Source organism: Cupriavidus cauae, assembly GCF_026210475.1.
GTDB lineage: Bacteria > Pseudomonadota > Gammaproteobacteria > Burkholderiales > Burkholderiaceae > Cupriavidus > Cupriavidus cauae.
This window is the reverse complement of record NZ_CP080293.1, coordinates 1,758,726-1,814,353: the sequence shown is the minus strand read 5'-3', so window position 1 is coordinate 1,814,353 and position 55,628 is coordinate 1,758,726. Positions and strand designations below refer to the sequence as shown.

55 protein-coding genes (2 of these 55 cut by a window edge) are annotated in these 55,628 nt (G+C 68.6%); 25 read left to right on the top strand and 30 right to left on the bottom strand.

Annotated elements, in window-relative coordinates; genetic code table 11:
* The 3 genes from KZ686_RS08110 to KZ686_RS08100 form a co-directional block, all read left to right on the top strand.
* A protein-coding gene (locus KZ686_RS08110) for an ABC transporter permease (protein ID WP_265632168.1) crosses the window boundary here: on the top strand, window positions 1-765 show its 3' portion. 156 nt of this gene lie to the left of the window's left edge; only the last 765 of its 921 coding nucleotides appear in the window; its start codon lies beyond the left edge, outside the window; its stop codon occupies window positions 763-765.
* Window positions 766-908: 143 nt separating this feature from the next.
* Window positions 909-2,060, top strand: a complete 1,152-nt coding sequence (locus KZ686_RS08105) for a BMP family ABC transporter substrate-binding protein (RefSeq protein WP_150084129.1) — start codon at window positions 909-911, stop codon at window positions 2,058-2,060.
* Between the two features lie 305 nt (window positions 2,061-2,365).
* On the top strand, window positions 2,366-2,659 hold the full coding sequence (locus KZ686_RS08100) for a YkvA family protein (RefSeq protein ID WP_149317935.1): 294 nt from the start codon (window positions 2,366-2,368) through the stop codon (window positions 2,657-2,659).
* Between the two features lie 156 nt (window positions 2,660-2,815).
* Here KZ686_RS08100 and KZ686_RS08095 read toward each other — a convergent pair whose 3' ends face one another.
* From KZ686_RS08095 to KZ686_RS08080, 4 genes are all read right to left on the bottom strand, one after another.
* Window positions 2,816-3,790 (bottom strand): quinone oxidoreductase family protein, encoded by a 975-nt coding sequence (locus KZ686_RS08095; protein WP_149317934.1) that lies wholly within the window; start codon window positions 3,788-3,790, stop codon window positions 2,816-2,818.
* A 66-nt stretch (window positions 3,791-3,856) separates the two neighbouring features.
* On the bottom strand, window positions 3,857-4,273 hold the full coding sequence (locus KZ686_RS08090) for a methylglyoxal synthase (protein WP_265632166.1): 417 nt from the start codon (window positions 4,271-4,273) through the stop codon (window positions 3,857-3,859).
* Between the two features lie 8 nt (window positions 4,274-4,281).
* Window positions 4,282-5,070 carry an SDR family oxidoreductase gene (locus tag KZ686_RS08085; protein ID WP_265632165.1) on the bottom strand — a complete coding sequence of 263 codons (789 nt, stop codon included), beginning with the start codon at window positions 5,068-5,070 and terminating at the stop codon, window positions 4,282-4,284.
* Between the two features lie 85 nt (window positions 5,071-5,155).
* A complete protein-coding gene (locus KZ686_RS08080) occupies window positions 5,156-6,085 on the bottom strand; it encodes a DMT family transporter (protein WP_265632164.1) in 930 nt (309 codons plus the stop codon).
* Between the two features lie 347 nt (window positions 6,086-6,432).
* Here KZ686_RS08080 and upp point away from each other — a divergent pair, with 347 nt between their 5' ends.
* The gene (upp, locus tag KZ686_RS08075) at window positions 6,433-7,083 is read left to right on the top strand and encodes a uracil phosphoribosyltransferase (RefSeq protein WP_006577223.1); all 651 of its coding nucleotides are present in this window, start codon (window positions 6,433-6,435) and stop codon (window positions 7,081-7,083) included.
* Window positions 7,084-7,129: 46 nt separating this feature from the next.
* On the opposite strand, the gene KZ686_RS08070 is transcribed toward upp, so the two are convergent.
* On the bottom strand, window positions 7,130-8,683 hold the full coding sequence (locus KZ686_RS08070) for a helicase HerA-like C-terminal domain-containing protein (RefSeq protein WP_265632161.1): 1,554 nt from the start codon (window positions 8,681-8,683) through the stop codon (window positions 7,130-7,132).
* A gap of 349 nt (window positions 8,684-9,032) precedes the next feature.
* Here KZ686_RS08070 and KZ686_RS08065 point away from each other — a divergent pair, with 349 nt between their 5' ends.
* The 9 genes from KZ686_RS08065 to KZ686_RS08025 all read left to right on the top strand — a co-directional run bounded on the left by KZ686_RS08065 (window position 9,033) and on the right by KZ686_RS08025 (window position 17,585).
* Window positions 9,033-9,758 (top strand): YebC/PmpR family DNA-binding transcriptional regulator, encoded by a 726-nt coding sequence (locus KZ686_RS08065; RefSeq protein ID WP_149317928.1) that lies wholly within the window; start codon window positions 9,033-9,035, stop codon window positions 9,756-9,758.
* A gap of 95 nt (window positions 9,759-9,853) precedes the next feature.
* A complete protein-coding gene (gene purD / locus KZ686_RS08060) occupies window positions 9,854-11,122 on the top strand; it encodes a phosphoribosylamine--glycine ligase (RefSeq protein WP_149317927.1) in 1,269 nt (422 codons plus the stop codon).
* A 238-nt stretch (window positions 11,123-11,360) separates the two neighbouring features.
* A complete protein-coding gene (gene hemF / locus KZ686_RS08055) occupies window positions 11,361-12,272 on the top strand; it encodes an oxygen-dependent coproporphyrinogen oxidase (protein WP_265632159.1) in 912 nt (303 codons plus the stop codon).
* 9 nt (window positions 12,273-12,281) lie between these two features.
* Window positions 12,282-13,016: a nicotinate-nucleotide adenylyltransferase gene (locus KZ686_RS08050; protein ID WP_150084134.1), complete on the top strand. Its 735-nt coding sequence runs from the start codon at window positions 12,282-12,284 to the stop codon at window positions 13,014-13,016.
* Between the two features lie 100 nt (window positions 13,017-13,116).
* Window positions 13,117-13,935, top strand: coding sequence for a ribosome silencing factor (rsfS, locus tag KZ686_RS08045; protein WP_265632157.1), 819 nt, complete (start codon window positions 13,117-13,119; stop codon window positions 13,933-13,935).
* A 31-nt stretch (window positions 13,936-13,966) separates the two neighbouring features.
* Window positions 13,967-14,437: a 23S rRNA (pseudouridine(1915)-N(3))-methyltransferase RlmH gene (gene rlmH, locus KZ686_RS08040; protein WP_265632156.1), complete on the top strand. Its 471-nt coding sequence runs from the start codon at window positions 13,967-13,969 to the stop codon at window positions 14,435-14,437.
* Between the two features lie 70 nt (window positions 14,438-14,507).
* On the top strand, window positions 14,508-15,113 hold the full coding sequence (locus tag KZ686_RS08035) for a Maf family protein (protein WP_265632155.1): 606 nt from the start codon (window positions 14,508-14,510) through the stop codon (window positions 15,111-15,113).
* Between the two features lie 161 nt (window positions 15,114-15,274).
* Window positions 15,275-16,738 carry a ribonuclease G gene (rng, locus tag KZ686_RS08030; RefSeq protein WP_149317922.1) on the top strand — a complete coding sequence of 488 codons (1,464 nt, stop codon included), beginning with the start codon at window positions 15,275-15,277 and terminating at the stop codon, window positions 16,736-16,738.
* A 373-nt stretch (window positions 16,739-17,111) separates the two neighbouring features.
* Window positions 17,112-17,585 carry a hypothetical protein gene (locus KZ686_RS08025; protein ID WP_407648540.1) on the top strand — a complete coding sequence of 158 codons (474 nt, stop codon included), beginning with the start codon at window positions 17,112-17,114 and terminating at the stop codon, window positions 17,583-17,585.
* 167 nt (window positions 17,586-17,752) lie between these two features.
* Here the strand turns inward: KZ686_RS08025 and KZ686_RS08020 are convergent, their stop codons facing one another.
* From KZ686_RS08020 to msbA, 3 genes are all read right to left on the bottom strand, one after another.
* Window positions 17,753-18,025: a hypothetical protein gene (locus tag KZ686_RS08020; protein WP_265633437.1), complete on the bottom strand. Its 273-nt coding sequence runs from the start codon at window positions 18,023-18,025 to the stop codon at window positions 17,753-17,755.
* Window positions 18,026-18,226: 201 nt separating this feature from the next.
* Window positions 18,227-18,877: a peroxidase-related enzyme gene (locus KZ686_RS08015; RefSeq protein WP_262484917.1), complete on the bottom strand. Its 651-nt coding sequence runs from the start codon at window positions 18,875-18,877 to the stop codon at window positions 18,227-18,229.
* 172 nt (window positions 18,878-19,049) lie between these two features.
* Entirely contained in the window at window positions 19,050-20,774 is a 1,725-nt protein-coding gene (gene msbA, locus KZ686_RS08010) for a lipid A export permease/ATP-binding protein MsbA (protein WP_226108249.1), read from the bottom strand.
* Between the two features lie 233 nt (window positions 20,775-21,007).
* Here msbA and KZ686_RS08005 point away from each other — a divergent pair, with 233 nt between their 5' ends.
* The gene (locus KZ686_RS08005; RefSeq protein WP_226108250.1) at window positions 21,008-21,766 is read left to right on the top strand and encodes a glycosyltransferase family 2 protein; all 759 of its coding nucleotides are present in this window, start codon (window positions 21,008-21,010) and stop codon (window positions 21,764-21,766) included.
* 55 nt (window positions 21,767-21,821) lie between these two features.
* Entirely contained in the window at window positions 21,822-22,865 is a 1,044-nt protein-coding gene (locus tag KZ686_RS08000) for a glycosyltransferase family 4 protein (RefSeq protein WP_265632153.1), read from the top strand.
* Window positions 22,866-22,952: 87 nt separating this feature from the next.
* On the opposite strand, the gene KZ686_RS07995 is transcribed toward KZ686_RS08000, so the two are convergent.
* The gene (locus KZ686_RS07995; RefSeq protein ID WP_265632152.1) at window positions 22,953-24,230 is read right to left on the bottom strand and encodes an O-antigen ligase family protein; all 1,278 of its coding nucleotides are present in this window, start codon (window positions 24,228-24,230) and stop codon (window positions 22,953-22,955) included.
* 333 nt (window positions 24,231-24,563) lie between these two features.
* Here KZ686_RS07995 and KZ686_RS07990 point away from each other — a divergent pair, with 333 nt between their 5' ends.
* Window positions 24,564-25,607: a glycosyltransferase gene (locus tag KZ686_RS07990; RefSeq protein WP_265632151.1), complete on the top strand. Its 1,044-nt coding sequence runs from the start codon at window positions 24,564-24,566 to the stop codon at window positions 25,605-25,607.
* A 165-nt stretch (window positions 25,608-25,772) separates the two neighbouring features.
* Here KZ686_RS07990 and dnaE read toward each other — a convergent pair whose 3' ends face one another.
* On the bottom strand, window positions 25,773-29,285 hold the full coding sequence (gene dnaE, locus KZ686_RS07985) for a DNA polymerase III subunit alpha (RefSeq protein WP_149317919.1): 3,513 nt from the start codon (window positions 29,283-29,285) through the stop codon (window positions 25,773-25,775).
* Window positions 29,286-29,725: 440 nt separating this feature from the next.
* Here dnaE and KZ686_RS07980 point away from each other — a divergent pair, with 440 nt between their 5' ends.
* Window positions 29,726-30,610, top strand: a complete 885-nt coding sequence (locus KZ686_RS07980) for a sulfurtransferase (RefSeq protein WP_265632150.1) — start codon at window positions 29,726-29,728, stop codon at window positions 30,608-30,610.
* A 36-nt stretch (window positions 30,611-30,646) separates the two neighbouring features.
* Here the strand turns inward: KZ686_RS07980 and KZ686_RS07975 are convergent, their stop codons facing one another.
* Window positions 30,647-31,327, bottom strand: coding sequence for a CoA pyrophosphatase (locus tag KZ686_RS07975; protein WP_265632149.1), 681 nt, complete (start codon window positions 31,325-31,327; stop codon window positions 30,647-30,649).
* A 71-nt stretch (window positions 31,328-31,398) separates the two neighbouring features.
* On the opposite strand from KZ686_RS07975, the gene KZ686_RS07970 reads away from it, so the two are divergent.
* Entirely contained in the window at window positions 31,399-31,575 is a 177-nt protein-coding gene (locus KZ686_RS07970) for a hypothetical protein (RefSeq protein WP_265632148.1), read from the top strand.
* Between the two features lie 145 nt (window positions 31,576-31,720).
* Here the strand turns inward: KZ686_RS07970 and rplS are convergent, their stop codons facing one another.
* The 4 genes from rplS to rpsP all read right to left on the bottom strand — a co-directional run bounded on the left by rplS (window position 31,721) and on the right by rpsP (window position 34,042).
* Window positions 31,721-32,110: a 50S ribosomal protein L19 gene (gene rplS / locus KZ686_RS07965; protein WP_053821338.1), complete on the bottom strand. Its 390-nt coding sequence runs from the start codon at window positions 32,108-32,110 to the stop codon at window positions 31,721-31,723.
* A gap of 75 nt (window positions 32,111-32,185) precedes the next feature.
* The gene (gene trmD, locus KZ686_RS07960; protein WP_265632146.1) at window positions 32,186-32,998 is read right to left on the bottom strand and encodes a tRNA (guanosine(37)-N1)-methyltransferase TrmD; all 813 of its coding nucleotides are present in this window, start codon (window positions 32,996-32,998) and stop codon (window positions 32,186-32,188) included.
* 69 nt (window positions 32,999-33,067) lie between these two features.
* Window positions 33,068-33,760, bottom strand: a complete 693-nt coding sequence (gene rimM, locus KZ686_RS07955) for a ribosome maturation factor RimM (RefSeq protein WP_265632145.1) — start codon at window positions 33,758-33,760, stop codon at window positions 33,068-33,070.
* A 27-nt stretch (window positions 33,761-33,787) separates the two neighbouring features.
* Window positions 33,788-34,042: a 30S ribosomal protein S16 gene (gene rpsP, locus KZ686_RS07950; RefSeq protein ID WP_149317913.1), complete on the bottom strand. Its 255-nt coding sequence runs from the start codon at window positions 34,040-34,042 to the stop codon at window positions 33,788-33,790.
* 164 nt (window positions 34,043-34,206) lie between these two features.
* On the opposite strand from rpsP, the gene KZ686_RS07945 reads away from it, so the two are divergent.
* Both KZ686_RS07945 and KZ686_RS07940 read left to right on the top strand, forming a co-directional pair.
* Window positions 34,207-35,322 (top strand): PQQ-dependent sugar dehydrogenase, encoded by a 1,116-nt coding sequence (locus KZ686_RS07945; protein ID WP_370639566.1) that lies wholly within the window; start codon window positions 34,207-34,209, stop codon window positions 35,320-35,322.
* Window positions 35,323-35,521: 199 nt separating this feature from the next.
* Complete coding sequence (locus KZ686_RS07940; protein ID WP_150084140.1) at window positions 35,522-35,926, top strand: hypothetical protein; 405 nt, start codon at window positions 35,522-35,524, stop codon at window positions 35,924-35,926.
* A gap of 18 nt (window positions 35,927-35,944) precedes the next feature.
* Here KZ686_RS07940 and KZ686_RS07935 read toward each other — a convergent pair whose 3' ends face one another.
* Window positions 35,945-36,334, bottom strand: a complete 390-nt coding sequence (locus KZ686_RS07935; RefSeq protein ID WP_265632144.1) for a hypothetical protein — start codon at window positions 36,332-36,334, stop codon at window positions 35,945-35,947.
* Between the two features lie 27 nt (window positions 36,335-36,361).
* On the opposite strand from KZ686_RS07935, the gene KZ686_RS07930 reads away from it, so the two are divergent.
* From KZ686_RS07930 to KZ686_RS07920, 3 genes are all read left to right on the top strand, one after another.
* Complete coding sequence (locus KZ686_RS07930; RefSeq protein WP_265633504.1) at window positions 36,362-36,496, top strand: hypothetical protein; 135 nt, start codon at window positions 36,362-36,364, stop codon at window positions 36,494-36,496.
* 436 nt (window positions 36,497-36,932) lie between these two features.
* Complete coding sequence (locus tag KZ686_RS07925; RefSeq protein ID WP_149317908.1) at window positions 36,933-37,370, top strand: TM2 domain-containing protein; 438 nt, start codon at window positions 36,933-36,935, stop codon at window positions 37,368-37,370.
* A gap of 272 nt (window positions 37,371-37,642) precedes the next feature.
* Window positions 37,643-37,861, top strand: coding sequence for a hypothetical protein (locus KZ686_RS07920; protein WP_265632143.1), 219 nt, complete (start codon window positions 37,643-37,645; stop codon window positions 37,859-37,861).
* 4 nt (window positions 37,862-37,865) lie between these two features.
* On the opposite strand, the gene phaZ is transcribed toward KZ686_RS07920, so the two are convergent.
* The 3 genes from phaZ to KZ686_RS07905 form a co-directional block, all read right to left on the bottom strand.
* Complete coding sequence (gene phaZ, locus KZ686_RS07915; RefSeq protein ID WP_265632142.1) at window positions 37,866-39,089, bottom strand: polyhydroxyalkanoate depolymerase; 1,224 nt, start codon at window positions 39,087-39,089, stop codon at window positions 37,866-37,868.
* A 119-nt stretch (window positions 39,090-39,208) separates the two neighbouring features.
* Complete coding sequence (locus tag KZ686_RS07910) at window positions 39,209-40,501, bottom strand: PA0069 family radical SAM protein (RefSeq protein WP_265632140.1); 1,293 nt, start codon at window positions 40,499-40,501, stop codon at window positions 39,209-39,211.
* A 1-nt stretch (window position 40,502) separates the two neighbouring features.
* On the bottom strand, window positions 40,503-41,006 hold the full coding sequence (locus tag KZ686_RS07905; RefSeq protein ID WP_149317904.1) for an Lrp/AsnC ligand binding domain-containing protein: 504 nt from the start codon (window positions 41,004-41,006) through the stop codon (window positions 40,503-40,505).
* A 109-nt stretch (window positions 41,007-41,115) separates the two neighbouring features.
* Here KZ686_RS07905 and KZ686_RS07900 point away from each other — a divergent pair, with 109 nt between their 5' ends.
* Window positions 41,116-42,408 carry a D-amino acid dehydrogenase gene (locus tag KZ686_RS07900; protein WP_265632139.1) on the top strand — a complete coding sequence of 431 codons (1,293 nt, stop codon included), beginning with the start codon at window positions 41,116-41,118 and terminating at the stop codon, window positions 42,406-42,408.
* A gap of 123 nt (window positions 42,409-42,531) precedes the next feature.
* Here KZ686_RS07900 and KZ686_RS07895 read toward each other — a convergent pair whose 3' ends face one another.
* From KZ686_RS07895 to KZ686_RS07860, 8 genes are all read right to left on the bottom strand, one after another.
* Window positions 42,532-44,316, bottom strand: coding sequence for an acyl-CoA dehydrogenase (locus KZ686_RS07895; protein WP_265632138.1), 1,785 nt, complete (start codon window positions 44,314-44,316; stop codon window positions 42,532-42,534).
* Window positions 44,317-44,494: 178 nt separating this feature from the next.
* On the bottom strand, window positions 44,495-45,430 hold the full coding sequence (locus KZ686_RS07890) for an electron transfer flavoprotein subunit alpha/FixB family protein (protein ID WP_006577021.1): 936 nt from the start codon (window positions 45,428-45,430) through the stop codon (window positions 44,495-44,497).
* A gap of 20 nt (window positions 45,431-45,450) precedes the next feature.
* Window positions 45,451-46,200 carry an electron transfer flavoprotein subunit beta/FixA family protein gene (locus KZ686_RS07885; RefSeq protein WP_053821326.1) on the bottom strand — a complete coding sequence of 250 codons (750 nt, stop codon included), beginning with the start codon at window positions 46,198-46,200 and terminating at the stop codon, window positions 45,451-45,453.
* A gap of 266 nt (window positions 46,201-46,466) precedes the next feature.
* Entirely contained in the window at window positions 46,467-47,264 is a 798-nt protein-coding gene (locus KZ686_RS07880; protein WP_149317901.1) for a MetQ/NlpA family ABC transporter substrate-binding protein, read from the bottom strand.
* Window positions 47,265-47,365: 101 nt separating this feature from the next.
* Window positions 47,366-48,019, bottom strand: a complete 654-nt coding sequence (locus KZ686_RS07875) for a methionine ABC transporter permease (RefSeq protein WP_053821324.1) — start codon at window positions 48,017-48,019, stop codon at window positions 47,366-47,368.
* Window positions 48,009-49,043: a methionine ABC transporter ATP-binding protein gene (locus KZ686_RS07870; RefSeq protein WP_149317900.1), complete on the bottom strand. Its 1,035-nt coding sequence runs from the start codon at window positions 49,041-49,043 to the stop codon at window positions 48,009-48,011. The genes KZ686_RS07875 and KZ686_RS07870 overlap by 11 nt, the downstream gene beginning before the upstream one ends.
* A 189-nt stretch (window positions 49,044-49,232) precedes the next feature.
* Complete coding sequence (locus KZ686_RS07865; protein ID WP_265632134.1) at window positions 49,233-50,039, bottom strand: enoyl-CoA hydratase; 807 nt, start codon at window positions 50,037-50,039, stop codon at window positions 49,233-49,235.
* A 133-nt stretch (window positions 50,040-50,172) separates the two neighbouring features.
* Window positions 50,173-51,096 (bottom strand): histone deacetylase family protein, encoded by a 924-nt coding sequence (locus tag KZ686_RS07860; protein WP_149317898.1) that lies wholly within the window; start codon window positions 51,094-51,096, stop codon window positions 50,173-50,175.
* A gap of 198 nt (window positions 51,097-51,294) precedes the next feature.
* Here KZ686_RS07860 and mltB point away from each other — a divergent pair, with 198 nt between their 5' ends.
* Complete coding sequence (mltB, locus tag KZ686_RS07855) at window positions 51,295-52,407, top strand: lytic murein transglycosylase B (protein WP_265633383.1); 1,113 nt, start codon at window positions 51,295-51,297, stop codon at window positions 52,405-52,407.
* A 161-nt stretch (window positions 52,408-52,568) separates the two neighbouring features.
* Here the strand turns inward: mltB and cysM are convergent, their stop codons facing one another.
* From cysM to KZ686_RS07840, 3 genes are all read right to left on the bottom strand, one after another.
* Window positions 52,569-53,471, bottom strand: coding sequence for a cysteine synthase CysM (cysM, locus tag KZ686_RS07850; RefSeq protein ID WP_149317896.1), 903 nt, complete (start codon window positions 53,469-53,471; stop codon window positions 52,569-52,571).
* A 220-nt stretch (window positions 53,472-53,691) separates the two neighbouring features.
* Window positions 53,692-54,990, bottom strand: a complete 1,299-nt coding sequence (locus KZ686_RS07845; protein WP_149317895.1) for a solute carrier family 23 protein — start codon at window positions 54,988-54,990, stop codon at window positions 53,692-53,694.
* Between the two features lie 355 nt (window positions 54,991-55,345).
* Window positions 55,346-55,628, bottom strand: the 3' portion of a protein-coding gene (locus tag KZ686_RS07840) for a ComEA family DNA-binding protein (protein WP_149317894.1). Its footprint extends 104 nt past the window's final position; only the last 283 of its 387 coding nucleotides appear in the window; its start codon lies beyond the right edge, outside the window; it ends in the stop codon at window positions 55,346-55,348.

Genomic DNA, 55,628 nt, shown 5'->3' with positions numbered 1-55,628 from the left:
GGCTACCAGACCCAATCGCCGCTGCTCGGCTTCGTCGCCGGCGCGCTGGCCGGCATGGCGATGGCCACGCTGTTCGCCTGGCTGGCGCTGGTGCTGGCCACCAATCAGGTCGCCACGGGCCTGGCGCTGTCGATCTTCGGCACCGGCCTGTCGGCCTTCATGGGCCAGCGCTTCGTCGGCCATGCGATGCCCGCGCAGGGCAGCAAGGTGCCGGGCCTGGCCGACCTGCCCTTCGTCGGCCCGACCTTCTTCCAGCATCACTGGATGGTCTATGTCAGCGTGCTGCTGTGCCTGGCGATCATGTGGTTCCTGTTCCGCACGCGCGCCGGGCTGACGCTGCGCGCGATCGGCGAATCGCCCGAGTCGGCGCACGCGCTCGGCTATCCGGTGCGCTGGATCCGTTTCGCCGCGCTGCTGTTCGGCGGCGGCTGCTGCGGCCTGGCGGGCGCCTACCTGTCGCTGGTCTATACGCCGATGTGGGTCGAGAACCTGGTCGCCGGACGCGGCTGGATCGCGCTGGCGCTGACCACCTTCGCCACCTGGCGGCCCGGCCGCGTGCTGGTCGGCGCCTGGCTGTTCGGCGGCGTGACGATCCTGCAGTTCTATCTGCAGGGCATCGGCGTCTCTGTGCCGTCGCAGATTCTGTCGATGCTGCCGTACGCGGCCACCATCGTCGTGCTGGCGCTGATCTCGCGCAATCCGGCGTGGATCCGCCTGAACATGCCGGCGTCGTTGGGACGGCCGTTCCGCCCCGGCAACGCCTGAACCGTTTCGATCGGCGGCGCGGCGAACAGGGGTCGCCGCGGGGCCGCGCCCGCCGTCTGCAAGCAGAGCCAACCCGCCTGGCATCCCGCATGCTTCCGCATATGTCCCGCATGCATTCGCACATTCAACACAAGGAGAAATCGATGAACGTCACGCGCAGGAAGTCCCTCGCGACGCTGGCCGCCACCACGCTGCTGGCGGTCGCCACGCTGGCCGGCTGCGGCAAGAAGGAGGCAGAGCAGCCCGCGCCGGGCGCCGCCTCGGCCCCGGCCGCCGCGGGCCAGGCGGGCGAGCCGCTGAAGGTCGCCTTCGTCTATATCGGACCGGTCGGCGACGCCGGCTGGACCTATGCGCACGACCGCGGCCGCAAGGCGGTCGAGGAGAAGTTCGGCGACAAGGTCAAGACCACCTACGTCGAGAACGTGCCCGAGTCGGCCGCCGACGCCGAGCGCGTGTTCCGCGACCTGGCCAGCCAGGGCAACAAGCTGATCTTCGGCACGACCTTCGGCTACATGGAGTCGATGCTGAAGGTCGCCCGCGAATTCCCGGACGTCCGCTTCGAGCACGCGACCGGCTTCAAGACCGCCGAGAATCTCGCCCAGTACGACGTGCGCACCTACGAGGGCGCGTACCTCGCCGGCGTGGTCGCGGGCAAGATGAGCAAGACCGGCAAGATGGGCGTGGTCGCCTCGGTGCCGATCCCCGAGGTGATCCGCAACATCGACTCGTTCGCGCTCGGCGCGCGCAGCGTCAATCCGAACGCAACCGTCAAGGTGGTCTGGGTCAACAAGTGGTTCGATCCGGGCAAGGAGCGCGAGGCCGCGACCACGCTGATCGGCCAGGGCGTCGACATGCTGATGCAAAACACCGACTCGGCCGCCGTGGTGCAGACCGCGCAGGAAAAGGGCGTGCACGCGTTCGGCTGGGACAGCGACATGAGCAAGTTCGGTCCCAAGGCCCATCTGGCGGCGTCGGTGATCTCGTGGGGCGTCTACTACAACAAGGTGGTCGGCGACGTGCTCGGCGGCCAGTGGACCAATGGCACCACCTGGTGGGGCCTGAAGGAAAACATGATCGACCTGACCGGCTTCAACGCCGACGTGCCCGAGGACGTCAAGGCGCTGGTCGCCGAGCGCCGCCGCGGCATCATCGAGGGCAGCTCGCCGATCTGGAAGGGCCCGATCAAGGACAACACCGGCAAGGAGCAGCTCGCCGAAGGCCAGGTCGCCGACGACAAGTTCCTGCACGGCATCAAGTTCTACGTCGAGGGTGTGGAGGGGCAGATTCCGGGTTGATGGCGATCGACAGCGCTGGCCGTCGTAGTTCTCCCTCGTAGTTCTCCCCTCTCCCGCCAGGCGGGAGAGGGGTCGGGGAGAGGGCGAACTGCGCTGGCACACGCTGGCGCGGCTCGCATGACGACCTGCCTTTCCCTCTCCCCCAAGCCCCTCTCCCGCGCGCGGGGGAAGGGGAAGCAAACCCTCCCCTGCTGCCTTCACCACATCGCCGCGGGGAACTTGAACCCCGCCCGATCGGCCCAAGCTATCCTGTTGTCGTGCCGCGCATTTCCAGCCGCGGGTGCACAGTGTGAAGGAGGCCTCTCATGTGGAAACGATTCTCGGCGCTTTGGACGCTCGCGCGGCGCGATGGGCGCCTGCTCTGGCATGCGCTGCGGCACCCCGACGCGCCAGGCTGGCTCAAGCCGGCGGTGATCGGCGTGGTGCTGTACGCGCTGTCGCCGATCGACCTGATCCCCGACGTGGTGGCGGGACTGGGCATCGTCGACGATCTGGTGCTGATCCCGCTGGCGGTACACCTGATCCTCAAGCGCCTGCCGCCGCATATCCTGCGGCAAGCGCAGATGCGGTCGGCAGCGACCACGGTCCGGCCGCGCTGAGCACGCGATAAGAGCAAAAGAAGCAGCAAGAGAAAAGGGCGCCACTGGCGCCCTTTCTCGTTGCGGCCCTACTGCGGCCTGACTGCAGCCCGACTGCGACCCCTACTGCGGCCTGATTGCCGCCTGATCGCCGCCTGATCGCCGCCTGCCGCGCGCTTACGGAATCAGCACGGTCGACCCGGTGGTCTTGCGCGCTTCCAGTTCGCGATGCGCCTGCGCGACCTCGGACAGCGGATAGCGCTGGCGCACCTCGATCTTGACCTTGCCGCTGCGCACGATGTCGAACAGCTCGGCCGCCATCGGCTCGAGCAGGTCGCGCTGCGTGACATAGGTCATGATGGTCGGCCGCGTCAGCTTCAGCGAGCCCTTGGCGCCCAGCACCGAGATATCGACCGGCGGCACCGGGCCCGAGGCATTGCCGAAGCTGACCATGGTGCCGCGCGGCGCCAGGCAGTCCAGCGAATCGTTGAAGGTGTCCTTGCCGATCGAGTCGTAGACCACCGCGACGCCCTTGCCGCCGGTGATCTCCTTGACGCGGTCGAGGAAGGACTCGCGCGTGTAGACGATGGTGTGGTCGCAGCCGTGCGCGCGCGCCAGCGCGGCCTTGTCGTCGTTGCCGACCGTGCCGATCACGGTGGCGCCCAGCGCCTTCAGCCATTGCGAGGCGATCAGGCCGATGCCGCCGGCGGCGGCGTGCAGCAGCACGGTGTCGCCCGGCTGCACGCGGTAGGTGTCGCGCACCAGGTATTGCACCGTCATGCCCTGCAGCATCATCGCCGCGGCCTGCTCGAACGAGATGTCGTCCGGCAGCCTGACGACGATGTCGGCCGGCATCACGCGCACCTGCGCATAGGCGCCGGTCGGACGGCCGGCATAGGCGACGCGATCGCCCACGCTCAAGTGCGTCACGCCCGGCCCGACCGCCTCGACCACGCCGGCGCCTTCCATGCCGATCCCGCCCGGCAGCGGCTGCTTGTACAGCCCGGTGCGGAAGTAGACGTCGATGTAGTTCAGGCCGACCGCCTCCTGCCGGATACGGATCTCGCCCGGGCCGGGCTCGCCGACCTCGACGTCGACCCACTGCATCACTTCAGGACCGCCGTTCTCGAAGATGCGGATGGCTTTGCTCATGGTTCGGTTCTCCTTGGGGATGATCGGATGGAAGCGCCGCGGGGTCCCGGCGACGCCGCGCCCGGCTCAGCCGGCCGGCGCCTCGGTGCGGCGCCGCATTTCGGCGATCAGCATGTCGGCGGTCGCCACATTGGTCGCGCACGGCACGTCGTGCACGTCGCAGGCACGCACCAGCGCGTTGATATCGGGTTCGTGCGGCTGCGGCGTCATCGGGTCGCGCAGGAAGATCACCGCGGCGACCCGGCCCTCGGCCAGCTGCGCGCCGATCTGCAGGTCGCCGCCCCACGGGCCGGACAGCATGCGCGTGACCTGCAGTCCCGCCTCGTCGATCAGCCGGCCGCCGGTAGTGCCGGTGGCCAGCAGCTCGCAGTGCACGAGGAAGTCGCGGTGGCGGCGGGCGAAGGCGACGATGTCGTCCTTCTTGCGGTCGTGCGCGATCAGCGCGATGCGCGGCGGTACCGCGGCGACAGGGGTGGTCGTCATGCGCGCGCTCAGAAGGTGCCGGGGTAGGCGCCGCCGTCCAGCAGGATGTTCTGCGCGGTGATGTACGCGGCCTGCTTGCTGCACAGGAAGGCGCAGGTGGCGCCGAACTCGGCCGGATCGCCGAAGCGGCGCGACGGATTCTGCGCGGCGCGGCGCTGGGCGACCTCGTCGACCGTCAGGTTGGCCTTCTTCGCCGCGCCTTCCATGGTCTTGTACAGGCGGTCGGTATTGAACGGCCCCGGCAGCAGGTTGTTGATGGTCACGCCATGCTGCGCGACCTCGCGCGCCACGCCGGCGACGAAGCCGGTCAGGCCCGAGCGCGCGCCGTTGGACAGGCCCAGCACGTCGATCGGCGCCTTGACCGCGCCGCTGGTGATATTGATGATGCGGCCCCACTTGCGCGCGATCATGCCGTCGACGGTGGCCTTGATCAGTTCGATCGGCGTCAGCATGTTGGCGTCCAGCGCGGCGATCCAGTCCTCGCGGTTCCAGTCGCGGAAGTTGCCCGGGGGCGGGCCGCCCGCGTTGTTGACCAGGATGTCGAGGTCGCCGAGCTTGGCCGCGGCGTCGAGCGCCTGCCGGCGGCCTTCCGGCGTGGTGATGTCGGTCGCCACCGCGACCACGCGGCGGCCATGGCGCGCGCGCAGGTCGGCGGCGGCCTTGTCCAGCGCCTCGGCGCCGCGCGCCACGATCACCACGTCGACGCCCTCGGCGGCCAGCGCATCGGCGCACGCAAAGCCCAGTCCCTTGCTGGCGCCGCACACCAGCGCATGCTTGCCTCGCAGTCCGAAATCCATGCTCCCTTCTCCTTGATTCGCCAATTGTCCAAGCTTGTTCGAGCGCGCGCCGTTGCGTGGCTCACGCGCTCGCCATCACGTCGATTCAGCCGCGCGCGGTCTTGCCGCGCGACAGCAGATAGATGCCGCCCATCACCAGCGCGCTGCCGGCCAGCTGCACCACGGTGATCGGCTCGCCCAGCAGCCAGAAGCCGAGGAACAGCGTCGACACCGGGCCGATCATGCCGGCCTGCGAGGCCATCGGCGCGCCGATGCGCGCCACCGCCATCATCGTCAGCGACACCGGCAGCACGGTGCAGAACACCGCGTTGATCACCGACAGCCACATCACCGGCGCCGGCTGCAGCAGCTCGCCCCACGGGCGCCCCAGCACCAGATATTGCACCACGCAGCAGGCGGTGGACACGCACATCGCATAGGCGACCAGCCGCAGCGAGCCGATGCGCGCCACCAGCTCGCCGCTGGCGATCAGATAGACCGCGTAGCTGAGCGCGCTGCCCAGCACCAGCGCGGCGCCGAGCCAGACCTGGCTGCCGCTGACGTCGAGATCGTGGGCCAGCACCAGCACGATGCCGGCATAGGCCAGCAGCAGCGAGATCCATTGCTGGCGGCTGATATGACGCTTGAAGCCGAAGGCGGTGGCCAGCACGACGAAGGACGGCGTCAGGAACAGGATCAGCCGCTCCAGCCCCGCGGTGATGTATTGCAGGCCGAGGAAATCGAGAAAGCTCGACAGGTAGTAGCCGATGAAGCCGAGCATCAGCACGCGGCCGCGATCGGCCCACGACAGCGGCGGCAGCCGCATCGACTGCCACCAGCCGATCGCCATGAACAGCGGCACCGCGAACAGCATGCGCAGCGTGATCACCATCACCGCGTCGACGTTGTAGCGGTACATCAGCTTGGCGACGATAGCCTTGCCGGAGAACAGCACCGCGCCGATGGCGGCGACGGCAAGCCCGGTGCGCTGCCGCGCGCCGGCGGGGCTGGCGAGGGATTTCTGGGAAGCGGGCACGGGTATGGTGCAAACGGCCTGTCCGCGCGCGGTCGCCGACAGGCGGGCGCGGCAAGGCATGACGTCGGGAAATTTTGTTTGGCATTGCCGCCCGACAATGCCGCCGGACAGACGCGAGGATTGTATGTCAAAAGGCGCAAAGGCATCGGACGGGGCTTCGTCGCCGCCCCTCAGGCGGGCCCGGGCGTCCGATGGTTCGACCCGCAGCGTTTGTGGCGTTGCCAGGCACCGTGTCCCCGCTTTCGCGCGGACCGCGGGGACGACCCGGAGCCCATCCATTACAATCCGGCACCACCGGGGCGATCCCCCGGATTCCGCCCTGCCCTCACCGCCAGCCGCTACCCGCCATGAAGCAAGATCCGCGTTTCCCCAACCTGTTCATCCTCGACCACCCGCTGATCCAGCACAAGCTGTCGCACATGCGCGACCGCGACACGTCGACGCGGACCTTTCGCGAGCTGCTGCGCGAAATCACGCTGCTGATGGGTTACGAGATCACGCGCAGCCTGCCGCTGACCACGCGCCATATCGACACGCCGCTGGTCAGCATGGACGCGCCGGTGATCGCCGGCAAGAAGCTGACCATCGTGCCGGTGCTGCGCGCCGGCGTCGGCATGAGCGACGGCCTGGTCGAGCTGATCCCGTCGGCGCGGATCGGCCATATCGGCGTCTATCGCGACGAGCATCATCGTCCGGTCGAATACCTGGTGCGGCTGCCCGACCTGGAGGACCGCAGCTTCATCCTGTGCGATCCGATGGTCGCCACCGGCTATTCGGCGGCACATGCGGTCGACGTGCTCAAGCGCCGCGGCGTCAAGGACGAGGCGATCACCTTCGTCGCGCTGGTGGCGGCGCCCGAGGGCGTCGAGGTCTTCCAGAAGGCCCACCCGAACGTGAAGCTCTACGTGGCCTCGCTCGACAGCCATCTGGACGAGCACGCCTACATCGTGCCGGGCCTGGGGGATGCGGGCGACCGGCTGTTCGGCACCAAGAACTGATGCGGGGGCGGGGGCCGATGCCGGGGCCGGCCCCCGCCGCCGCGCCTTAGCGGCGCTTGCGCCCCGACCCCAGCAGGCTGCCCAGCACACCGCGGATCAGCTCGCGGCCGACCTGCGAGCCCACCGTGCGGGCGGCCGACTTGGCCATCGATTCGAGGATCGAATCGCCGCGGCCGCTCTTGCCGGTGCCGCGCGTCAGGCCGCCGAACAGATCGCCGGCCTCGTCGAGCCAACCGCGCTCGCCGGCCTGCTGCGGCGCGGGCTGGCCACTCGGCTGCCCGCCGCCCTGTCCGGCCTGCGCGCCGTTCTGCGCATCCGCGCTCTGCGCCGCCCTGCCCTTTAGCCGCTCGTAGGCCGATTCCCGATCGACCGTCTTCTCGTAGGTGCCCGCCACCAGCGACGAGGCCAGCAGCTGCTTGCGCTCGGCCTCGTCGATCGGACCGATGCGGCTGCCCGGCGCCAGCACCCAGGCGCGCTGCGTGATGCCGGGCGTGCCCTTGGCGTCGAGCAGCGAGATCAGCGCCTCGCCCACCGCCAGTTCGCCGATCGCCTTCTCGACGTCCAACGCGGGATTGGCGCGCATCGTGGTGGCGGCCACCTTGACCGCCTTCTGGTCGCGCGGCGTGAACGCGCGCAGCGCGTGCTGGACGCGGTTGCCCAGCTGCCCCAGCACGGTGTCCGGAATATCGATCGGATTCTGCGTGACGAAGTACACGCCGACGCCCTTGGAACGGATCAGCCGCACCACCTGCTCGATCTTCTCGAGCAAGGCCTTGGGTGCGTCGTTGAACAGCAGGTGGGCCTCGTCGAAGAAGAACACCAGCTTGGGTTTGTCGAGGTCGCCGGCCTCGGGCAGCTTCTCGAACAGCTCCGACAGCAGCCACAGCAGGAAGGTCGCGTACAGCCGCGGCGCGTGCAGCAGCTTGTCGGCGGCCAGGATATTGACCATGCCCAGACCCTTGTCGGTCTGCATGAAGTCGTCCAGGTTCAGCATCGGCTCGCCGAAGAACACGTCGGCGCCCTGCGATTCGAGCGCGACCAGGCCGCGCTGGATCGCGCCGATCGACGCGGCCGAGATATTGCCGTACTCGGTGGTGAACTGCGAGGCGTTGTCGCCGACGTACTGCAGCATCGCGCGCAGGTCCTTGGCGTCGAGCAGCAGCAGGCCATTGGCATCGGCGATGCGGAACACCAGGTTCAGCACGCCCTGCTGGGTGTCGTTGAGCTCGAGCATGCGCGACAGCAGCAGCGGGCCCATGTCGGACACGGTGGCGCGCACCGGATGGCCCTTCTCGCCGAACACGTCCCACAGCGTGGTCGGGCACGCGCCCCAGACCGGCTCGGGCAGGCCCAGGTCGGCCAGCCGCCTGGCGAGCTTGTCGGACAGCTGGCCGGGCTGCGAGATGCCGGTCAGGTCGCCCTTGACGTCGGCCATGAAGACCGGCACGCCGAGCCGCGAGAAGCCCTGCGCCAGCGTTTGCAGCGTCACGGTCTTGCCGGTGCCGGTGGCGCCGGTGATCAGCCCGTGGCGATTGCCCATCTGTGGCAGCAGGGCCAGTTCTTGCTGGGCGTTCTTGGCGATAACGATGGGGTCGGCCATGCTGGGGCTCCGGTGAATAAGGACGCGATGACGAGGCGATGATGAAGCGATGGTGCCGGGATAGTGCGGCGATGGTGCGGTGCCACGAAGCCCGCCCGGCCCGGCGCGGCAAGGGCCGGGCCGGCGGTCTGGCACGCAGGGCCGCGTGATAAAATCCCGGGCTGATTATATCCAGCAGTGATTGCCAGCAGTCATGGCCTGCCGCTGATGATTCCATCACCGGCGCGTGCATCGCAACAGGCCGCGTGGGCGCGCTCAAGCGCCCGCCGGTCCGGCCGCCAGCCTTCGGCCATGCTGCCCTTGCCGCGCTGCACGCGCCTCGCGTACCTGTTCCGCCTCGGAGAGAAACATGGCCGGTCATTCCAAATGGGCCAATATCAAGCATAAGAAAGCCGCAGCCGACGCCAAGCGCGGCAAGATCTGGACCCGCCTGATCAAGGAAATCACCGTCGCCGCCAAGCTCGGCGGCGCCGATGCCGATTCGAATCCGCGCCTGCGCCTGGCCGTGGACAAGGCCATGGACGCCAACATGCCCAAGGACAACATCCAGCGCGCGATCCAGCGCGGCGTGGGCGGTCTGGAAGGCGCCAGCTACGAGGAAATCCGCTACGAGGGCTACGGCCTGTCGGGCGCCGCGATCATCGTCGATTGCCTGACCGACAACCGCACCCGTACCGTCGCCGAAGTGCGCCACGCCTTCTCGAAGCACGGCGGCAACATGGGCACCGAGGGATCGGTGGCCTTCATGTTCACGCACTGCGGCCAGTTCCTGTTCGCGCCGGGCACGCCCGAGGACAAGCTGATGGAGGCCGCGCTCGAGGCCGGTGCCGACGACGTCGTCACCCACGAGGACGGCTCGATCGAGGTCACCTGCCCGCCCAACGATTTCGGCACCGTCAAGACGGCGCTGGAAGCGGCCGGCTTCAAGGCCGAGGTCGCCGACGTCGTGATGAAGCCGCAGAACGAGGTCAGCTTCACCGGCGACGACGCCGTCAAGATGCAGAAGCTGCTCGACGCGCTGGAAAACCTCGACGACGTGCAGGAAGTCTTCACCAACGCAGTGATCGAGGACTGAGCCGGCGCTTCCGCCCCCTCCCCTCTCCCCGGCGGCCGTCGCGACATCGATGCAGCGGCCGCCCTCCCCAAAGCTTTATCTTCTGGCAGTGGATCATGAAAGTATTGGTTGTCGGCTCGGGCGGACGTGAACACGCGCTGGCCTGGAAACTGGCCCAGTCGCCCAAGGTGCAGGTCGTCTACGTGGCGCCGGGCAACGGTGGCACGGCGCTGGACAAGCGGCTGCAGAACGTCCCGGTGACCGACCCGGTGGCGCTGGCGGACTTCGCCCGCCAGGAGAACGTGCATTTCACCGTGGTCGGTCCCGAGGCGCCGCTGGCGGCCGGCATCGTCGACGTGTTCCGCGCGCAGGGCCTGCGCATCTTCGGCCCGAGCAAGGCGGCCGCGCAGCTGGAGTCGTCGAAGGACTTCGCCAAGGCCTTCATGCACCGGCACCAGATCCCGACCGCCGCCTACCAGACCTTCGCCGACGCCGGCCAGGCGCACGCCTACATCGACGCGCAGGGCGCGCCGATCGTGATCAAGGCCGACGGCCTGGCCGCGGGCAAGGGCGTGGTGGTCGCCACCACGCTGGAAGAGGCGCACGCCGCGGTCGACATGATGCTGGCGGACAACAAGCTCGGCGATGCCGGCGCGCGCGTCGTCATCGAGGAATTCCTGGAGGGCGAGGAAGCCAGCTTCATCGTGATGGTCGACGGCGCCAACGTGCTGGCGCTGGCCACCAGCCAGGACCACAAGCGCCTGCTCGACGGCGACGCCGGCCCCAATACCGGCGGCATGGGCGCCTATTCGCCGGCGCCGGTGGTCACGCCCGCGCTGCATGCGCGCGTGCTGCGCGAGATCATCATGCCGACCGTGCGCGGCATGGAGAAGGACGGCATTCCGTACACCGGCTTCCTGTACGCCGGCCTGATGATCGACCGCGACGGCAATCCGAAGACGCTGGAATTCAACTGCCGCATGGGCGATCCCGAGACCCAGCCGATCATGGCGCGTCTGAAGACGGACCTGTTCGACGTGATGGAGCACGCGGTCAACGGCCGGCTCGACGCGGTCGAGCTCGACTGGGACCGCCGCACCGCGCTGGGCGTGGTGATGGCCGCGCACGGCTATCCGGACGCACCGCGCAAGGGCGACCTGATCACCGGCATTCCGGCCGAGACCGACGACAGCGTAACCTTCCACGCCGGCACCACGCTGGCCGACGGCAAGCTGCTGACCAATGGCGGCCGCGTGCTGTGCGTGGTGGGCCTGGCCGATACCGTCAAGGCGGCGCAGCGCGCGGCCTATGCGGCGGCCCAGCAGATCCACTTCGACGGCATGCAGTACCGCTCGGATATCGGGTATCGCGCGATCAAGCGCTGAGGTCCCTGTCCCTTGGGCCGGCTCCGCCTTGTTCTCCCTCTCCCCCTTCACGGGGGGAGGGCCGGGGACAGGGAGTGGTCTCAAACCACGTCGGCGATAGCGATGCCCTTACCCCCTCCCCCGCCCCTCTCCCGCAGGCGGGAGAGGGCAGTAATGCCCTGAGGCTGTCCTGACGCTCCCCCGCGTGCCGGCCCCGCCGCACCATGACGGGGCAGCGGCTACAATCCTGACCATGCTCATGATCGATTCCCAGGCAGTCCGCGCCTATCTGCTGGATCTGCAAGACCGCATCACGGATGCCGTCGCCGCCATCGACGGGCAGCCGTTCGCCACCGATGCCTGGGAAAAGCCGCCCACCGAGCGCCTGCGCGGCAGCGGCCGCACCCGCATCCTCGAAGGCGGCGCGGTGATGGAGCGGGCCGGCGTCGGCTTCTCGCACGTGCGCGGCGACGCGCTGCCGCCCTCGGCCAGCGACAACCGGCCCGAACTGGCCGGGCGCGGCTTCGAGGCGATGGGCGTCTCGCTGGTGTTCCATCCGCGCAATCCCTACGTGCCCACGGTCCATATGAACGTGCGCTGCTTCCTGGCGGTCAAGGAAGGCGCCGAGCCGGTCTGGTGGTTCGGCGGCGGCATGGACCTGACGCCCTACTACGGCAATGCCGACGACTGCCGGCATTTCCACGCCACCTGCAAGCGCGCGCTCGATCCGTTCGGCGCCGAGCTGTATCCGCGCTTCAAGCGCTGGTGCGACGAGTATTTCTTCCTGAAGCATCGCGGCGAGGCGCGCGGCGTCGGCGGCGTGTTCTTCGACGACTTCTCCGCGCTCGGCTTCGACGACAGCTTCGCGATGATGCGCGCGGTCGGCGACGGCTTCCTCGACGCCTACCTGCCGATCCTGCAGGCGCGCAAGGACACCCCTTACGGCCCGCGCGAGCGCGACTTCCAGGCCTATCGCCGCGGCCGCTATGTCGAATTCAACCTGGTGTTCGACCGCGGCACGCTGTTCGGCCTGCAATCTGGCGGCCGCACCGAATCGATCCTGATGTCGATGCCGCCGCAGGCCGCCTGGCGCTACGACTGGCAGCCCGAGCCGGGCAGCGCCGAAGCGGCGCTGTACACGGATTTCCTGCCGGCGCGCGACTGGGTCTGAACCTCACCGATGAACATCACTGCCCCCGCCGCCAGCGCGCCGAACCGGCCTGCCCAGGCCGACGATCCGGATCCCGCCCGGCACGGCCGCCCCTGGCGCCTCGGCATCCTCGGCGGCACCTTCGATCCGCCCCATGTCGGCCACCTCGCGCTGGCGCGGCTGTGCATCGACCATCTGCAGCTGGACGAGCTGCTGTGGATCCCTACCGGCCAGTCGTGGCAGAAAGGCAACGACGTGACGCCGGCCGCCGACCGGCTGGCGATGACCGAGCTGGCCGCCGCGGCGCTGGCCGACGCGCCGGCGCGGGTCCACGCCAGCCGCATGGAGGTCGATCGTGCCGGCCCGAGCTACACCATCGACACGGTGCGCCAGCTGCGCGAGCAATACGGCCCGGAAGCCTCGCTGGCCTGGCTGATGGGCGCCGACCAGTTGCTGCGCCTGCACACCTGGCATGGCTGGGAGGATCTGCTCGACTACGTCCATCTGTGCGTCGCGACCCGGCCCGGCTTCGCGCTGGACCGGCTCGACGGCCCGGTGCGCGACGCGCTGGCCCAACGCCGCGCCGACGCGCACCTGATACAATCCACGCCCTCCGGCCGGATGTGGATCGACCAGACGCTCGCCGTCGACCTCTCCTCCACCGCCCTGCGCCAGCGCCTCGCCGCCGGCCAGCGCGCGGATGACCAACTCCCCCCGGGCGTGGCACACTACATCGCCACCCACGGACTCTATCGCCAGGACTGAGCAGGACCGTGGAACCGGGCCGGCCGTTGGCAATGGCCCGGGACGCGGCCACGGCCACCGATCCCTCGCTGACAAAATACAAGGGCACCACCAAGGCACCATGGATATTCGCAAACTGCAACGCGCCATCGTCGATGGCCTCGAGGACGTCAAGGCACAGGACATCAAGGTGTTCGACACCACGCACCTGACCGAACTGTTCGACCGCGTGGTGATCGCCAGCGGCACCTCGAACCGGCAGACCAAGGCGCTGGCCGCCTCGGTACGCGACACCGTCAAGGAAGCCGGCGGCCACATCGTCGCGGTGGAAGGCATGGAGACCGGCGAATGGGTGCTGGTCGACTGCGGCGACGCGGTGGTGCATATCCTGCAGCCGCAGCTGCGCCAGTACTACAACCTGGAAGAGATCTGGGGCGACAAGCCGGTGCGGATCAAGCTCGGCAGCACCGGCAAGGGGCTGATCAAGGCCAGCGAGCCGATGGACGACGAGGACGACGAGGACGCAGGCCAGAAGGCGCTGCGCGCCCGCGCCACGCGCCGCGCCGCCGGCGAACGCCCGGCGCTGGCCCGCCTGCCCGAAGGCATGAAGGAGCCGTCGCCGCCGATGGGCCACGAGGACACCGATCCGGACGCGATCGCCACGCAGCGCAAGCCGGTCGCCCGCCCCCGCACCACCAGCAGCAGCGGCGCCGCGCCGGCGCGCAAGGCCCCGGCCCGCACGGGTACCGGCAGCGGTACCGGCGGCGCGCGCAAGGTCGCGGCCAAGACCGCCACCAAGACTGCTACGAAGACCACTGCCAAGACGGCGGCCAGGACGGGAACCGGCACCGGCACCCGTACCGCGGCCAAGAGCACCGCCACGCGCAGCGCCGCCGCCAAGACCGCGGCACCGCGCAAGCGCGCCACGCGCTCGGCCTGAGCCGGGCCCCATCCCGCAGCCGCGCGTCGCCGTGCAGTTGCTGATCGTCGCGGTCGGACACAAGATGCCGGCCTGGATCGAGGCCGGCTTCGCCGAGTATGCCAAGCGCATGCCGCCGGAGCTGCGCATCGTGCTGCGCGAGGTCAAGCCCGAGGCGCGCACCGCCAGCAATAACGCCGCGACCGTGATGCAGCGCGAGGCCGCGCGCATCGAGGCCGCGCTGCCGCGCCAGTGCCGCATCGTCGCGCTGGACGAACGCGGCCGCGACCTGACCACGATGCAGCTGGCCGAGCAGCTGACCGGCTGGCAGCGCGAGGGCGGCGACGTCGCCTTCCTGATCGGCGGCGCCGACGGGCTCGACCCCGCGCTGAAGGCGCGCGCGCAGACGCTGCTGCGGCTCTCGAGCCTGACGCTGCCGCACGGCATGGTGCGCGTGCTGCTGGCCGAGCAGCTGTACCGCGCCTGGACCGTCACGCAGAACCACCCTTACCATCGGGTCTGATCCCTGCTCGCCCGGTCTGAACCGTCGTCCCACCCTTGTCCCTGAGCGCGCCCGCCGCGCCCGTGCCACCGTGCTCCACGACGTCCTCTACCTCGCCTCCCAAAGCCCCCGCCGCCGCGAACTGCTGACCCAGCTCGGCGTGTCCTACCAGCTGCTGCTGCCCGACGACGACGAAGACGCCGAGGCGCTCGAAGCGGTGCTGCCCGGCGAGACGCCGGACGACTACGTGCAGCGCGTCTGCGCGCTGAAGGCCGAGGCCGCGCTGCGCCGCCGCGAGCGCCGCGCGCTGCCCGATGCGCCGATCCTGACCTCCGACACCACGGTCTGCCTGGACGGCCGCATCCTCGGCAAGCCCAAGCATGCCGACGACGCCGCGGCGATGCTGGCTGCGCTGTCCGGCACCACGCACCGCGTGCTGACCGCGGTGACCGTGGCCTCGACGCTCGGCGCGCACCATGCGCTGTCGATCTCCGAGGTCAGCTTCCGCGCGATGCGCGAGGACGAGATCGCGCGCTACGTGGCCAGCGGCGAACCGCTCGGCAAGGCCGGCGCATATGGCATCCAGGGCCGCGCCGCCGAGTTCGTGCAGCGGATCGCGGGGAGCTATTCGGGTATCATGGGCCTGCCCCTGTTCGAGACGGCAGCGCTGTTGCGACAGGCCGGCCTGCGCTTCTGAGGCGCGGCGCCGGAACGCCACGACGCCACAACGCCGGGCAAGCCGAACATGGCGCCGGTCCCCCGCCGACCGCGCCGCCCGGCATCCAGGGGACCAACCTGCTCCGCCGCGACGGACAACCGTCGACGGAGCCAGCCAGCCGGCGACGGATCGCACAAAACATGACCGAAGACATCCTCGTCAATATCACCCCGCAGGAAACACGCGTGGCCATCGTGCAGCAGGCCGCGGTGCAGGAGCTTCATGTCGAGCGCACGCTGACGCGCGGACTGGTCGGCAATATCTATCTGGGCAAGGTGGTGCGCGTGCTGCCCGGCATGCAATCGGCCTTCATCGACATCGGGCTCGAGCGGGCCGCGTTCCTGCACGTCGCCGATATCTGGCACCGGCGCGAGCCGGACCGCAACGGCAGCACGCAGCTGGCGATCGAGAAGACGCTGTTCGAGGGCCAGGCGCTGATGGTGCAGGTGATCAAGGACCCGATCGGCACCAAGGGCGCGCGGCTGTCGACCCAGGTCAGCATCGCCGGCCGCACGCTGGTCTATCTGCCGCAGGACCCCCATATCGGCATCTCCCAGCGGATCGAGGGCGAAGTCGATCGCGAGGCGCTGCGCGCGCGCGTTCAGGGGCTGGTGCCGGAGGAGGAGCGCGGCGGCTTCATCGTCCGGACCATCGCCGAGGAGGCGACCGACGAGGAGCTGGGCAACGACATCGCCTACCTGCGCAAGATCTGGGGCGCGATCCGGCTCAATGCGACCACGCTGCCGGCGCCGAGCCTGCTGTACCAGGACCTGAGCCTGGCCCAGCGCGTGCTGCGCGATTTCGTCAATGACGCCACCGGCGTGATCCAGGTCGATTCGCGCGAGAACTACCAGAAGCTGGTCGAGTTCGCGCAGGAATACACGCCGGCGGTGCTGCCGCGGCTGTCGCACTACACCGGCGAGCGGCCGATCTTCGACCTGTTCAATATCGACGCGGAAATCGAGCGTGCGCTGTCGCGGCGCGTCGACCTGAAGTCGGGCGGGTATCTGATGATCGACCAGACCGAGGCGATGACGACGATCGATGTCAACACCGGCGGCTATGTCGGCGCGCGCAATTTCGACGACACGATCTTCAAGACCAACCTGGAGGCGGCGCACACGATCGCGCGCCAGCTGCGCCTGCGCAATCTCGGCGGCATCATCATCATCGACTTCATCGACATGGAGAACGCCGAGCACCGCGACGCGGTGCTGTCGGAACTGAAGCGCGCGCTGTCGCGCGACCGCACCCGCATCACCGTCAACGGCTTTTCCCAGCTGGGCCTGGTCGAGATGACGCGCAAGCGCACGCGCGAATCGCTGGCGCACGTGCTGTGCGAGCAGTGCCCCGTCTGCCAGGGCAAGGGCCAGGTCAAGACGCCGCGCACGGTGTGCTACGAAATCCTGCGCGAGATCATGCGCGAGTCGCGGCAGTTCAATCCGCGCGAGTTCCGCATCCTGGCCTCGCAGGAAGTGATCGACCTCTTCCTCGAAGAGGAGAGCCAGCATATGGCGATGCTCGGCGACTTCATCGGCAAGCCGATTTCGCTGCAGGTCGAATCGACCTTCCATCAGGAGCAGTACGACATCATCCTGATGTAGGCGTCGATGTCGGCGTTGATGTCGGCGTCGATGTCGGCGCGGCCCGCCCGCGTTCCGCCCGGAACGCGCCCTCAGGGTCAGACCGCATGCCATCCCCGCACCAATCTTCTATAACGATTAGGAGGATGGCGCGCGCCTGGCGCGGCGGCGGGAGCGGACGATGACACGCTGGAATGACGCAATGGCCCAAGGGCCGTCGGCGCGGCGGATCGCGCCATGGGCAGGCCCGCTGCTTGCCGGACTACCGGCAGGAATACGGGCAGGAATACCGGCGCGATTAGCGGCGGGACTGGCGGCGGGACTGGCGGCAGGACTACCGGCGCGAGCGGCAGCGAGGCTACCGCAGGCACTACCGGCGGCACTGCTCGCGGGACTGCTGGCCTTGCCGGGCTGCACGCCCGTGCAGGAACTGGCCAAACGCGCGCCCTCGTTGCCGCCGGCCGCGCCCGAACGGCAGGTCACGCCCGCCCCTCCTCCACCGATTCCCTCGCGCGTGATCGAGCTCGCCGGCTATTGCAGCCGCACCGAGGACGACGGCTTTCGGGAAGAGGCGCGCGTGCGCGTCGCCGCGAACGAGGTCCAGGCGTTGAACTGGAAGCTGTGGGTGCCCCGGCGACGCGGCTCCTGCGCCTTCGATCTGAGCGAATTCAGGCAGGTCCAGAAGGCCCCGCATATCGAACTGGTGGCGCGCGACGACAGCGGCTGCAAGCTGATGGTGTGGCAGGACCCGCGGCGCGTCACGCTGGCCCATGCCAATTGCCAGAAGCGCTGCACGCCGGGAATCTACGAAGAAGCGTGGCCGGTGATGTTCGACCCGGCCAGCGGCATGTGCGCGCAGGTCAAGTAGGCCGGCCACACAACGCGCCGCACGCTACACGCTGCTCGCCGCAAGCCCCTGGCCATCGGTCACAAGCCACAAGGCACACACCAGACGACACCGGACGGCGCGCGGCGCGCCACGCGCCATACGACTGCGGCGCCGGCCGGCGCGCCGCCACGCCCGCGCCCGGCATTTCAGCCGCGCTTGACCCAGACCACCAGGCCGCCCGCGATGCCGAGCGTGCGCCGGTCCGGACGATAGTCCATGGTGCCGGGGAACTGCTGCGCGTCGCGCTGGCCGATGCGCCAGGCGCAGCCATCCAGCAGCGCGATCGCCTCGGCCTCGGGCTTGCCGACCAGCGCGTCGTCGGTCAGCTTGTCGGCGGCGCAGCCCTGCGGCGTGGCGGCGCCTCCCATCGGCGGCGGCGGCGGGCCGGGCGGCGGTTCGCTGGCGCAGGCGGTCAGCATGGCCGCGCCGGCAGCGGCGCCAGCCAGCCGGCCCGTGCGGGTCAGGCGAGGCAGCAGCGGATAACGAAGCGCGGAAACAAGCGCGGAAAGAAGCGAGGTAAGACGCGATCGGTCGACGATCCTTGGCATGCAATCTCCTTGCAGGTCGGGAGCGGACGGCATCCGCCGTCCGCGGGCGAGACGGCCGGTCCCGGCACCGGATTACGGCTTGGCCTTCGGCACACGTCCCATCAGGAAGAACTCGTCGTTGGGACGCATGCCGATGGTGTTGGCCATCCGGTTGGACAGGCCGAAGAAGGCGGTGATGGCGGCGATGTCCCACGCGTCCTCGTCGGAGAAGCCGTGCGGGCGCAGCGCCTCGAAATCGGATTCGTCGATCTCGTGCGAGGCCTGGCAGACCTTCATCGCGAAATCGAGCATCGCGCGCTGGCGCGGCGGCAGGTCGGCCTTGCGGTAGTTGACCGCGACCTGGTCGGCCAGCAGCGGCTTCTTCTCATAGATGCGCAGGATCGCGCCGTGCGCCACCACGCAATACAGGCACTGATTGACGCCGGAGGTGGCGACCACGATCATCTCGCGCTCGCCCTTGGTCAGCCCGCCCTCCTTGTCCATCAGCGCGTCGTGATAGGCGAAGAAGGCGCGGAACTCGGCTGGCCGGTGCGCCAGCGCGAGAAAGACGTTGGGAACGAAGCCGGCCTTCTCCTGCACCGCCAGGATGCGCTCGCGGATATCGTCCGGAACCTGCTCCAGCGTCGGCACCGGATAGCGGCTGATCGGCTTGCTGTCGACACTGCCGCCGGACTTGCCGGCTGCCGCGCCCTGCGCGGCACGGCCTTGCTGCGATTCGCTCATCGTGGTCTCCTCGGTTGATTCCGGTCCATCCGTCCGCCGGCATGGCCGTCGCGCGGCGCGCGACGCATGCCACAGTATCGGCCAGCCACGGCGGCACGCCAAGCGAGGCCGGCCGGTGGCGCACCGCACCGCACCGAATCGCACCGCGGCACGGCGCCCCCCCGCGGCGGGCTTACTGCGTCGCGAACTGGATCCGGTGCAGCCCGGCGTACAGCCCGTTCGCGGCCAGCAGCTCGGCATGGGTGCCGTGCTCGGCGATGCGTCCCTGATCCAGCACCGCGATACGGTCGGCGTTCTCGATGGTCGACAGGCGGTGCGCGATCACCAGCGTGGTACGGCCGACCATCAGCGATTCCAGCGCGGCCTGGACCTGGCGCTCGGACTCCGAATCCAGCGCCGAGGTGGCCTCGTCCAGGATCAGGATCGGCGCGTCCTTGTACAGCGCGCGCGCGATCGCCAGGCGCTGGCGCTGTCCGCCCGACAGCTTCATGCCGTTGTCGCCGATATTGGTCTGCAAACCCTCGGGCAGCCCCTTGACCACGTCGGTCAGGTAGGCGGCCTCGAGCGCGCGTTCGACCCGCGCCATGTCGATCTGGTCGGCCGAGTGCACGCCGTAGGCCACGTTGGCGGCGACGGTGTCGTTGAACAGCACCACGTCCTGGCTGACGAAGGCGATCTGGCGGCGCAGGTCCTTCAGCGCCAACGCATCGAGCGGCTGGCCGTCGAGCAGGATGCGCCCTTCGGTCGGGTCGAAGAAGCGCGGCACCAGGTTGACCAGCGTGGTCTTGCCGCTGCCGGACGGGCCGACCAGCGCCAGCACCTCGCCCGGGCTGACCTGCAGCGACACGTCCTGCAGCGCCGGGCGCCCGGCGTCGCCATAGCGGAAGCCGACGCGCTCGAACACCAGCTCGCCGCGCGCGCGGTCCAGCGGCAGCCCGCCCTGCTGCGGCTCCACCGGCTCGTCGATCAGCCGGAAGATCATCTCGGCGGCGGTCATGCCGCGCGTCAGCGGCTGGTTGATGTCGGTCAGGTGCTTCAGCGGCGAGATCAGCAGCAGCATCGCCATCACGAAGCCGGTGAAGCCGCCGATGGTGGTCTGGTTGCCCTGCGCCTGCACCATCGCGATGGTGATGATCACCGACAGCGCCAGCGCGGCCAGGAACGCGGTGACCGGCTGGTTCAGCCCGCCCGCGACCGCCATCCGCATCGAATAGTTCTTCAGCCGCTCGGCCATCGCGCGAAAGCGCGCCAGCTCGTAGGTCTCGCCGCCGTGCAGCTTGACCACCTTGAAGCCGCCCGCCGCTTCCTCGACGACATAGGCGGCGCTGTTGGTCAGCGTCTGGTGCTCGCGGTTGAGCTTGCGCAGGCGCCGGTTGATCTTCGACATCAGGTAGCCGATCACCGGCAGGATCACCGCGACGATCAGCGTCAGCCGCCAGTTCGTGTAGAACAGGTAGATCAACAGCGCGACCACCGTCAGCGAATCGCGCACCAGCGTGATGAACACGCTGGTCAGGATCTGCAGCACCTGGTTGACCTCGAAGATCACCGCATTGATCAGCGACGCCGCGGTATTGCGATGGAAGAACATCGCCGGCACATGCAGCATGCGCTCGAACATCTGCAGCCGCATCTTCAGCAGCACGCGGTTGGAGATCAGGCTCAGCAGGTAGCCGGAGGCGAACTGCGCCAGGCCGCGGATCAGCGCGACGCCGGTCAGGATCGCCGGCACATGCCACAGCTTGCCGGCGTAGTCGCCGCCGAAGCCCTTGTCCAGCAGATCGTTGACGACCTTGGGGATCACCCCTTCGCTGGCGGCCACGACGGCCATCGCGACGATGGCGGCGATGAAGATGCGCAACTCCGGGCGCAGGTAGGACCAGAGTCGGGCGGGCATGGTTTGCACACCTGGCGTCGATGGGCGGGACAAGAACACTCCTTCGGAATAATCAGAGGCGCCGGTGAGCCCGGGCCGGAGACCGGAAGCGGGCGCCGGCGGGGTCGGCCCGGCGCAGAGGCCGGCAGGGGCCGGGGTACAATGGCGCCGCGCTCGACCGGGGCGATACCGTGCCGATTGCGGTCGGATCGCGGCTCGGTCGCGTCAATACAGCAGGCCATACGACCACGTCAATGAAACTCTCCGTCGTCATCATCACCCGCAACGAAGCCCACAATATCCAGGCCTGTCTGGAGAGCGTGAAGTGGTGTGACGAGGCGATTATAGTGGATTGCATGAGCGCGGACGCCACCCCGGCAATTGCCCGGGACATGGGCGCGCGCGTGATCCAGACCGAGGACTGGCCCGGCTTCGGTCCGCAGAAGAACCGCGCGGTGGACGCCGCCACCGGCGACTGGATCCTCAGCATCGATGCGGACGAGCGCGTCAGCCCCGCGCTGCGCGACGAGATCCTCGCCGCGATCGCCAGCGACAGCGCCGACGGCTACGAGATGCCGCGGCTGTCGCAGTTCTGCGGCCGCTTCATCCGCCATGGCGGCTGGTATCCCGATTACGTGACGCGGCTGGTGCGCCGCGGCCAAGGCCGCTTCAGCGATGCGCTGGTGCACGAGAGCCTGATCGTGCAGGGCCGGCTCGGCCGGCTGCGCGAACCGCTGACGCACTACAGCTATCGCGACTACTCCGACGTGCTGCGCAAGATCGACAGCTATTCGTCGGCCGGCGCGCGCCAGGCCTTCAGCCGCGGCAAGCGCTCGTCGCCGCTGGCCGCCGCGGGCCACGGCCTGTGGGCCTTCCTGCGGACCTGGCTGCTCCGCCGCAGCATTCTCGACGGCGCCGAAGGCTTCGGCGTCGCGCTGATGAACGCGCAGGCGAGCTACTACAAATACCTGAAGCTGTGGTACCTGGGCCGGCAGCAGGCCGGCGGCCAATGAGCGGCCGGCGGCGACCCATGACCGTGGCTTTCCTCCCGTCCCGATATCCGTGTCCATGAAGATCGGCATCTCCTGCAACCGCTTCGGCAAGGGCGGCGGCTTCGAACGCTATGCGCTGGACCTGGCGCGCGGCCTGATCGCGCGCGGCGAGCGTCCCGCGGTGTTCGCGCGCCGCTTCGACGGCGACATCCCCGAGTACGGCCAGGTCGACCGGCATCTGGTGCGCGTGCGCTGGCTGCCCGGCAAGATGCGCGACACCGCGTTCTCCTGGGGCATGCGCGACGCGCACCGCCATTGCGATCTGCTGATCGGCTGCAACCGCGTGGTCGGCGCCGACCTGGCGATCTGCGGCGGCACCCATCGCGGCTACCTGCGCGCATCCGGACGCGCGCCGACCTTCTGGGACCGGCGCCAGATCGAACTGGAATCGCGCCACTACGCGGCCGCGCGCCACGTGGTCGCGCATTCGCAGTTGATGGCCGACGAACTGGCCGAGCTGTATGGCGTGCCGGCCGACCGGCTCGCCCTGCTCTATCCGCCGGTCGATACCGCGCGCTTCCAGCCGGTCGACGATGCCGCGCGCGCGGCATTGCGCCGGCGCTTCGGTTTCGGCGACACGCCGGTCTTCCTGTTTCCGTCCTCGGACCATTCCCGCAAGGGGCTCGACGTGCTGGCCCGCGCGCTGGCCGACAGCGGCCTCGACGCGACGCTGGCCGTCGCCGGCCGGCCGGTCGGCAGGACCCTGCCGGGCGTGCGCGAACTGGGCTATTGCGCCAACATGGCCGAGCTCTATGCCGCCGCCGATTTCACCGTGCTGGCGTCCAGCTACGAGCCGTTCGGGCTGGTCGGCATCGAATCGGTGCTGTGCGGCACGCCGGTGCTGCTGGCCGACAATATCGCCTGCCTCGAGGTGATGGACGATGCGGTGGCGCGGCGCTTCCCGCGCAGCGACGTGGCGGCGATTGCCGCCGTCATGCGCGAGGCCGTGGCCTGGTCGAAGGATGGCGGCGCGCGGATCGCCGAGCCGCGCCGGCATCTGCGCTACAACCCCGAACCGGCCGCGCATCTGGATGCGCTGCTGCGGCTCGCCGGGGCCTGACCTTCTCCGTTACGTCCGCTCAGCGCGGCCGCGCATCTGGATGCGCTGCTGCGGATCGCCGGGACCCGACCTTCCCGTTACGTCCGATCAGCGCGGCCGCGCTGCTGCCGCGGATGCAAGTTCCAGCTGCCGCGTGCGATTGGCGATGATGCCAAGCAGCGTCGCCGAGGTCAGTCCGAAGAAGGCGGTGTTCATCACCAGCGTGAAGACGTCGATGGTCAGCCCGAACACCACCGTGCCCAGCGTCAGCACCAGGCCCATCGCGGCCGCGGTGGCGATGTCGGGATCGGGCGAATGGCGATGGCGCCAGAAATAGACCGTCGAGCCGTAGTACAGCAGCAGCAGCACCGCCAGGCCCAGCAGCCCCATCTCCGCCAGCGTCGAGAACAGCTCGTTGTGCGCGTGCGGATGGATGATCGCCGGCGAGGCCTCGCCGCGCTCGGCCAGCACCTGCAGGCTCTCCTTCAGCGTGCCCTTGCCGACGCCCAGCGCCGGCTCGCGCTCGAACAGCGTCCAGGCCGCCTGCCACAGCTGCAGCCGCAGGCCGATCGAGGTATCGGCATCGCCGTGCGCCAGCCGCTCGAAGTCCGACGTCGCGGCGGCGATGCGGCTCTGCACCACCGGCGTGTTCAGGGCCGCCATCGCCCCCAGCGTCAGCGACGCGGCGAACACCAGCATCAGCCGGCGCGGGCGCATGCGCGCCAGGTCGAAGCGGCACAGCAGGACCCACAGCATCACCGGAATGGCGATCCAGCCGCCGCGGCTCTCCGACGCATAGGAGGCGTAGCAGCCGGCGGCCAGGCCGAGCAGGCGGAAGACCTGCTCCCAGCGCGGGCGGCCGCGTTCGGCCAGCGGAATCGCGCCCATGAAGCCGAGCACCAGCGCGGTGTCGCCGAACGGAATCGGATTGGTGAACGGATTGCCGGCGCGGCCGGACATCACCCACTCGGCGGGGGAGAACAGGATCAGCACGGACCAGAAGCACGCGCCCAGCGCGCCGATCACGCAGCCCCATTGAAACGGCCGCAGCCGCTCGGCCGGCACCGCGGCCAGCAACAGGAAGATCGGCACGGACAGCAGCAGCCGCGACGGCGAATCGAAGGCGCGTGACGGCACCTCGTCGGTCAGCAGCGCCTGCAGGCCGATCGCCAGCGGATAGGCCGTCATCGCGACGACGTACCACTTGTAGCGCAGCAGCAGTTCGCGGCTCTGGCGGCGATTCTCGGCCTGGCTCAGCCACAGCAGGCTGAAGGCCAGCACGACGAAGAAGCAGTAGCCGGTGCCGCCCTGCAGGGTCAGCATCAGCACAGGGGACAGTGCCGCGGCAGTCGCCGCGACACCGATGGACAGACGATCGATGCTCATGGATGAAATACGGATCGGCGCCGGAACGGCGTTGGCGGGCACATTGGCCATGAGCCGGAAACAGGGGCCGCCATCTGAGGCAACCATGGCAGCGCCGGGGGCGCGCCACGCGGCGCATTATACCGTTGCCCCCTAGGGCCCCCTCCCTGCGAGGGGTGCCAGGGCGGCATGGTATCGTTCGGCCGTGCCCGCTGGGGGCATGTGTTCGGCAACGGGTGTTCGGCAACGGGTGTCCGGCAACGAGCGGCAACGAGCGGCAACGACAGTTCGGCAACGACAGTTCGGCAACGACGGTTCGGCAACAACGATTCGGCAACAAGAGAGGAAGCGAGGATGAGCGGTACGGCGAATGGCGGCGATGTGCGGGAGGCGGCAGACACGGCGAATGCGCGGGACGGCGCGTGGCCGTCCGCGACCCTGCTGCTGATCACCTACAACCAGCAACGCTTCATCGCCGACGCGATCGCCGGCGCGCTCGCGCAGGACTACCCGGACCTGGAGATCATCGTCTCGGACGATGCCTCGACCGACGACACCTTCGCCGCCGCGCAGCGCGCCCTGCAGGGCTATGCCGGCCCGCACCGGGTCACGCTGCGGCGCAATCCGGTCAACCTCGGCATCAGCGGGCATCTGAGCCAGCTGGTCGAGCTGTCGCACGGCGAGCTGATCTTCGTCGCCGCCGGCGACGATATCTCGCTGCCGACTCGCTGCCGCGAGGTCGCGCAGGCGTGGCTGGCGCACGGCCGCAAGCCGGACCTGATCGCCACCGACCTGATCGACATGGACTACGAAGGGGCCGACCACGGCACCATCGCGCACAGCGAGCTGGGCATCTATGACGGCGTGGCGCGCTGGATGGCCGAACCGCCGGTCGTCATCGGCGCCTCGCATACCTGGACGCGCCGGCAATTCGAGCGCTTCGGCCCGATCGCGCCAGGCATGATTTCCGAAGACCAGATCACCACGCTGCGCGCGGTGCTAGGCGGCGGCGCCATCACGCTGCGCCGGCCGCTGGTGCGCTATCGCCGCGGCGGCGTCTCGGGCAAGCGCAAATGGCGCACGCCGGCGGACTTCGTCGAGCGCATCCAGCTGACCAACCGCAGCTCGCTGGCCGAGACGCTGCAGTTCATCCAGGACGCCGAACTGGCCGGGGCCGGCGACGCGATGCGCCGCCACAAGGCGGCCAAGCTGGCGCGCGAGACCTTCACGCGTGACATCTTCGCCGCCACCAGCACCGGCGAGCGCCTGCAGCTGCTGCTCGGCGCGCGCGACGTGCGGCTGGGCCACCGGCTGCGGATGTTCCTCTATGCGGCCTGCCCGGGCGTGTATGCGCCGTTTTTCGCGCTGGGGAATATGGTGAAGGGAATGAAGGGCTGAGGGGCTGGGGGAGAGGCAAGCAGGCGCTTGCCAAACCAGCGGTCTGGTCGCACCGCCCTATGCCCTCTCCCCCTACTCCCTCCCGCAAGCGGGAGAGGGGGCCGATAACGGGCGTTGTCGCGAAAGCCAGGGCAGCGACAGCTCGGCGACTGAAGCCTCCCTGCCTCACTCGTACAGCGTACTGACACACTCCGGCGACAGCGCCGCCCGCAACGCCGCCAGCGTGTCGTCCGACGGCACCACCTGCCACGCCTGGCCCAGCACCGCCTCGCAGACCGCCGAGGCGCTGGCGTACTGGATGCAGACCGGCAGCCCGGGGCTGCCCGCCGACGCGGCCAGATGCGGGGTCAGCAGCTCGCGCAGCATCGCGGTCGACGAATTGCCGTTCAGCGACAGCTTCAGCGCGCGCGCGTTGCGGATCCGCGCGGTGGTCAGGTCCATCACGGTTTCCGCGGTGAAGCGCACCCCGCCGGTGAAGGTGTCGTGGCGGGCATTGCCCTGCGCGATCAGCAGCTCGTCCTCGCGGAACATGTGCCGGTTGGCGTCGAACAGCTCGTTGAACACCGTCATCTCGATCTGCCCAGTGCCGTCGTCGAGCAGCACGATCAGCATCTTGCCGCGCTGCGTCATCTGCGTGCGGATGCCGGTGATCACGCCGGCGACCATCTTGCCGCGCACGTCGCGACCGTAGCCGCCGCCGTTGCCCTGCACTTCCTTTTCCAGCGACGCCAGCGTGCCCTTGACGAAGCGCCGCACCTCGTCGCGATAGGCGTCGAACAGGTGGCCGGAGAAGTAGTAGCCGAGCGCCTGCTTTTCCTCCTGCAACATCCGCTTCGGCGTCCAGGCCGGCTCGTCGATCAGCTCCGGGCGGTGCGCATCGCCGTCGTCGGCCATCAGGTCGAACAGCGACACCTGGTTGGCCGACTCGGCCTTCTGCTCCGCGGCCTCCATCGCGCGCGGCACCGAGGCCAGCAGCTGGGCGCGGTTCGGATGCAGCGTGTCGAAGGCGCCGGCGCGGATCAGCGCCTCGATCGTGCGGCGGTTGACCTGGCGGCGGTCGACGCGCTCGCAGAAGTCGAACAGGTCGGTGAACGGCCGTTCCTCGCGCGCGCGCAGGATGTCCTCGATCGCGCCCTGGCCGGAACCCTTGATGCCGCCCAGGCCGTAGCGGATCGTCTTGGCATCGGTCGGCGCGAAGCGGTATTCGCTGGCGTTGACGTCCGGCGGCAGCACGCGCAGCCCGTTGGCGCGGCAATCCTCGTAGAGGATCTTGACCTTGTCGGTGTCGTCCATCGCCAGCGACATGTTGGCCGCCATGAATTCGGCCGGATGGTGCGCCTTCAGCCAGGCCGTGTAGTACGCCAGCAAGGCATAGGCGGCCGCGTGCGACTTGTTGAAGCCGTAGCCGGCGAACTTCTCCATCAGGTCGAAGATCTCGTCGGCCTTGTCGGCCGACAGCCCGTTCTTCGCCGCGCCCTCGCGGAACAGCTCGCGATGCTTGGCCATCTCCTCGGGCTTCTTCTTGCCCATCGCGCGGCGCAGCAGGTCGGCACCGCCGAGCGAGTAGCCGCCGATGATCTGCGCCATCTGCATCACCTGCTCCTGATAGACCATGATGCCGTAGGTCTCTTTCAGGACGGGTTCGACGCGCGGGTCCGGATATTCCACCTTCTCGCGGCCGTGCTTGCGCGCGCAGAAGCTGGGGATCAGGTCCATCGGGCCGGGGCGGTACAGGGACACCAGCGCGATGATGTCCTCGAAGCGGTCGGGCTTGGCGTCCTTGAGCATGCCCTGCATGCCGCGGCTTTCCAGCTGGAACACCGCCACCGTGTTGGCTGACTTGAGGATGTCGAAGGCGGCTGGATCGTCGAGCGGGATCTGGCTGCAGTTCCAGTCGGCCTTGCCCGGATCGAGCCGGCGGATGTAGCGCTCGGCCCAGTCGAGGATGGTCAGCGTGGTCAGGCCCAGAAAGTCGAACTTGACCAGGCCCGCCGCCTCGACGTCGTCCTTGTCGTACTGGCTGACCACCCCGCTCATGCCGTCGTTCTGGCCGCCCTGCGTGTACAGCGGGCAGAAGTCGGTCAGCTTGCCCGGCGCGATCAGCACGCCGCCGGCGTGCATGCCGACGTTGCGCGTCATGCCTTCGACGCGCTGCGCCAGCTCGAGCAGCTGGCGCACTTCCTCTTCGTTGTTCTCGCGCTCGGTCAGCAGGGGCTCTTCCTTCTTGGCCTCCTCGATCGTCACCAGCTTGCCCGGCTTGAACGGGATCAGCTTGGCCACGCCATCGACGAAGTTGTAGCCCAGGTCGAGCACCCGGCCGACGTCGCGCACCGCGGCCTTGGCGGCCATGGTGCCGAAGGTGGCGATCTGCGACACCGCGTCCTTGCCGTACTTCTCCTTGACGTACTGGATCACGCGATCGCGGCCGTGCTGGCAGAAGTCGATATCGAAGTCGGGCATCGACACCCGCTCCGGATTCAGGAAACGCTCGAACAGCAGCGCGTACTTGAGCGGATCGAGGTCGGTGATGCCGAGCGCGTAGGCGACCAGCGAGCCGGCACCCGAGCCGCGGCCGGGGCCGACCGGCACGCCGTTGTTCTTGGCCCAGTTGATGAAGTCCGCCACGATCAGGAAGTAGCCGGGGAACCCCATCTTGATGATGATGCCGGTCTCGAACTCCAGCCGCGCGTAGTACTCGGGGCGCCTGGCTTCGCGCGTCGCCTCGTCGGGGAACAGCACCTCCAGACGGCGCTCCAGCCCCTCCTTCGACATGTGCACCAGATAGTCGTCAAGCGACATGCCGTCCGGCGTCGGGAACAGCGGCAGGCGCGGCTTGCCGAGCTCGAGCGTCAGGTTGCAGCGGCGCGCGATCTGCACCGCATTCTCGAGCGCGGACGGGATGTCGGCGAACAGCGCGCACATCTCGTCCTGCGTCTTGAAATACTGGTCGGTGGTGAAGCGGCGCACGCGGCGCGGATTGGCCAGCAGCTCGCCCTCGGCGATACAGACGCGCGCCTCGTGCGCGGTATGGTCGTCGGGGGTCATGAACTGCACCGGATGCGTCGCGACCACCGGCAGCTGCAGCGCCGCGGCCAGCTGCACCGCGCGTTGCACATAGGCCTCGGTGCCCGGATGGCCGGCGCGCTGCAGCTCGATGTAATAGCGCTGCGGGAAGACCGTGGCCCAGTGCCGGGCGGCACGCTGCGCGGCGGCGTCGTTGCCGTTGGCCAGCGCCTGGCCGACGTCGCCGCCCATCGCGCCGGACAGCGCGATCAGGCCCGTCGACAGCGGCAGGCCGTCCTCGCCGGGTTCCTCGAGCCAGGCCGGCTCGAGCTCGGCGCGGCCGCGGTACTGGTTCGACAGCCAGGCGCGCGACAGCAGCACGCACAGGTTCAGATAGCCGCGCCGGTCCTGCACCAGCAGCAGCATGCGCGCGGGCTTGTCGCGATCGTCGGCGTTGGTCAGCCAGACGTCGGCGCCGACGATGGGCTTGACGCCACCGCCGCGCGCCTCCTTGTAGAAGCGGATCAGGCCGAAGGCGTTGGCGAGGTCGGTCAGCGCAAGCGCGCCCATGCCGTCGGCGGCGGCGGCCTTGACCGCATCCTCGAGGCGGACGATGCCGTCGACGATCGAGTATTCGGAATGGAGGCGGAGATGTACGAAGCGGGGCGAAGACATGGGCGCCATTGTACCGGTGCGAGCTCGCGGCCGGGCCGCCGGGGGGCGACGAAATCCGCTGCGGCACGCTTGGCGATGCCGAGGCGTTAGCGAGGCGATGGCGGTGCGAGGGGGGGCGGCGGTTCGGCGCGGTGGCAGGGTGCGGTGGTCGGGCGCGGTGTCGGGCGCGGTGGCTGGGTGCGGTGGCTGGGCGCGGTGGCTGCGTGCGGTGGCTGCGTGCGGTGGGTGGCTGCTGTGGCTGTGTGCTGTGGCTGGGGGCTGTGGCTGGGGGCTGTGGCTGGGGGCGGTGGTCGGGCGCGATCCCGCGCGCCGGGCCGACCCGCTATAATTTCGTGTTTCCCATCAGGCAGTCATGGCGGCACGCGATGCCCACGGCGCCGCGCGACGCGCGGACCGATCCCCGCACGCGCCCCATCCCGCCACGCCGTGCTCCGCAGTCCATGCAGATCGTCAATATTTCCGCCTACAAGTTCGTCACGCTGAACGACATCGAGACGCTGCGCGCCGCCTTGCGCGAGCGCTGCGAGGCGGCCGCGCTCAAGGGCACCGTGCTGCTCGCCCCGGAAGGGATCAACCTGTTCCTGGCGGGCAGCCGCGAAGGCATCGACGATGTGGTGGGCTGGCTGCGCGCCGATCCGCGCTTCGCCGATCTGGAGCCGAAGGAGAGCCTGTCGGAGACCCAGCCATTCAAGCGGATGCTGGTGCGGATCAAGCGCGAGATCATCACGATGAAGATGCCGCTGATCCGGCCCGAGGAAGGCCGCGCGCCGTCGGTGCGCCCTGCCGACCTCAAGCGCTGGCTCGACCAGGGCCATGACGACGAAGGCCGGCCGGTGGTGATGCTCGACACGCGCAACGCCTTCGAGGTCGCGGTCGGCACCTTCGAGCAGGCGGTCGACTACGGGCTGCAGAAGTTCAGCGACTTCCCGGCCGTGGTGGCGGAGCACAAGGACGAGTTCGCCGGCAAGACCGTGGTGTCGTTCTGCACCGGCGGCATCCGCTGCGAGAAGGGCGCGATCCACATGCAGCAGGCCGGCATCGAGCGCGTCTATCAGCTCGAGGGCGGCATCCTGAAGTACTTCGAGGAGGTCGGCGGGAGCCACTATCGCGGCGACTGCTTCGTCTTCGACTACCGCACCGCGCTCAATCCCGAGCTGCAACCGGCCGGACCCAAGCAGTGCTTTGCCTGCCGTGCGGTGGTCACGCCGGAGGAGCAGCAGAGCCCGCACTATGTGGTCGGCGTCAGCTGTCCGCACTGCCATTCGCAGCGCGCGGCGCAGGGCGAGTCCGAATCGAAGCAGGAAGGGAAAGCGGCGCAGGCCTGATCGACGCCTCGCCGTCGTCAGGGATGCGGCTGTGCGCTAGGCCGCCAGCAGGTGGTACAGATTGCGCAGCATGCCCGCGGTCGCACCCCAGATGAAGCGATGTCCCCCGCCTTCGCGCGGATACGGCATCGCATAGAACATCCGCTCGCCGTCGACCCAGCGGAACAGCCGCCGCTGGTGGTGCGACGGGTCCATCAGGAAGGCCAGCGGCACCTCGAACACATCGGCCACCTCGCGCGCATCGGGGCGCAGCGCGAAGCCGTCGCGCACCAGGCCTACCACCGGACTGACATGGAAGCCCGTGCCGGTGATGTAGTCCGGCAGCGCGCCCAGCACCTCGACGTAATCCCGGTCCAGCCCGATCTCTTCCTCCGTTTCCCGCAGCGCGGTGGCGACCCGATTGATGTCCTCGGGCTCCCAGCGGCCGCCCGGAAAGCTGATCTGCCCCGCGTGGGCGCTCAGGTTCGCATTGCGCTGCGTCAGCAGCACGGTCAGGCCGTCGGCGCGCTGCACCAGCGGCACCAGCACCGCGGCGTCGCGCAGGCTCTGCTTGGGGTCGTAGGCGCGCGACTCGTCGGTCAGCTCCGGCTGCCAGGCCGGCGGACTCAGGAAGCGATGGCGGATGAAGTCGGGCCGCAGGCGCGGCTCGGAAAGCGGTGGGTGCTGGCTGTCGACCGAGACGATCGGCAGCGATTCGGGATCGAAGGCGGGGCGCATAGCGGCACAAGTATGACAGACCTCGCCGCGGCGCATCGGCGGGGGCCGGCGGCATGCGAGGCGCGTCCGGCATGCCGGGCATGTTCGGCGTGCTCGGCATGTTCGGCGTGCTCGGCGGGCTCGGCGGGCTCGGCGTGCTTCGCGTGCTTCGCGTGCTTGGCGTGCTCGGCGTGCTCGGCGTGCTTGGCGTGCTTCGCGTGCTTGGCGTGCTCGGCGTGCTCGGCGTGCCTGGCGTGCTTGGCGTATGAAGCGGGCTCGGCATGCTGGCCGCACGCATGCCCCATGCCGTCACCCTGCGGCTACCATGCAAAAAGGACACCCGAAGGTGCCCTTGAAGACGGAGCGCGAACCCCGTCCATCGCTCCGGCCGGCGTGCCGGCCAGGCGCTGCGTCTTACTCGGCAGCCGCGACCTTGGAGGCCTTGGTGACGAGCTTTTCCTTGATGCGAGCGGACTTGCCCGAACGCTGGCGCAGATAGTACAGCTTGGCGCGGCGCACATCGCCGCGGCGCTTGACTTCGATGCCGGCGATCAGCGGCGAGTACAGCTGGAACGTACGCTCCACGCCCTCACCCGACGAGATCTTGCGCACGATGAAGGACGAATTCAGGCCACGGTTGCGCTTGGCGATCACCACGCCTTCGTAGGCCTGCACACGCTTGCGGTTGCCTTCGACCACGTTCACGTTGACGACAACGGTGTCGCCCGGCGCGAATGCGGGGATGGTCTTGTTCGCGGTCAGACGCGCGATCTCTTCCTTCTCGATCTGCTCGATGATGTTCATCGTTTCTTCTCCTGTGCCATCGTGACGGCGTTGCATGCCTCGCCTCCTGGCGCGGCCCCGACAGAGGATGGGGTTTCAACTGGCGGAGGCTTGCCCCCGCCCTTCCTTCGCCGCCCACTCCGACAGGAATTTCTCGTCGGCCTTGGTCAGCAAACCTTGGCGGCGCGCGGACTCGATCAGGTCGGGCCGCTTGCGCGCCGTATTGGCCAGCGCCTGGTGGCGCCGCCATTTTTCGATCTCGGCATGATGGCCGCCGAGCAGTATCTCGGGGACCCGCATGCCTTCGTATTCCTCGGGCCGCGTGTAATGCGGACAATCGAGCAGCCCGTTGACGAAGCTGTCCTGCACCGCCGACTGCGCGTCGCCCAGCACGCCGGGCAGCAGACGCACCACCGCGTCGATCAGCGCCATCGCCGGCAGCTCGCCGCCCGACAGCACGAAATCGCCGAGGCTGATTTCCTCGTCGACGCGACGGTCGATCAGGCGCTGGTCGATCGCCTCGTAGCGGCCGCAGATCAGCACCAGACCGGGACGCCGCGCCAGCTCGACCACCTTGGCGTGCGTCAGCGGCGCGCCCTGCGGCGACATCAGCACCACGTGGGAGGCGCTGGCACCGTCGCCGGTACCTGCATCGGCACCGGCAAAGGCATCGGCCTGCGCCGCGACGGCGGCGTCGATCGCGTCCTCCAGCGGCCTGGCCAGCATCACCATGCCCGGTCCGCCCCCATAGGGACGGTCGTCGATGGTGCGGTAGTTGTCCGTGGTGAAGTCCCGCGGATTCCAGCTGCGCAGCGTATAGCGCTGCTGCCTTGCGGCCCGGCTGGTGATGCCCCAGTCGGTCAGCGCGCGGAACATCTCCGGGAACAGCGTGATCACGTCGAACTGCATCGGTCTCACTCCTGTTCCGTTGCCTGCCGTTGCCTTGCCTTGCTGCGGTTGCTGCTTTTGCTGCGGCGGCTAGTAGTCCAGCCCCCAGTCCACCACGATGCGCCGCGCCTCGATATCGACGTGCCGCAGATAGGCGTCGACGAAGGGAATCAGACGCTCGCCGGGCTTGCCGTCCGGCAGCGCGTAGGCAACCTGCAGGATCTGGTGGGCGCCGTTGTCGATCAGCCCGGCGACTTCGCCCAGGGCTTCGCCCTGCTCGTTGCTCACCGTGCAGCCGATCAGATCGACCCAGTAAAACTCGTTCTCTTCGGGCGCGGGGAAATCCTCGCGCCGGATCCAGACGCGACGCCCCTTGAGCGCCTCGGCCAGATTGCGGTCCGCCACACCGGACGCCTGCGCCACCACCGTGCCGCTATGCTCGCGCGACTGCGCGATCTTCAGGCACAGCGGCCCCGCGTCGCGGGCCGCCGACTGGGCCACCGGCCGCGAAGCCGGAGCCTCGGGCTGCAGCAGCCACCAGCGCCGCGCATGCAGCAAGGCGCCGGCATCCTGCGCATGGGGCTGGACCTTGATCCAGCCGCGCACGCCATAGGCTGCGGCGACATAGCCGACCTCGATCAGGTCGTCGGGCAGGGCCTGCCCATACACCAGCGCGGCCGGGATGCGGGCCTCGCGTGGCGTGCCGGTCCCTGTTCCGGGCCCAGTGGCGCCGGGCGGCACGTTCAACGGCCGCCGTTGCGCGCCGCGCGCGGACGTGGTCACGGCAGACTACGGTAGCGGCAGCGTAAATCAGGCAGCGGCCTTGGCGGCGTTCTGCTTGACCAGACGGGCAACGGTCGGCGACAGTTGGGCGCCAACGCCTTGCCAGTAGGTCAGGCGGTCTTGCGCCAGGCGCAGACCTTCTTCGCCTTGCGAAGCCAGCGGGTTGTAGAAGCCGATACGCTCGATGAAACGGCCGTCGCGGCGGTTGCGCGAGTCGGCTGCAACGATATTGAAGAACGGGCGCTTCTTGCTGCCGCCACGGGCCAGACGGATTACGACCATGGGTGAATTCCTCGAAAAACGGGGTGTGCGAACACGAAACGCAAGAGTATAGCCCAAATACTGAGGCCAAACAAACACTTAGGGTGGCCGACGGCGGGGCAGGCCAATTGACGGCCGCGTCACGCCTCGGCATCGTGGCAAAAACACCAAACGCAGGAGGGGTCGTGCGCTACCTTAGTCACTTTTCCACCGTCCTGGCCGGGCTTGCCGCCCTGCTGTCCCAGGCGATCACGCCAGCGGCGCACGCCGAATCGCTCGAGCAGATCCAGCTGCCGCCGGGCTTTCGCATCGAGCGGCTGACCGACGCCGTGCCGGAAGCGCGCGGCATGACCTTTTCGCCGGGCGGCACACTGTACGTCGGCAGCCGCGGCGCCGGCAAGGTCTACGCGGTACAGGCGCCGCTGAGCGGCAAGCCGGTGGTCCACACCGTCGCCAGCGGCCTGACGCTGCCGATCGGCGTGGCCTGGCGCGACGGCGCGCTCTATACCTCCTCGGTCTCGCGCATCCTGCGCCTGGACGGCATCGAACAGCGCCTGTCCAACCCGCCCAAGCCGGTCGTCATCAACAACCAGCTGCCCAGCGAGACCCACCACGGCGGACGCTTCATCGCCTTCGGCCCCGACGGCTACCTGTACGTGCCGATCGGCGCGCCGTGCAATGTCTGCGCGCGCGACGAGGGCCGCTACGCCAACGTGATGAAGATGAAGCCGGATGGCTCGGACCTGCAGGTCGTGGCCAAGGGCGTGCGCAACACGGTCGGCTTCGACTGGCACCCGACCACAGGCGAGCTGTGGTTCACCGACAACGGCCGCGACTGGCTCGGCGACGACCAGCCGCCCGACGAACTGAACCGGGCCCCGCGCGCGGGCATGCACTTCGGCTTTCCGTATTGCCACGCCGGCGACCTGCGCGATCCCGAATTCGGCAAGCAGCGGCCCTGCTCGTCGTTCGAGCCACCGGTGGCCCGGCTCGGCCCGCACGTGGCGGCGCTGGGCATGCGCTTCTACACCGGCACGCAGTTCCCCGCCGAATATCGCAACAACATCTTCATTGCGGAGCACGGCAGCTGGAACCGCAGCGAGCGCATCGGTTATCGCATCACGCGCGTGGTGCTCGACGACAGCGGCAAGGCGGTCAGGCAGGAGGTGTTCGCCCAGGGCTGGCTGCAGGACGGTCAACCGTGGGGCAGACCCGCCGATGTCGAGGTCGCGCCCGACGGTTCGTTGCTGGTCAGCGACGATATGGCCGGCGCGATCTACCGCATCCGCTATGCGCCCTAGCGACGCGCGGCGACCGCCCGCGCACCGCCTCGGGCAACGCTCGCGCAGGCGTCGCCGAAGATGAGAACAGACCGCATTCGCAAGCGAAACAATCCGTTACACCGGTAACGGGATTGGCATAGGCGCCTGCTGGCAGCGCTGCGTACCATGATCCCAATCTTCTCGACAACGACAGCAAGCGAAGGCTCTGGGATTCCGCATGCTTTTCCGCTCTCTCCTGCGCGACGCCGCGGCCGCCACCGTGCTGGTGGCGTCGGTGCTCGGCCTTGCGGCCCTGAGCCATGCTCAGGGCGGCTGGTCGCGGCAGGGCGCCGACATGCGGGACGGCTTCGGGGCGCGGCTGCTGCCGACCGGCATGGAGCGCACCGTGATGCGTGCCGAGAGCCCGGACCATGTGCGTGCGCAGATCGAGCGGATGGAAGCCCGAGCACGCGCCGACAGCCGGCTGAACGGGCGCCCCAACCCGCCCAGCGACCGCGGCGCGCCCGAACGTACCCAGACTTCCGAGCGCAGCGCGCAGAACGGCAGCAGCGTGTCCGGCGACAACCGCCCCGCCAATGTCGGACCGGGCTGGCAAGGTTCGGGGCGGGAAACCACCCGCTAGTCCGGATACTTCCCCGCTTTATCGTTTGAAACGGCGACGGCGCTGCGATGGCGCTTGCCGTCGCGCGTTTTTGTCGCGCGCCCCGTCGCAGGCTTGCCGCTGCCGTTCGCCCTTTGCCGTTCGCCCTTTGCCGTTCGCGCTTTGCCGTTCGTCGCCGCCGTTCGCCGTCGCCCGTTGCGGCGGCTGGCAAGCGCCTTCGCCGATCGCGATGGCGTCAGAAGCCCGCGCCGGAACTTTCCCCTCCTTTGCAAGGTCAAATAGCTCGTGGCGGCAGAAGCTGCGCCGCCACCTGGCTGCCGCCCGGCGCTGACCGGTGTTCAGCAGCGTGCCGTCGATCGCAGGCGGCAAACGCACACTGACATGCCCTTTCCTTCGGATCGTGTCGCGATGGGCGCGGCCTTCGTCCAACCAACCGACGAGGTTCGTATGCTATCCATGCTGACCGACCTGGCTCGACACGCGGGCCAGCTCACTCTGACCGTGCTATTCATGGGAATTCTGGCCGCCGTGCTGTACGGCGAAACCAATCTCGGCGTCCTGCTGGGCGTCGTGTCGAACGCACCGCGCTGACGGCAATCGGACGCTGCTGCAAGACAGGACATCGCAGGTTTTGCACCAGCGCCCCCGGCCGGCGATCGAAAGCCACGATCCGCCGGCCTTCAACTGGGTCATCGAAGCGGGCGGTGCGGCGTACAATGTGCGCTTCACTGCCCGCTTCCATCGTATGGTCCGGTCGCAGTCTCGGCCGCCGTTCCGGTGCTGATTCCGGTGCTGATTCCGGTGCTGATTCCGGTGCTGATTCCGGTGCTGATTCCGGTGCTGATTCCGGTGCTGATTCCGGTGCTGATTTCGATCCTGATCTCGGTGCTGGGTTTGGTTCCGATCCCGGTCGCCTTCCGGCAGGTTTTCCCTTCCCACGTTCACGCCCATGTCCGCCGCTCCGTCCTCTGCTTCGCCCGTCTCGTCAGCCTCCCCCGCCGCCGCCACCGGCACGGATCGCGCGCCGATGCGCAAGTCGAAGCTGCTGACCGTGGCGCTGGCTTTTCTGCTCGGCAGCCTCGGCGCGCACCGCTTCTATCTCGGCGGCCTGCGCGACCGCTATGGCTGGCTGCACCTGCTTGCCACGCTGGCCGGCGCGCTGGGCATCGCCTCGATGGTGCTGCACGTCGGCGCGCCCGCGCTGAACTGGACCTTCGCGGTGGCGGGCGGCGCCTCGGTGATCAGTGCGTTCCTGGCGGCGATCGTCTACGGGCTGCGGCCGGACGAGCGCTGGGACGCGCGCTTCAATCCGGATGGCGAACCGACCCGCTCCGGCTGGCCGGTCGTGATCCTGGTGATCCTGTCGCTGCTGATCGGCACCGGCCTGTTGATGGCGGGGCTGGCCATCAGCTTCCAGACCTTCTTCGAGTCGCAGGTGGAAGCGGCACGCGAGCTGTCGCAATGATCTGCTGAAAGCCGCCCACGAAGTCCGCTGTTGCAATCAGATGCCGAATTCAGCTGGGCGACAAGAACGGCGGGCTGCCACCGACACGACGCGGACGCGCCACGGGTACGCTGTGGATACGATCACCCCGCGAGTGCGCCCTTCGATTTCCTGATCCACGTCAACCCCATTCCGGCGTTCGTCAACCATACTGAACCGGTTGTTTCCAACGTCGCGCGCCGCGGCGCTTCGCCGGCAGTGCGCGACCGGTCCGTCGAACTCCAGGAGTGGACATGAACGTTCCCAGCTATGAAGTGGGCCGGGTGGCCGCCTTGACCGTCAGACTGATGCGCGCGTCAGGCCTGTCGCACGACGATGCCGTCGCCGCGCTGGATCTGGCCTGCAGGATGATGGACGACGAGATGGCCCCGCGATCGCCGGCGACAGGCCCCGTGCGGCCGGGCGGTGTGCGGCCCCCTGCCGCGGCGAACGCTGTCCGGCCCAACCGGTAAGCGGCTAGGCCGCCTCCAGCCAGCGGCGCACGGCGGGATGCACCGTCTCGCGCCAGCGTGCGCCGCTGAACAAACCATAGTGGTCGCAGCGCTCGATCGTCAGCCGTTCGCGGCATCGCGTCGGCAGGCAGCTGCACAGCCCCTGCGCCGCATGCGTCTGCCCAGGTCCCGAAATATCGTCGCGATCGCCCTCGACCGTCAGCAGCCGGGTGCGCCGCAGGCAGTCGGGACGCACCATCTCGCCGCGGACCCGCCACATCCCCTTGGGCAGCAGCATCTGCTGGAACACCACGCGCAACGTGTCGAAGAAGAATTCCGCGGTCATGTCGAGCACGGCACCGTATTGCGCGACCGCGCGCTCGATCTCGCGCGCGGTATCGGCATCGGCCGCCTCGCGCCGGCATAGCCAGTCGAACATCAGCGTCGCGTGGCGATCCGGCTGCGCCGCGACCAGCGCCGGATATTGCAGGAAGCCCGGATAGATGCGCCGCCCCGCGCCGGCATAACCGCTTGGTACCACGTCGATCGCGGTCGCCTCGAGCCACGGCAGCGACAACGTGGCCGCGACGCGATCGAGCGTGGTCGGGCCGAGCCGCGGATCGATCGGCCCGCCCATCAGCGTCAGCGTCGCCGGCTCGGCGCGATCGGCCTGCGCCACGCGCGAGACCGCGGCCAGCGCCGGCACCGTCGCCTGGCAGACCGCCAGCACATGCAGCCCGGCCGGATCGAGCAGCCGGATGAAACGCTCCACCAGCAGCACGTAATCGTCGAGGCCGAAGCTGCCGGCGTCGCGCGGTACGTCGCGCGCATCGGCCCAGTCGGTGACGTAGACGTCCGCATGCGGCAGCAGCGTGGCCACGGTATCGCGCATCAGCACCGCGCGATGTCCGGCCAGCGGCGCGCACAGCAGCACGCGCGGGCGCGGCTTGCGACGGGTTCGTGGTGGACTCTGGAACGCCCGCAGCGTGCAGAACGGCGTCACCGACACGGTGCTTTCGCTGACCGGCACCCGCACGCCATCGACCTCGATGTCATCGAACTCGAAGCGCGCCGTGCCGAACGGCCCCAGCCAGGTCTGGAACCAGCGGTAGTAGTGCTCGAAGCGGCGGCGGTGCGACGCCGCGGCCAGCGGGTATGGCCCGGCGGCGAGCGCCTGCTGGGTCAGTTCGCCCCACATCACGACCGGATCGAAGGCTGCGCGGCCGCCCTGCTGCATCAGATGGATCATGGCTTCCCCATGGCGACGCCGAGGCGGTCGGGGGCGCGAGTGCGCCAACCGCGGCGGCGTGCGCGGCGGATCGAACCGCCATTATGGACAGCGCGCCGGACTTGTACAAACCCGCAAGTTCAGAACAGCGAACCTTGCGCGTCGTCCTCGGGTTTGCGGGCACCGCGCGCGCCGCGTCGCACGCCGGCCGGCGGCGCGGGCGGGACGAATTGCGACGTGTCCAGATCGAAGCGGTGGTAGCGAAAGCCCAGGCGATCGGCCGCCTTGTGGAAGCGCTGGCGCATCAGGTCGGCCCAGACGCCGGTACCGCGCATGCGCGTGGAGAAATCGGAATCGTAATCCTTGCCGCCGCGCATCTCGCGAACGCGATTCATCACGCGCTCGGCCCGGTCGGGGAAATGCGCCTCCAGCCATTGCTGGAACAGGGGCGCCACCTCCCACGGCAGCCGCAGCACGATGTAGTTGGCATAGACTGCCCCCGCCTCGCGCGCGGCCTCGAGCACCCGCTCCAGGTCCGGCTCGGTGATGAAGGGAATCACCGGCGCGACGCTGACCGCGACGGGAATACCCGCTTCCGACAGCGTACGGATCGTGCGCAGCCGCCGCGACGGCGTGGCGGCGCGCGGCTCCAGCGTGCGCGCGATGTCGGCATCGAGCGCGGTGATCGTGATCGCCGCCACCGCGAGGCGCCGGGCGGCCATCGGCGCCAGCAGATCGATGTCGCGCTCGATCAGCGACGACTTGGTGATCAGCGCCACCGGATGGTGGCATTCGTGCAGCACCTCCAGCACGCCGCGCGTGATGCGCTGGGTCCGTTCGATCGGCTGATAGGCGTCGGTGTTGACGCCAAGCGCGATCAGCTCGCATTGGTAGGACGGCCGCGACAGCGCCTCCCGCAGCCGCTCGGCCGCATTGGCCTTGGCGAACAGTTGCGTCTCGAAATCCAGCCCCGGAGACAGGTCGAGATAGGCGTGCGTCGGCCGGGCGAAGCAATAGATGCAGCCGTGCTCGCAACCGCGGTAGGGGTTCAGCGAGACGCCGAACGGAATATCCGGCGAGGCATTGCGGCTGAGGATGGAGCGCGCCTGCTCCTGCGTGACGCGGGTGATCAGCTTCGGCGGCGCGGACTCCAAGGCGGCGCCTTCGCTGCGCTCCATGTCCCTGGCCTGCGTGTCCCTGTCCTCTGCGCGCGCCGCATCGTCCTGTCCCGCGGTGTCCGGCGGGCCCCAGCCGTCGTCGAAGGGCTCGCGGCTATCGCGCTCGAAGCGCCCCTGCAGATTGCTGACCGCGCCGCGGCCCTTCAGCGGCCGCGGCGCCGGCCGCAACGGCGCCGGCTCGCCGGGGATGTCATCCGCCGGCAGCTCCGCTTCGCGCCGGCCGAGGTGGCGCCCCTTGCGCTCAATGTTCCTCATCTCATGCAGGCTGGCTCTTCTCGTCGACGGGAATGGCCAGCGTCTCCTTGATCTCTTCCATCACGACATAACTCTTGGACTGCGCGGCGCCCGGCAGTTGCAGCAGGATGTCGCCGAGCAGCCGGCGATACTCGCCGATCTCGCGGATGCGCGCCTTGATCAGATAGTCGAAGTCTCCGGACACCAGATGGCATTCCATCACCTCCGGAATGCGCAGCACCTCGCGCCGGAACTGCTCGAACATGTTGCCGGCCTTGTTGTTCAGCGTGATCTCCACGAAGACCAGCAGCGCGCTGCCCAGCAGGGCCGGATTCAGGCGCGCGTAGTAGCCCATGATGACACCGTCGCGCTCCATCCGCTTGACCCGCTCGATGCACGGCGTGATGGTCAGGCCGACCGCCTCGGCGAGGTCCTTCATCGAGATGCGGCCATCGGCCTGCAGCAGCGCCAGGATGCGGCGATCGAGGCGGTCAAGGCCGCGTACCGGTTGGCGGGTCGTTCTCATGAATTTTTCCTTTTTCTTGGAAATTTTCGGTAATTATGACTGGATTGATTCCAATACCATAGCGGATATACCTTCATACAATCGACATCCTGGTTGGGGTCCCATCGCAATGCGTGTTCTCGTTCTTGGCAGTGGCGTGATCGGCGTCACCAGCGCCTGGTATCTGGCCAGGGCCGGCCATGAGGTCACCGTGATCGACCGCGAAGCGGCGCCGGCGCTCGGCACCAGCTTTGCCAATGCCGGGCAGATCTCGCCCGGCTATGCCTCGCCGTGGGCGGCGCCCGGCGTGCCGCTGAAGGCGATCAAATGGATGTTCCAGCAGCACGCGCCGCTGTCGATCCGGCCCGATGGCACGCTGTTCCAGCTGCAGTGGATGTGGCAGATGCTGATGAACTGCGGCGCCGACCGCTACGCCGTCAACAAGGAGCGCATGGTGCGGCTGGCCGAATACAGCCGCGACTGCATCCGCGCGCTGCGCGCCGAAACCGGCATCGCCTACGAGGGCCGCCAGCAGGGCACGCTGCAGGTCTTCCGCACCGACGAGCAGCTCGAAGGCGCGGCCAAGGACATCGCCGTGCTCGAGGAAGCCGGCGTGCCCTATCAATTGCTGTCGCGCGAGGATCTCGCCGCGAGCGAACCGGCGCTGGCCGCCGTCAGCCACAAGCTGACCGGGGGCCTGCGCCTGCCCAACGACGAAACCGGGGACTGCCAGCTGTTCACCCAGCGGCTGGCGGCCATGGCCCAGGGTCTGGGCGTGCAGTTCCTGTACAACCGTTCGATCGACAGCCTGATGACGCAGGGCACCGCCGTGACCGGTGCCATCGTCGGCGGCGAGCCGATCTTCGCCGACGCCGTGGTGGTGGCGCTGGGCAGCTGGTCGACCCCGTTCATCAAGGACTTCGTGCGGATTCCGGTCTATCCGCTGAAGGGGTTCTCGATCACCGTGCCGATGACCGACGCGGCGCGCAGCCCGGTATCGACGGTGCTGGACGAGACCTACAAGGTGGCGATCACGCGCTTCGACGACCGCATCCGCGTCGGGGGCATGGCGCAGATCGTCGGTTACGACCGTTCGCTCGATCCGGCCAAGCGGCGCACGCTGGAACATGTGGTGACGGACCTGTTCCCCGGTGCCGGCGACGTGGCCCGTGCCTCGTTCTGGACCGGCCTGCGTCCGATGACGCCGGACGGCACGCCGATCGTCGGCCCCACCCCGGTCAAGGGGCTGTGGCTCAATACCGGCCACGGCACGCTGGGCTGGACCATGGCGTGCGGCTCCGGCAAGCTGCTGGCCGATCTGGTGTCCGGCGCCTCGCCCGCGATCCGCGCCGACGATCTGTCGGTGGCGCGCTATCTGCAGCAGCCCCATCGGCGTCCGGTGCCACGTCCCGCCACGGCATAAGGCTCCGGGCGTCAGCGTCCACGCGTAACGGGCGAGGCGCGCCGGGCGCAAGCCCGACGAAACGCCCCAACAAAAAAGACGGCCAGGCGGCCGTCTTTTTTGTTGCCTACACCTGCACTGCCGTCAGAACTGCGCCTCGCTCAACGCCAGCGCCGCCGGCGCACCCGACACGATGGCATCGCGAATGCCGCCGGCCTGCGACAGCACGTGTTCGGCGAAGAAATGCGCGGTCGCGATCTTGGCCTCGTGGAAGGCCGGATCTTCGGCACGGCGGGCATCGGCGGCCAGCATCGCGCGTCCGAGCTGCCAGCCCGAGAATACGATGCCGCACAGCTTCAGATAGGGCACGCTGCCGGCAAAGGCGGCGTTGGGATCGGTCTTGCCGTTGGCGACGATGAAGTCGATCGCCTGCTCCAGCGCGGCGCGACCCTTGGCCAGCTGCGCCTGCATCGCGGCGAACGGCGCGCCGCCGTGCGCGGCCAGCGCGGCCTCGGTCTCGGCAATGCGCGCGCAGATGCCGCGCGCCACGGCGCCGCCATCACGCACCGTCTTGCGGCCGACCAGGTCGTTGGCCTGGATCGCCGTGGTGCCCTCGTAGATCGGCAGGATGCGCGCGTCGCGATAGTGCTGCGCGGCGCCGGTCTCCTCGATGAAGCCCATGCCGCCGTGGACCTGCACGCCCAGGCTGGTCACATCGATCGACAGCTCGGTGCTCCAGCCCTTGATCACCGGCACCAGGAATTCGTAGAACGCCTGGTTCTCGCGGCGCACCGCTTCGTCGGGATGCTGGTGCGCTGTATCGCAGGCCGCCGCGCCGACATAGGCCAGCGCGCGCGCGCCTTCGGTCAGCGCGCGCATCGTCATCAGCATGCGCTTGACGTCGGGATGATGAATGATGGTGACCGCCTGCCGCGCCGACCCGTCGACGGGGCGGCTCTGCACGCGCTCGCGCGCATAGGCCACGGCCTGCTGATAGGCGCGCTCGGACACCGCGATGCCCTGCATGCCGACCGAGAAGCGGGCCGCATTCATCATGATGAACATGTACTCGAGGCCGCGGTTCTCCTCGCCGACCAGCGTGCCGATGGCGCCGCCATGGTCGCCGAACTGCAGCACCGCAGTCGGGCTGGCCTTGATGCCGAGCTTGTGCTCGATCGATACGCAGTGCACGTCGTTGCGCGCGCCCAGCGAGCCGTCCTCGTTGACCAGGAACTTCGGCACGATGAACAGCGAGATGCCCTTGACCCCTTCCGGCGCGTTCGGCGTCCTTGCCAGCACGAGATGGACGATGTTCTCCGCCATGTCGTGCTCGCCGTAGGTGATGAAGATCTTGGTGCCGAACAGCTTGTAGGTGCCGTCGCCCTGCGGCTCCGCGCGCGTGCGCACCGCGGCCAGGTCGGAGCCGGCCTGCGGCTCGGTCAGGTTCATCGTGCCGGTCCACTGGCCCGAGATCAGCCTGGGCAGGTAGGCCTGCCGCTGCGCGTCGCTGCCGGCGGTCAGCAGCGCCTCGATGGCGCCGTCGGTCAACAGCGGGCACAGCGCGAACGACAGATTGGCCGAGTTCAGCATCTCGTTGCAGGCGGTGGCGATCAGCTTGGGCAAGCCCTGGCCGCCGAATTCCTGCGGATGCAGCACGCCCTGCCAGCCGCCCTCGCCGAACTGGCGGAACGCGTCCTTGAAGCCGGGCGTGGTGGTGACCGCGCCGTCCTTCCAGCTGCTCGGCTCGATATCGCCGGTGCGGTTCAGCGGCGCGATCACCTGCTCGGTGAACTTGGCCGCCTCCTCGAGCACCGCCTGCGCGGTGTCGGCCGTCGCTTCCTCGAAGCCCGGCAATTGGCTGATGGCATCCAGCCCGGCCAGTTCGTTGATCGCGAACAGCATGTCCTTGAGCGGGGCGCGGTAGGTCATCGAAGTCTCCGTTATCGCAATGGGTCGCGGCAGTTGGCTGAGGGCGACCGTTCGATGCAGCGTATAAAAAAGCCGCTCGCGGGCGGGCCCGGAACGGCTTGTCTTGGCTTTTCTTTTTCTTGTGTCGGCTGGCTCGATCCTGCCGCGGCACCGGGCGGCGCCGCGGCAGGGCTGGCGATCAGCCCAGGGCCGCCACCAGCTCCGGCACCACGGTGTTCAGGTCGCCCACCAGGCCGTAGTCGGCGACCGAGAAGATCGGCGCCTCGGCGTCCTTGTTGATCGCGACGATCACCTTGGAGTCCTTCATGCCGGCCAGATGCTGGATCGCGCCCGAGATACCGACGGCGATATACAGCTGCGGCGCGACGATCTTGCCGGTCTGGCCGACCTGGTAGTCGTTCGGCACGAAGCCGGCGTCCACCGCGGCACGCGAGGCGCCCAGCGCGGCGCCCAGCTTGTCGGCCAGCGGGGTCAGCACCTTGGTGTAGTTCTCGCCCGAGCCGACGCCCCGGCCGCCCGACACGATGATCTTGGCGGCGGTCAGTTCCGGACGATCGCTCTTGGTCACTTCACGCGACACGAATTGCGAGATGCCGGCATCGGCCACGGCGGGCACGGTGTCGACCGAGGCCGAGCCGCCTTCCGCGGCGGCAGGATCAAACGCGGTGCCGCGCACGGTGATCACCTTGATCTTGTCCGACGACTTGACCGTGGCGATCGCGTTGCCGGCATAGATCGGGCGCTCGAAGGTGTCCGGGCCGTCGACCTTGGTGATGTCCGACAGCTGGGCCACGTCCAGCTTGGCGGCGACGCGCGGCAGCACGTTCTTGCCGTAGGCGGTGGCCGGAGCCAGGATGTGGCTGTAGTCGCTGGCGATCGCCAGCACCTGCTCGGCGACGTTCTCGGCCAGGCCTTCGCCGAAGTACGGCGCATCGGCCAGCAGCACCTTGGCGACGCCGGCGATCTTCGCGGCGGCTTCGGCGGCGGCCTGGGCGTTGGCGCCGGCAACCAGCACGTGGACGTCGCCGCCGCACTGGGCCGCGGCGGTCACGGTGTTCAGGGTCGCGCCCTTGATCGATTGATTGTCGTGTTCAGCAATGACGAGTGCAGTCATGTTCGTATCTCCTGGCGCGCTTAGATGACCTTGGCTTCGTTCTTGAGCTTCTGCACCAGCGTCGCGACGTCCGGCACCATCACACCCGCGCTGCGCTTGGGCGGCTCGACGACCTTCAGCGTCTGCAGACGCGGCGCCACGTCGACGCCCAGGTCTTCCGGCTTCACGGTTTCCAGCGGCTTCTTCTTGGCCTTCATGATGTTCGGCAGCGTGACGTAGCGCGGCTCGTTCAGGCGCAGGTCGGTGGTCACCACCGCCGGCAGCTTGACCGACAGCGTTTCCAGGCCGCCGTCGACTTCGCGGGTCACCGAGGCCTTGCCGTCTGCGATCACGACCTTCGAGGCGAAGGTCGCCTGCGGCAGGCCGGCCAGCGCGGCCACCATCTGGCCGGTCTGGTTGGAGTCGTCGTCGATGGCCTGCTTGCCCAGGATCACCAGCTGCGGCTGCTCCTTGTCGATCAGCGCCTTCAGCAGCTTGGCCACGGCCAGCGGCTGCAGGTCTTCGCTGCTCTCGACGAGGATGCCCCGGTCGGCGCCGATCGCCATCGCGGTGCGCAGCGTTTCCTGGCATTGCGCCACGCCGCAGGAGACCGCCACGACCTCGGTGGCCACGCCGGCTTCCTTCAAGCGGACCGCCTCTTCCACGGCGATCTCGTCGAACGGGTTCATGCTCATCTTCACGTTGGCCAGGTCGACGCCCGAGCCATCGGACTTCACACGGACCTTGACGTTGTAGTCAACCACGCGCTTGACTGCGACGAGTACTTTCATGCGCTCACTCCACTGATTGTCAGAAATTTGGTTCGCTCGCCATTATAACCACCGGGTCGGCGGCGCCCGGAATTTTCGAACGACCGTACTATTTTATAGGCAAAGAATTGCCGGGCATAGCCCGGCAGGCGATTTCGGTCGATGACTTCGCCGATCACTGAGCCGCTTGTTGACCGGTATTGTGCCGCAGAAAACCCTTCACGGCACAGACGTGACGGCCGGTTTCGAGGTTTTGTTCGATACCCGGCCGCACGTGCGGGGCCGGCTTACCAGGCCGTGATCACCGACTCCTTGAACGTCTTGGTGACGTAGTCCTTGATCTCCGGCGAGTGGTAGGCCTTGATCAGCTTGGCGACCCACGGCTTGTTCTTGTCGGCCTCGCGCACGGCGATCAGGTTGGCGTACGGACCCTTCGGACCTTCCATCGCGATCGCGTCCTTGGTCGGCGACAGGCCGGCCGATTCTGCGTAGTTGCCGTTGATCGCGGCGGCATCCAGGTCGTCCAGCGAGCGCGGCAGCTGCGCGGCGTCCAGTTCGACGATGCGGATCTTCTTCGGATTCGCGACGATGTCCAGCGGCGTGGCCTTCAGGCCGGCATCCGCACGCAGCTTGATCACGCCCTTGCTCTGCAGCAGCAGCAGGCCGCGGCCGCCGTTGGTCGGATCGTTGGGCACGCCGACGCGGGCGCCCTGCTTGAGCTGGTCCAGCGACTTGATCTTCTTCGAGTAGACGCCCATCGGGAACGTGACGGTGTAGCCGACGTTGGCGAACTTGTAGCCGCGGTCCTTCATCTGCGCCTCGAGATACGGCAGATGCTGATAGCTGTTGGCGTCGAGGTCGCCGGCGGCCAGCGCGGCGTTCGGCTGGATGTAGTCGCTGAACTCGACGACCTGGATATTGAGGCCATCCTTGGCGGCGACCTTCTTGACCTGTTCCATGATCTGGGCGTGCGGACCGCCGGTCACGCCGATCTTGATCGGCTTGTCCTGCGCCACCGCGGCGGTGGCGAGGCTGGCACCGAGCGCGGCGCCGATGATCCATTGCAGCAGGCTACGACGTTGCATGTCTGACTTCCTTTGCGATGCGTTCTGGGTTGAGTCTGGGATAAAGCAAAACGAAACGGGAAACGAAACGATACCGGCCGATGCCGATGCCGACGAGGCGCTCAGCGATGGCTGATCCGGCGGACCAGCCAGTCGCCGAAGCTCTGCACCGCCTGCACCAGCACGATCAGGATCAGCACCACCGCCACCATCACCTCGGTGATGTAGCGCTGGTAGCCATAGCGGATGCCGAGGTCGCCCAGGCCGCCGCCGCCGATCGCGCCGGCCATCGCCGAATAGCCGACCAGGCTGACGAAGGTGATGGTCAGGCCGGCGACGATGCCGGGCATGGCCTCGGGCAGCAGCACCTTCCAGACGATCTGGCCGGTGCTCGCGCCCATCGATTGCGCCGCCTCCACCAGGCCCTTGTCGACCTCGCGCAGCGCGCTCTCGACCAGCCGCGCGATAAACGGAATCGCCGCGATCGTCAGCGGCACCACCGCCGCCGCGGTGCCGATCGACGAACCGGCCAGGAAGCGGGTGAACGGGATCACCACCACCAGCAGGATGATGAACGGGATCGAGCGCACCGCGTTGACGACCACGCCGATCAGCCGGTTGAACAAGGGGTGCGCCAGCGGGCCGCCCCGGTCCGTCAGATGCAGCACCACGCCGAGCGGCACGCCAAGCAGCGCGCCGATCACGCCCGAGATGCCGACCATCACCAGGGTCTCGCCCAGCGAGGTCACAAACAGGTCGAACAGCTCAGACCACATGCTCGTATTCCTCCACCACCACGCCCTGCTCCTGCAGGAATGCCATTGCCGCCCGGACGTTCTCGGTCTCGCCGGTGGCCATGATGGCCAGCGAGCCGAAGGCCTGTCCCTGGATCTCGTCGATATGCCCGTGCAGGATGTTGAAATCCAGCCCGTAGCGGCGGATCGCCTGCGCCAGCACCGGCTGGTCGACGCCCTCGCCGGTGAACGCCAGACGGTAGACATGGTCGCGCCCGTTGCCGAGCCGGCTCTCGACGCGCTTGAGCACGCTCGGCGGCAGCTCCTGCGCGATCACGTCGCCGATCATCGCGCGCGTGACCGCGTGCTGCGGCCGCAGGAAGACATCGATGACCTGGCCCTGCTCGACCACGCAGCCGGCATCGAGCACCGCGACGCGATCGCAGACCTGCTTGATGACCTCCATCTGGTGCGTGATCATCACGATGGTCAGCCCCAGGTCGCGATTGATCTGCTTGAGCAGGTCGAGGATGGACCGCGTGGTTTCCGGGTCGAGCGCCGAGGTGGCCTCGTCCGACAGCAGCACCTTGGGCTTGCTGGCAAGGGCCCGCGCAATGCCGACGCGCTGCTTCTGGCCGCCGCTGATCTGCGCCGGATAACGGTCCTTCAGCGCCGACAGGCCCACCAGGTCCAGCAGCGGCAGCACCGTCGCGGCGATCTCGTCGCGGCTCTTGCCGGCGAGCTCCAGCGGCAGCGCCACGTTGTCATAGACGGTGCGCGAGGACAGCAGGTTGAAATGCTGGAAGATCATGCCGATGTCGCGGCGCGCCAGCCGCAGCGCGGACGAGTCCAGCGCGGTCAGATCCTGCCCGGCGACGATCACGCGGCCGGCGGTCGGACGGTTCAGCAGGTTGATGGCGCGCACCAGCGTACTTTTGCCGGCGCCGCTGCGGCCGATGATGCCGAAGATTTCGCCGGCCGCGATGGACAGGCTGACATCCCGCAAAGCGTGCACATCCCCGGTCGCACCGGGGAATCGCTGCGAGAGACCTTGCAGTTCGATCATGAGACAGAGCGAAAAGAAAACGGCAACAGCCGGGACGGGGTCTCCAGCGCTGCTGCCGCATTTATCGTTTTTGGATGTAACGGGCTATTTTAAGCGATCCGCTTCTTACCAGAAACGACTTTTTGCCGATGTCTTTAGACGAAAAGGGAATAAAGCCCCGTTTCCGAGTGCCGAGATGTCAACTCTGGATCAACCCGAACGCCAGGACGGCGGCCGCTTGTCGATGAATGCCTGCACGCCCTCCAGCGCCGATTCGTCCATCATGTTGCATGCCATGGTCTGCCCGGCAAGCTGATAGGCGGCCTCGACGCCCATTTCGAGCTGGCGGTAGAACAGCCCCTTGCCGGCCGCGATGGCTGCCGCCGGCTTGGCGCAGATGCTGGCGGCCAGCTTCGCCACCTTCCCATCCAGCTCGGCGGCCGGCACCACGCGATTGACCAGGCCGCGCGCCTGCGCCTCGCGGGCGCCGATCATCTCGCCGGTCAGCAGCATCTCCATCGCGTGCTTGCGATGCAGATTGCGCGACAGCGCCACGCCGGGCGTCGAGCAGAACAGGCCCAGGTTGACGCCCGACACCGCAAAGCGCGCGTCGTCGGCGGCCACCGCCAGGTCGCACATCGCCACCAGCTGGCAGCCGGCCGCGGTGGCGATGCCGTGCACGCGCGCGATCACCGGCTGCGGCATGCGCTGGATCGCCAGCATCATGCGCGTGCAGCGGTCGAACAGGCGGCGGTAGTAATCGTGCGAGGGCTGGGCGCGCATTTCGCGCAGATCGTGCCCGGCGCAGAAGGCGCGCCCCGCGCCGGCCAGCACCACGACCCGCACGGCGGGATCGGCGGCGATGCGGGTCAGCGCCTCGGTCACCGCGTCGATCAGCGCCTCCGACAACGCGTTGAAGGCGTCGGGACGTTGCAGCGTCAGGCGCAGCACGCCCGGGGCATCTTCGCTTTGCGCCAGCACCGCACTAGCGGCTTGGGCTTGTTCCGATTCGGCCATGATCGTCTCCTGGTCTGCTGTTGTCCTGCTGCGGTGGCGCTTGCTGGAATCCGCCTTGTCGAAACCGGCTTGTCGAAACCGCCGTGTTCAAACCGGCTCGTTGAAAACCCGCCCGTCGCTGGGCCGGCTCGCCCTAGCGCTCCAGCAGCACCTTCAGATGCGCCAGCACGCTGCGCCCCAGCGCGCTGAGGTTGTAGCCGCCTTCGAGGCAGCTGACGATGCGTCCCTGCGCGTGCAGCCGCGCCAGCGTCATCAGCTCGGCCGTGATCCACGCATAGTCCTGCTCGACCAGCCCCATCTGGCCGAGGTCGTCCTCGCGATGCGCGTCGAAGCCTGCCGAGATGAACAGCATCTGCGGACGGAAGGCCTGCAGCCGCGGCATCCAGATGGTCTCCACCACCTCGCGCACCGCCATGCCGTTGGTATAGGCCGGCAGCGGAATATTGGCCATGTTGTTGGCCACGTGCTCGGTGCCGCTGTACGGGTAGAACGGATGCTGGAAGAAGCTGCACATCAGCACGCGCTCGTCGCCGCGAAATGCGGCCTCGGTGCCGTTGCCGTGATGGACATCGAAGTCGATGATCGCCACGCGTTCGAGTCCGTGCGCGTCGAGCGCATGGCGGGCGGCAATGGCGACGTTGTTGTAGAAGCAGAAGCCCATCGCGCGATCGGGCTCGGCGTGGTGGCCCGGCGGCCGCACGCAGCAGAAGGCGTTCTCCAGCTCGCCGGCGATCACCGCGTCGGTGGCCGCCACCGCGGCGCCCGCCGCATGCGTGGCCGCCGCCAGCGTATGCGCGTTCATTGCGGTATCGGGATCGATCGCATGGTAGCCGCTGGCGGGACTGGCTTCGTGCAGCCCGTCGACATAGCCGGGCAGATGCACGCGCTCGATCTGCTCGCGGCTGGCCGCGGGCGCCTCGCGGCGGTCCAGCAGGCCGTCGATGCCGTGCGAGATCAGATGGTCTTCGATGGCGGTCAGGCGTTCCGGGCACTCGGGATGGAACTGCCCCATCTCGTGCAGCAGGAATTCGGGATGCGTGTAGTAGCCGGTCGGCATGGGAATTCGGCGCGTTTATCGAGGCGTTGTTGGGCGCGTGGCGGGCACTTCGTCGAGTGCGCCGCTGTCTCCATCCCCGTACGTTAGCACAGCGGATGGCCCGCAACGCGATGGCCGCTCGCGGCGCCGGTCGTATCGTTCCGTGATGTTTTGCGCCGGATGCGTCCGCTATACTCGGTCCGACTTGCAAAGGACACCATGACCGAACACACGCGTACCCTGCGCCGCCCTCTGCTGGGCGCCGCGCTCTGCTCCGTGGCGCTTGGCCTGTGCGGCGCCACCCCTTCGCTGCTGGCGGCCGGCAAGCGCCGCGTCAGCTTCCAGGAAGAAGAAATCGATCCCGGCCGCTATCGCAACGGCAGCAACCCGCAGGCGGCCGCCTTCATCGACGAGATGGTCGCGAAACACGGCTTCTCGCGCGCGACCCTGAACGACTGGTTTGGACAGGCGGTCTATTCGGCCACGGTGGCGCGCCTGATCATGCCGCCGGCCACGCCGGGCCGCAAAAGCTGGCGCGCCTACCGCTCGCGCTTCATCGAGCCGATCCGCATCAACGCCGGCGTTCGCTTCTGGGAGCAGCACCGCGACACGCTGCGCCGCGCCGAGACCGAGTTCGGCGTGCCCGCCTCGGTGATCGTCGGCATCATCGGCGTCGAGACGATCTACGGACGCGACATGGGCAGCTTCCGCGTGCTGGACTCGCTGTCGACGCTGGCCTTCGATTATCCCGATACGCCGAACCGCGCCAGCCGCTCGGCACTGTTCCGCGCGCAGCTGCAGGACTACCTGCTGTGGTGCCGCGAGACCCGTACCGATGTGTTCTCGGTGCTGGGCTCGTACGCCGGCGCGATCGGCATTCCGCAGTTCATGCCGACCAGCCTGCGCGAATACGCGACCGACTACGATCGCGATGGCCACATCGACCTGCGCAACAGCCCGGTGGACGCGATCGGCAGCGTCGGCCGCTTTCTGCAGCTGCACGGATGGGAAGCGGGCCGGCCGGTGGTGTGGCGGCTGGCGCAGGACGAAGGCAGCCGCGGCATCGCGGCGGCGGCGGCCGACGGCGAACCGTGGCCGACGCGCACGCTCAATCAGCTGACGCGCGCCGGGCTGCGGCTGGACGAGCCGATCGACGCGGCGCGCGAAGGCGAGACCGGGGTGCTGGTGGTGGACCTGCCGACGCCCGATGCGCCGACCGAGTACATGCTCGGATTGCGCAACTTCTATGTGCTGACGCGCTACAACCGCAGCTTCTTCTACGCGCTGGCGGTCTATCAGCTGGGCGAGGCCGTCAAGGCCGCGATGATGTAAGGACCGATCGATCCGGCCGGCGCTGCTGTGGTTTCAGCAGGCAGCGCCGGCGTTCATCGGCTGGGGTTCATGACGCAGGTTCGTTGACCCGCGTTCATTGCCCCGGATGATTGCCCGGGATTCATGCCCCGGGTTCATGCCCCGGGTTCATTGACCCAGGTTCAGGCGGGGAAGACGCCGGTCGACAGATAGCGGTCGCCGCGGTCGCAGACCACGAACACGATGGTCGCGTCGCGGACTTCTTCCGCGATCCGCAGCGCGACGCACAGCGCGCCGGCGGCCGAGATGCCGCAGAAGATGCCTTCCTCGCGCGCCATGCGGCGGGCCATGTGTTCGGCGTCGGCCTGGCTGACCGGCTCGGTGCGGTCGATGTAGCGCGCATCGTAGATCTTCGGCATATAGGCTTCCGGCCATTTGCGGATGCCCGGAATGCGCGAGCCTTCGGCCGGTTGCGCGCCGATGATCTGGATCGCCGGATTCTGTTCCTTCAGATAGCGCGACACGCCCGTGATCGTGCCGGTGGTGCCCATCGCCGAAACGAAATGCGTAACGCGGCCTTCGGTGTCGCGCCAGATCTCGGGACCGGTGGTCTCGTAGTGGGACTGCGGATTATCGGGATTGGCGAACTGGTCGAGGATGACGCCCTTGCCGTCGCGCTCCATCGAATCGGCCAGGTCGCGCGCGTATTCCATGCCGCCCTTGACCGGGGTCAGGATGATCTCGGCACCGTAGGCCGCCATGCTCTGGCGGCGCTCCACGCTCAGGTCCTCCGGCATGATCAGCACCATCTTGTAGCCGCGGATCGCGGCTGCCATCGCCAGCGCGATGCCGGTATTGCCGGACGTCGCTTCGATCAGCGTGTCGCCGGGCTTGATGCGGCCGCGCGCTTCGGCACGCGCGATCATCGACAGCGCGGGCCGGTCCTTGACGGAGCCAGCCGGATTGTTGCCTTCGAGCTTGCCCAGAATCACATTGCCACGCTCGGCGTTGGCGGCTCCGGGAATACGCTGCAATTGCACCAGCGGCGTATTGCCGATGGTGTCTTCGATCGTCTTGTAGGCCATGATGGGGCGAGTCCAAATGTCGGCGCCCATTGTAATGCAGTCGTCATGACCCTGCCGCCGGCGGGGCGGCGGGCGGTGCAAGCACTGCCAGAACGGCGAAGGGCTGCGGCGCTGGGAGGCAGCGAGGCAGCGAGGCAGCGAGGCAGCGAGGCAGCGAGGCAGCGAGGCAGCGAGGCAGCGAGGCAGCGAGGCAGGATCGCCCGCCCCGCTGCCAGGTTCCTCAGACGCGCGTGCGGCCCTTGCCGAGCAGGTGGTACAGCAGGATCGCGCCGAAGGTGGCGGTGCCGATGCCGCCCAGCGTCATGCCGCCGAAGCGCAGCGTCAGGTCGCCGGCCGCAACCGTCAGCGTGGCGCCGACGGTGATCAGGTTGCGCGAATCGGAGAAGTCGACGCGGTTCTCGACCCAGATCCGGCCCGCGGTAGCGGCGATCAGGCCGAACACCACGATGGTCAGGCCGCCGATCACCGGGCCCGGAATGGTCAGGATCAGCGCACCGAACTTGGGCGAGAAGCCGAGCAGGATCGCCACCAGCGCGGCCACCACGAAGATCAGCGTCGAGTAGATCCGGGTCACCGCCATCACGCCCATATTCTCGGCATAGGTGGTCACACCGGTACCGCCGCCGGCGGCCGACAGCATCGTCGCGACGCCGTCGCCGATAAAGGCGCGGCCGATATACGGGTCCAGATTGCGGCCGGTCATCACGCCGATCGCCTTGATATGGCCCAGGTTCTCCGCCACCAGCACGATCGCCACCGGCGCGATCAGCAGCATCGCGTTCAGTTCGAACACCGGCGTGGTAAAGGCAGGCAGGCCGAACCAGCTGGCGCTGGCGACGCCGGAGAAGTCGATCGGCTTGCCCAGGCCGAACGCATTGGCGCACACCCAGTAGGCCAGATAGCCGATCAGCCCGCCGATCAGCACCGGCAGCCGGCCGATCATGCCGGGCGCGCGCACCGCCACCAGCCCGACGGCGACCACGGTCAGCAGGCCGATCCAGGTATCGAGCGCGGCCGCGCTGACCGCCTTGACCGCGACCGGCGCGAGATTCAGCCCGATCGCGGCGACGATGGCACCGGTCACCACCGGCGGCATCAGCCGTTCGACCCAGCCATAGCCGGCGGCCTGCACCACCAGGCCGATCACGGTGTAGAGCAGGCCGGCGGCGATGATGCCGCCGAGCGCCAGCGGAATATTCGGATTCGGGCCGCTGCCGGCATAGCCGGTGGCCGCGATCACGACGGCGATGAAGGCGAAGCTGGAACCGAGATAGCTGGGCACGCGGCCGCGCACGCACAGGAAGAAGATCAGCGTGCCGATGCCCGAGAACAGGATGGCGATATTGGGATTGAAGCCCATCAGGATCGGCGCGATCGCGGTCGAGCCGAACATCGCCACCACGTGCTGGATGCCGGCCAGCACGGTCTGCCCGGTGGGCAGCCGTTCATCCGGCGCAATCACGCCCTCGGTCTTCAGTGTCCAGCGCGGCAGGAATCCCGCCTCGTCGCCATTCGCCATCGTTCAGCTCCCGTTCTGAGGTGGCCGCTGGCGCGCCGCGCCCGGCCGTTCTTGGTGATGTGTTGGTGATGTGTTGTGGCCGGCAGGGCTTGCCGCACGCCGCGGCGTGCGCCCCCGGTGGCTCCCGGACCGCGCATCGCGCGCCGCCAGCCCCTTCCCTCCCCAAGGAGAGACGAACGAGGCGCCCTGCCGCAGCGCCCGCATCATACTCCCTGGCCCAGGGCCTGCGAAGCGCCACGGCGTCCGATCAGTGGCGCTGACCGGCCGCGTCGCGACATCGCCACGCCGCTGATGCGCTAGCACGAGCCATACCAGCACGGGCCGGCAGCATGGACTGAGGGCGCCGCCAGGCCGCTCAGTGCGCGGCCTTGTTCGTCTTGCCGGAACCCTTGCCGGCGGGCGAGACTGCCGCCGCCGTCGGCGCGGCGGCGGTCTGCTTGCCTCCCTTCGCCGCGGGCAGCGCCCCGCCCCGGCCGATGTTCAGCCCCTCGTTCTGCAGACGCACCACCGACTTCGGCCCCAGGCCCTTGACCCGCTCGGCCAGATCGTTGGCGTCCTTGAATGCGCCCTGCTTGCCGCGCTCCTCGACGATCCGGCGCGCCATCGCCGGTCCGATTCCCTTGACCGAGGTCAGCGCC

Excerpts from the sequence above, each read along its gene's own strand:
- KZ686_RS08105 (WP_150084129.1), top strand. The coding sequence starts at position 909 with ATGAACGTCACGCGCAGGAAGTCCCTCGCGACGCTGGCCGCCACCACG.
- KZ686_RS08100 (WP_149317935.1), top strand. The coding sequence starts at position 2,366 with ATGTGGAAACGATTCTCGGCGCTTTGGACGCTCGCGCGGCGCGATGGG.
- KZ686_RS08095 (WP_149317934.1), bottom strand. The coding sequence starts at position 3,790 with ATGAGCAAAGCCATCCGCATCTTCGAGAACGGCGGTCCTGAAGTGATG.
- KZ686_RS08090 (WP_265632166.1), bottom strand. The coding sequence starts at position 4,273 with ATGACGACCACCCCTGTCGCCGCGGTACCGCCGCGCATCGCGCTGATC.
- KZ686_RS08085 (WP_265632165.1), bottom strand. The coding sequence starts at position 5,070 with ATGGATTTCGGACTGCGAGGCAAGCATGCGCTGGTGTGCGGCGCCAGC.
- upp (WP_006577223.1), top strand. The coding sequence starts at position 6,433 with ATGAAGCAAGATCCGCGTTTCCCCAACCTGTTCATCCTCGACCACCCG.
- KZ686_RS08070 (WP_265632161.1), bottom strand. The coding sequence starts at position 8,683 with ATGGCCGACCCCATCGTTATCGCCAAGAACGCCCAGCAAGAACTGGCC.
- KZ686_RS08065 (WP_149317928.1), top strand. The coding sequence starts at position 9,033 with ATGGCCGGTCATTCCAAATGGGCCAATATCAAGCATAAGAAAGCCGCA.
- purD (WP_149317927.1), top strand. The coding sequence starts at position 9,854 with ATGAAAGTATTGGTTGTCGGCTCGGGCGGACGTGAACACGCGCTGGCC.
- hemF (WP_265632159.1), top strand. The coding sequence starts at position 11,361 with ATGATCGATTCCCAGGCAGTCCGCGCCTATCTGCTGGATCTGCAAGAC.
- KZ686_RS08050 (WP_150084134.1), top strand. The coding sequence starts at position 12,282 with ATGAACATCACTGCCCCCGCCGCCAGCGCGCCGAACCGGCCTGCCCAG.
- rsfS (WP_265632157.1), top strand. The coding sequence starts at position 13,117 with ATGGATATTCGCAAACTGCAACGCGCCATCGTCGATGGCCTCGAGGAC.
- rng (WP_149317922.1), top strand. The coding sequence starts at position 15,275 with ATGACCGAAGACATCCTCGTCAATATCACCCCGCAGGAAACACGCGTG.
- KZ686_RS08020 (WP_265633437.1), bottom strand. The coding sequence starts at position 18,025 with ATGCTGACCGCCTGCGCCAGCGAACCGCCGCCCGGCCCGCCGCCGCCG.
- KZ686_RS08015 (WP_262484917.1), bottom strand. The coding sequence starts at position 18,877 with ATGAGCGAATCGCAGCAAGGCCGTGCCGCGCAGGGCGCGGCAGCCGGC.
- msbA (WP_226108249.1), bottom strand. The coding sequence starts at position 20,774 with ATGCCCGCCCGACTCTGGTCCTACCTGCGCCCGGAGTTGCGCATCTTC.
- KZ686_RS08005 (WP_226108250.1), top strand. The coding sequence starts at position 21,008 with ATGAAACTCTCCGTCGTCATCATCACCCGCAACGAAGCCCACAATATC.
- KZ686_RS08000 (WP_265632153.1), top strand. The coding sequence starts at position 21,822 with ATGAAGATCGGCATCTCCTGCAACCGCTTCGGCAAGGGCGGCGGCTTC.
- KZ686_RS07995 (WP_265632152.1), bottom strand. The coding sequence starts at position 24,230 with ATGAGCATCGATCGTCTGTCCATCGGTGTCGCGGCGACTGCCGCGGCA.
- KZ686_RS07990 (WP_265632151.1), top strand. The coding sequence starts at position 24,564 with ATGAGCGGTACGGCGAATGGCGGCGATGTGCGGGAGGCGGCAGACACG.
- dnaE (WP_149317919.1), bottom strand. The coding sequence starts at position 29,285 with ATGTCTTCGCCCCGCTTCGTACATCTCCGCCTCCATTCCGAATACTCG.
- KZ686_RS07980 (WP_265632150.1), top strand. The coding sequence starts at position 29,726 with ATGCAGATCGTCAATATTTCCGCCTACAAGTTCGTCACGCTGAACGAC.
- KZ686_RS07975 (WP_265632149.1), bottom strand. The coding sequence starts at position 31,327 with ATGCGCCCCGCCTTCGATCCCGAATCGCTGCCGATCGTCTCGGTCGAC.
- KZ686_RS07970 (WP_265632148.1), top strand. The coding sequence starts at position 31,399 with ATGCCGGGCATGTTCGGCGTGCTCGGCATGTTCGGCGTGCTCGGCGGG.
- rplS (WP_053821338.1), bottom strand. The coding sequence starts at position 32,110 with ATGAACATCATCGAGCAGATCGAGAAGGAAGAGATCGCGCGTCTGACC.
- trmD (WP_265632146.1), bottom strand. The coding sequence starts at position 32,998 with ATGCAGTTCGACGTGATCACGCTGTTCCCGGAGATGTTCCGCGCGCTG.
- rpsP (WP_149317913.1), bottom strand. The coding sequence starts at position 34,042 with ATGGTCGTAATCCGTCTGGCCCGTGGCGGCAGCAAGAAGCGCCCGTTC.
- KZ686_RS07940 (WP_150084140.1), top strand. The coding sequence starts at position 35,522 with ATGCTTTTCCGCTCTCTCCTGCGCGACGCCGCGGCCGCCACCGTGCTG.
- KZ686_RS07930 (WP_265633504.1), top strand. The coding sequence starts at position 36,362 with ATGCTGACCGACCTGGCTCGACACGCGGGCCAGCTCACTCTGACCGTG.
- KZ686_RS07925 (WP_149317908.1), top strand. The coding sequence starts at position 36,933 with ATGCGCAAGTCGAAGCTGCTGACCGTGGCGCTGGCTTTTCTGCTCGGC.
- KZ686_RS07920 (WP_265632143.1), top strand. The coding sequence starts at position 37,643 with ATGAACGTTCCCAGCTATGAAGTGGGCCGGGTGGCCGCCTTGACCGTC.
- phaZ (WP_265632142.1), bottom strand. The coding sequence starts at position 39,089 with ATGATCCATCTGATGCAGCAGGGCGGCCGCGCAGCCTTCGATCCGGTC.
- KZ686_RS07910 (WP_265632140.1), bottom strand. The coding sequence starts at position 40,501 with ATGAGGAACATTGAGCGCAAGGGGCGCCACCTCGGCCGGCGCGAAGCG.
- KZ686_RS07905 (WP_149317904.1), bottom strand. The coding sequence starts at position 41,006 with ATGAGAACGACCCGCCAACCGGTACGCGGCCTTGACCGCCTCGATCGC.
- KZ686_RS07900 (WP_265632139.1), top strand. The coding sequence starts at position 41,116 with ATGCGTGTTCTCGTTCTTGGCAGTGGCGTGATCGGCGTCACCAGCGCC.
- KZ686_RS07895 (WP_265632138.1), bottom strand. The coding sequence starts at position 44,316 with ATGACCTACCGCGCCCCGCTCAAGGACATGCTGTTCGCGATCAACGAA.
- KZ686_RS07890 (WP_006577021.1), bottom strand. The coding sequence starts at position 45,430 with ATGACTGCACTCGTCATTGCTGAACACGACAATCAATCGATCAAGGGC.
- KZ686_RS07885 (WP_053821326.1), bottom strand. The coding sequence starts at position 46,200 with ATGAAAGTACTCGTCGCAGTCAAGCGCGTGGTTGACTACAACGTCAAG.
- KZ686_RS07880 (WP_149317901.1), bottom strand. The coding sequence starts at position 47,264 with ATGCAACGTCGTAGCCTGCTGCAATGGATCATCGGCGCCGCGCTCGGT.
- KZ686_RS07875 (WP_053821324.1), bottom strand. The coding sequence starts at position 48,019 with ATGTGGTCTGAGCTGTTCGACCTGTTTGTGACCTCGCTGGGCGAGACC.
- KZ686_RS07870 (WP_149317900.1), bottom strand. The coding sequence starts at position 49,043 with ATGATCGAACTGCAAGGTCTCTCGCAGCGATTCCCCGGTGCGACCGGG.
- KZ686_RS07865 (WP_265632134.1), bottom strand. The coding sequence starts at position 50,039 with ATGGCCGAATCGGAACAAGCCCAAGCCGCTAGTGCGGTGCTGGCGCAA.
- KZ686_RS07860 (WP_149317898.1), bottom strand. The coding sequence starts at position 51,096 with ATGCCGACCGGCTACTACACGCATCCCGAATTCCTGCTGCACGAGATG.
- mltB (WP_265633383.1), top strand. The coding sequence starts at position 51,295 with ATGACCGAACACACGCGTACCCTGCGCCGCCCTCTGCTGGGCGCCGCG.
- cysM (WP_149317896.1), bottom strand. The coding sequence starts at position 53,471 with ATGGCCTACAAGACGATCGAAGACACCATCGGCAATACGCCGCTGGTG.
- KZ686_RS07845 (WP_149317895.1), bottom strand. The coding sequence starts at position 54,990 with ATGGCGAATGGCGACGAGGCGGGATTCCTGCCGCGCTGGACACTGAAG.